Origin of the sequence: Falsiruegeria mediterranea M17, from assembly GCF_900302455.1 — a bacterium.
GTDB classification, from domain to species: domain Bacteria; phylum Pseudomonadota; class Alphaproteobacteria; order Rhodobacterales; family Rhodobacteraceae; genus Falsiruegeria; species Falsiruegeria mediterranea.
In genome coordinates, this window is record NZ_ONZG01000017.1 from 1 (window position 1) to 57671 (window position 57671).

At 59.0% G+C, this 57671-nt stretch carries 37 protein-coding genes and 3 pseudogenes (1 of these 40 running past the window's edge); 18 read left to right on the forward strand and 22 right to left on the reverse strand.

Annotated features, from left to right (window positions below; translation table 11 throughout):
- Positions 1-241 precede the first annotated feature (241 nt).
- Positions 242-406: a hypothetical protein gene (locus TRM7615_RS25620; RefSeq protein WP_165821510.1), complete on the reverse strand. Its 165-nt coding sequence runs from the start codon at positions 404-406 to the stop codon at positions 242-244.
- Positions 407-582: 176 nt separating this feature from the next.
- Positions 583-9123, reverse strand: coding sequence for a hypothetical protein (locus TRM7615_RS26040; protein ID WP_108792282.1), 8541 nt, complete (start codon positions 9121-9123; stop codon positions 583-585).
- Positions 9124-9929: 806 nt separating this feature from the next.
- Here TRM7615_RS26040 and TRM7615_RS26045 point away from each other — a divergent pair.
- The 5 genes and pseudogenes from TRM7615_RS26045 to pcaF all read left to right on the forward strand — a co-directional run.
- Positions 9930-10064: pseudogene (locus TRM7615_RS26045) on the forward strand (IS5/IS1182 family transposase); the annotation flags it as partial.
- A gap of 246 nt (positions 10065-10310) precedes the next feature.
- A complete protein-coding gene (locus TRM7615_RS23265) occupies positions 10311-11852 on the forward strand; it encodes a class I adenylate-forming enzyme family protein (RefSeq protein WP_108792284.1) in 1542 nt (513 codons plus the stop codon).
- Positions 11853-11854: 2 nt separating this feature from the next.
- On the forward strand, positions 11855-13072 hold the full coding sequence (locus TRM7615_RS23270; RefSeq protein WP_108792286.1) for an acyl-CoA dehydrogenase family protein: 1218 nt from the start codon (positions 11855-11857) through the stop codon (positions 13070-13072).
- Complete coding sequence (locus TRM7615_RS23275; protein WP_207775265.1) at positions 13069-14241, forward strand: CaiB/BaiF CoA transferase family protein; 1173 nt, start codon at positions 13069-13071, stop codon at positions 14239-14241. The genes TRM7615_RS23270 and TRM7615_RS23275 overlap by 4 nt, the downstream gene beginning before the upstream one ends.
- A pseudogene (pcaF, locus tag TRM7615_RS23280) lies at positions 14241-15445 on the forward strand (3-oxoadipyl-CoA thiolase). Before TRM7615_RS23275 ends, pcaF begins: the two are co-directional and overlap by 1 nt.
- Positions 15446-15747: 302 nt before the next feature.
- Here pcaF and TRM7615_RS23290 read toward each other — a convergent pair.
- The 4 genes and pseudogenes from TRM7615_RS23290 to TRM7615_RS23305 all read right to left on the reverse strand — a co-directional run bounded on the left by TRM7615_RS23290 (position 15748) and on the right by TRM7615_RS23305 (position 19969).
- Positions 15748-16706 (reverse strand): annotated as a pseudogene (locus TRM7615_RS23290) (LysR family transcriptional regulator).
- A gap of 73 nt (positions 16707-16779) precedes the next feature.
- Positions 16780-17166, reverse strand: a complete 387-nt coding sequence (locus TRM7615_RS23295; RefSeq protein ID WP_125133736.1) for a hypothetical protein — start codon at positions 17164-17166, stop codon at positions 16780-16782.
- Between the two features lie 211 nt (positions 17167-17377).
- On the reverse strand, positions 17378-18445 hold the full coding sequence (locus TRM7615_RS23300) for an NAD(P)H-dependent flavin oxidoreductase (RefSeq protein WP_108792294.1): 1068 nt from the start codon (positions 18443-18445) through the stop codon (positions 17378-17380).
- A 153-nt stretch (positions 18446-18598) separates the two neighbouring features.
- Positions 18599-19969, reverse strand: coding sequence for an aminotransferase-like domain-containing protein (locus tag TRM7615_RS23305; protein WP_108792296.1), 1371 nt, complete (start codon positions 19967-19969; stop codon positions 18599-18601).
- 152 nt (positions 19970-20121) lie between these two features.
- On the opposite strand from TRM7615_RS23305, the gene TRM7615_RS23310 reads away from it, so the two are divergent.
- The gene (locus tag TRM7615_RS23310; protein WP_370739834.1) at positions 20122-20502 is read left to right on the forward strand and encodes a DUF983 domain-containing protein; all 381 of its coding nucleotides are present in this window, start codon (positions 20122-20124) and stop codon (positions 20500-20502) included.
- Here the strand turns inward: TRM7615_RS23310 and TRM7615_RS23315 are convergent.
- Complete coding sequence (locus tag TRM7615_RS23315; RefSeq protein ID WP_165821512.1) at positions 20499-22253, reverse strand: FAD-dependent oxidoreductase; 1755 nt, start codon at positions 22251-22253, stop codon at positions 20499-20501. The two genes, TRM7615_RS23310 and TRM7615_RS23315, sit on opposite strands and share 4 nt — an antisense overlap.
- Before the next feature lie 120 nt (positions 22254-22373).
- Here TRM7615_RS23315 and TRM7615_RS23320 point away from each other — a divergent pair, with 120 nt between their 5' ends.
- Entirely contained in the window at positions 22374-23504 is a 1131-nt protein-coding gene (locus TRM7615_RS23320; protein WP_108792302.1) for an aminotransferase class I/II-fold pyridoxal phosphate-dependent enzyme, read from the forward strand.
- Here TRM7615_RS23320 and TRM7615_RS23325 read toward each other — a convergent pair.
- From TRM7615_RS23325 to TRM7615_RS23350, 6 genes are all read right to left on the reverse strand, one after another.
- Positions 23501-24280, reverse strand: coding sequence for a sulfotransferase family 2 domain-containing protein (locus TRM7615_RS23325; RefSeq protein WP_125133737.1), 780 nt, complete (start codon positions 24278-24280; stop codon positions 23501-23503). The genes TRM7615_RS23320 and TRM7615_RS23325 overlap by 4 nt on opposite strands.
- Positions 24281-24348: 68 nt before the next feature.
- Entirely contained in the window at positions 24349-25221 is an 873-nt protein-coding gene (locus TRM7615_RS23330; RefSeq protein ID WP_165821513.1) for a glycosyltransferase family 2 protein, read from the reverse strand.
- A complete protein-coding gene (locus tag TRM7615_RS23335) occupies positions 25218-26534 on the reverse strand; it encodes a lipopolysaccharide biosynthesis protein (protein ID WP_108792308.1) in 1317 nt (438 codons plus the stop codon). The genes TRM7615_RS23330 and TRM7615_RS23335 overlap by 4 nt, the downstream gene beginning before the upstream one ends.
- The gene (locus TRM7615_RS23340; protein WP_108792310.1) at positions 26531-27877 is read right to left on the reverse strand and encodes an O-antigen ligase family protein; all 1347 of its coding nucleotides are present in this window, start codon (positions 27875-27877) and stop codon (positions 26531-26533) included. Before TRM7615_RS23340 ends, TRM7615_RS23335 begins: the two co-directional genes overlap by 4 nt.
- Positions 27874-30066 carry a GumC family protein gene (locus TRM7615_RS23345; protein WP_165821514.1) on the reverse strand — a complete coding sequence of 731 codons (2193 nt, stop codon included), beginning with the start codon at positions 30064-30066 and terminating at the stop codon, positions 27874-27876. Before TRM7615_RS23345 ends, TRM7615_RS23340 begins: the two co-directional genes overlap by 4 nt.
- A 47-nt stretch (positions 30067-30113) precedes the next feature.
- A complete protein-coding gene (locus TRM7615_RS23350) occupies positions 30114-30800 on the reverse strand; it encodes a sugar transferase (protein ID WP_108792314.1) in 687 nt (228 codons plus the stop codon).
- A gap of 209 nt (positions 30801-31009) precedes the next feature.
- On the opposite strand from TRM7615_RS23350, the gene TRM7615_RS23355 reads away from it, so the two are divergent.
- Both TRM7615_RS23355 and TRM7615_RS23360 read left to right on the forward strand, forming a co-directional pair.
- Positions 31010-32194, forward strand: coding sequence for a glycosyltransferase family 4 protein (locus TRM7615_RS23355; protein WP_108792316.1), 1185 nt, complete (start codon positions 31010-31012; stop codon positions 32192-32194).
- Positions 32191-33087 carry a sulfotransferase family protein gene (locus tag TRM7615_RS23360; RefSeq protein WP_108792318.1) on the forward strand — a complete coding sequence of 299 codons (897 nt, stop codon included), beginning with the start codon at positions 32191-32193 and terminating at the stop codon, positions 33085-33087. Before TRM7615_RS23355 ends, TRM7615_RS23360 begins: the two co-directional genes overlap by 4 nt.
- 7 nt (positions 33088-33094) lie before the next feature.
- On the opposite strand, the gene TRM7615_RS23365 is transcribed toward TRM7615_RS23360, so the two are convergent.
- The 8 genes from TRM7615_RS23365 to TRM7615_RS23400 all read right to left on the reverse strand — a co-directional run bounded on the left by TRM7615_RS23365 (position 33095) and on the right by TRM7615_RS23400 (position 46866).
- Positions 33095-34291 (reverse strand): glycosyltransferase family 4 protein, encoded by a 1197-nt coding sequence (locus tag TRM7615_RS23365; RefSeq protein WP_108792320.1) that lies wholly within the window; start codon positions 34289-34291, stop codon positions 33095-33097.
- Between the two features lie 223 nt (positions 34292-34514).
- Positions 34515-36185: a thiamine pyrophosphate-binding protein gene (locus TRM7615_RS23370; protein ID WP_108792322.1), complete on the reverse strand. Its 1671-nt coding sequence runs from the start codon at positions 36183-36185 to the stop codon at positions 34515-34517.
- On the reverse strand, positions 36182-37543 hold the full coding sequence (locus TRM7615_RS23375; RefSeq protein WP_108792324.1) for an amidase: 1362 nt from the start codon (positions 37541-37543) through the stop codon (positions 36182-36184). Before TRM7615_RS23375 ends, TRM7615_RS23370 begins: the two co-directional genes overlap by 4 nt.
- A gap of 201 nt (positions 37544-37744) precedes the next feature.
- Positions 37745-40162, reverse strand: coding sequence for an FAD-dependent oxidoreductase (locus TRM7615_RS23380; RefSeq protein ID WP_108792326.1), 2418 nt, complete (start codon positions 40160-40162; stop codon positions 37745-37747).
- A complete protein-coding gene (locus TRM7615_RS23385; RefSeq protein ID WP_108792328.1) occupies positions 40159-42561 on the reverse strand; it encodes a GcvT family protein in 2403 nt (800 codons plus the stop codon). The genes TRM7615_RS23380 and TRM7615_RS23385 overlap by 4 nt, the downstream gene beginning before the upstream one ends.
- On the reverse strand, positions 42558-43853 hold the full coding sequence (locus tag TRM7615_RS23390) for an aspartate aminotransferase family protein (protein WP_235824195.1): 1296 nt from the start codon (positions 43851-43853) through the stop codon (positions 42558-42560). Before TRM7615_RS23390 ends, TRM7615_RS23385 begins: the two co-directional genes overlap by 4 nt.
- Positions 43850-45322: an aldehyde dehydrogenase family protein gene (locus TRM7615_RS23395; protein ID WP_108792330.1), complete on the reverse strand. Its 1473-nt coding sequence runs from the start codon at positions 45320-45322 to the stop codon at positions 43850-43852. The genes TRM7615_RS23390 and TRM7615_RS23395 overlap by 4 nt, the downstream gene beginning before the upstream one ends.
- Entirely contained in the window at positions 45319-46866 is a 1548-nt protein-coding gene (locus TRM7615_RS23400; RefSeq protein ID WP_108792332.1) for a trimethylamine methyltransferase family protein, read from the reverse strand. Before TRM7615_RS23400 ends, TRM7615_RS23395 begins: the two co-directional genes overlap by 4 nt.
- Before the next feature lie 107 nt (positions 46867-46973).
- Between TRM7615_RS23400 and TRM7615_RS23405 the strand changes: the two genes are divergently transcribed.
- From TRM7615_RS23405 to speB, 6 genes are all read left to right on the forward strand, one after another.
- Positions 46974-47849, forward strand: coding sequence for a LysR substrate-binding domain-containing protein (locus tag TRM7615_RS23405; protein WP_165821516.1), 876 nt, complete (start codon positions 46974-46976; stop codon positions 47847-47849).
- A gap of 102 nt (positions 47850-47951) precedes the next feature.
- The gene (gene speA / locus TRM7615_RS23410) at positions 47952-49841 is read left to right on the forward strand and encodes a biosynthetic arginine decarboxylase (RefSeq protein ID WP_235824196.1); all 1890 of its coding nucleotides are present in this window, start codon (positions 47952-47954) and stop codon (positions 49839-49841) included.
- Between the two features lie 24 nt (positions 49842-49865).
- Positions 49866-51077, forward strand: coding sequence for a saccharopine dehydrogenase family protein (locus tag TRM7615_RS23415; RefSeq protein ID WP_108792338.1), 1212 nt, complete (start codon positions 49866-49868; stop codon positions 51075-51077).
- Complete coding sequence (locus tag TRM7615_RS25390; RefSeq protein ID WP_165821517.1) at positions 51022-51576, forward strand: hypothetical protein; 555 nt, start codon at positions 51022-51024, stop codon at positions 51574-51576. The genes TRM7615_RS23415 and TRM7615_RS25390 overlap by 56 nt, the downstream gene beginning before the upstream one ends.
- Positions 51577-51684: 108 nt before the next feature.
- Complete coding sequence (gene nspC, locus TRM7615_RS23425; RefSeq protein ID WP_108792342.1) at positions 51685-52854, forward strand: carboxynorspermidine decarboxylase; 1170 nt, start codon at positions 51685-51687, stop codon at positions 52852-52854.
- Complete coding sequence (speB, locus tag TRM7615_RS23430) at positions 52851-53696, forward strand: agmatinase (RefSeq protein WP_108792344.1); 846 nt, start codon at positions 52851-52853, stop codon at positions 53694-53696. The genes nspC and speB overlap by 4 nt, the downstream gene beginning before the upstream one ends.
- Positions 53697-53771: 75 nt before the next feature.
- Here the strand turns inward: speB and TRM7615_RS23435 are convergent, their stop codons facing one another.
- Complete coding sequence (locus TRM7615_RS23435; protein WP_108792346.1) at positions 53772-54221, reverse strand: Lrp/AsnC family transcriptional regulator; 450 nt, start codon at positions 54219-54221, stop codon at positions 53772-53774.
- Positions 54222-54344: 123 nt separating this feature from the next.
- Between TRM7615_RS23435 and TRM7615_RS23440 the strand changes: the two genes are divergently transcribed.
- The 3 genes in view from TRM7615_RS23440 to TRM7615_RS23450 are tightly spaced (at most 5 nt apart) and all read left to right on the forward strand, a layout consistent with a single transcriptional unit that may run on beyond the window.
- Complete coding sequence (locus TRM7615_RS23440; RefSeq protein ID WP_108792348.1) at positions 54345-55490, forward strand: amidohydrolase; 1146 nt, start codon at positions 54345-54347, stop codon at positions 55488-55490.
- Positions 55491-55495: 5 nt separating this feature from the next.
- Entirely contained in the window at positions 55496-56683 is a 1188-nt protein-coding gene (locus TRM7615_RS23445) for a diaminopropionate ammonia-lyase (protein ID WP_222850555.1), read from the forward strand.
- Positions 56676-57671, forward strand: partial view of a M24 family metallopeptidase gene (locus TRM7615_RS23450; RefSeq protein WP_108792350.1) — the 5' portion only. Its footprint extends 171 nt past the window's final position; 996 of the gene's 1167 nt are visible here — the first part of the coding sequence; its start codon is at positions 56676-56678; its stop codon lies beyond the right edge, outside the window. Before TRM7615_RS23445 ends, TRM7615_RS23450 begins: the two co-directional genes overlap by 8 nt.

Below are 57671 nucleotides of genomic sequence, written 5' to 3' on the forward strand. Positions count from 1 at the left end.
CCCTACTCAGGTTCTTCTCTTCTCTTCTCTCTCTAAGACATCTTCTCCATTACTTATACCTATTAATGAGGTAGATAACCCTAGATAAGAGGCCTCCTCTGAGTGGGGCATAAACAGGGGCATTCTCAGGATCCTCGGCATGGTGCTCATCGATGGAGATCAGCGATTGCATGGCCTGGTCGCTGATGTGTGCGTTGGTGAAGGTCGGAACCACCACTGGGCCCTTGCCCCCGTCACGACCTTAGTAGTCATAGGTTTCTTCGGCCATCGGGTTCACGCCGGAACCAACGAACTCTCCCCAGGACTGGCTGTCATCTAGACCAATCGTGTTCACGTAGCCCGGCTCGCCGGCTTCATACATTTTCTGCATGGAGGCGTTTGCCGCCGCGATCTGAGCATTGACCATGTCGCGGTCGGTCCACTGGAACGGATACCTTTGCCTGTAGCTTCTGCTTTAGATTCTTTCCTGTACCGCAGAGCGGCGCACACCTTGACGCCGTTTCCGAAGATTTCAAACTCGGGATCAGTCGAAAAAGCAAATGAGCTTGGGAAGAAACCACTAACAAAATCCCCCGTTCCCAATCACAACCCCCAAATGTTCAGGTCCTGATCGTCAAACCGGAAGTACTCAACATCCATCAGATGGTCGGTACCGTCCGCGCCTACAACGGTCACTTGGTTGCTCTGCGCCCCCGTGCCTCGCGTCAGCGTGTAGTCGACTGAATTGCCGCTGAAAATGGCATAGTCAGAACCCGCGCCACCGCTGATCTGGTCATCACCAGCTCCGCCCATCATGTAATCGACGCCACCATAGCCAAAGATGAAGTCATCTCCTTCCAGCCCATTGAGCTGGTTGCGCTCATTCGACCCCGTTAGTCGGTCATCAAAACGCGAGCCCACAAGGTTTTCAATTCCAAAGTACAAGTCCCGAACCGCGTCGCCGGCCGTGCCATAGCCCGTTTCCTGCCCCCCAAAGAGCCCCGCTCCGTTACGCAAAGACGCGCCCACACCTGAAGTCGACTGGAAATACGTAACCGTGTCCAATCCATCGCCGCCAAAGTAGCGCTCGCGACCGCCGGTGGATCCGACAAACCAGTCATAGCCGCCTAAGCCTCTGAAATCGTTCTGTTGCGCGTCGCCATAGAACACATCCTGGTGGGACGATCCGGTGACCCGTTCAACCGAAACCAACGTCAACCCATCTGCCAATCCGGTGCTTTGCGTCGGATCCGAAAGATCCAGCGTCACGCCCCCAACAGCCGCACCCGCAGGCGGTGCGCCATTCATGGAAAAGATGTCCTGAACCACCGGGGCGCCGTTGCTTTGGGCCTCCAAGAATGTGATCATATCCAGCCCATTACCACCGTCCAGCGTGTCATTGCCCGCAGTCGCTATGAACCAGTCGTAATCGCCGATGCCGCGTAGCTCGTCATTGCCATTCGTCCCCCGCAACACATCAGCAAAGATCGATCCAGTGACCCGTTCGATACTGATCAGTTCGTCGACCTCACCGCCGAAAATATTTGCCGTTCCTGCCCCAAGATCGAGGTTCAGCATAAATGAAGTCCCGCGCCCCGCGACCTCACCGACATCAGAGTAAGACACCATGTCACGCTCAGACCCACCATTGACCGTGTCATTTCCACGACCCGGGACGATCCAGTCATAACCTCCTAGGGCGTCGACAAGGTCTGTATCGGCAGTGCCCTGCAAAACCTCGGAATTCTCAGTTCCGGTGATCAGATTGTACAGAAACTCGACAACGACAGTTTCGGCGCTGAGAACTGTTTCAAATGTGCGGCCGCCATCGGTGTACTCAATACGTGCTGTTATCCGCGACCCAAGATCATCTTCTGTCACAAGATATTCCGGATCATTTTCACCTGTAATCGGTGTGCCGTCACGCAGCCAAGAATATCTGAGAACACCCAACCCGTCCCCGTCGCCGATTGAGTTGGTGATTGCGTGAAGAACAGAGCCAACGGTCACTTCACCATTTATGACGACCTCACCTGTCGGTGCGTCATTCGAATTGGCAACCGGATCGCTGGCTTTACTGACAACAGATTCTTCAGTTCCGCCACCATCGGTGTAACTTGTGACTACCGTGATCTTGCGTCCGACATCGGCCTGTTCCAACTGGTAGCTTATCGAAGTCGCCCCGGCGATATCTTCTCCATCGCGTTGCCACTGATAGGTGAACGTATTCAACCCATCGATATCCTCAAGCTCGGTGGTGTCAGCGGTAAGCGATTGACCTTGCTTGGCAATACCGCTGAGTTTGACAACTCCAGTCGGGCTTGCATTGTTGGAGCCTGAATAAATGGTCACCACCGACCCATCTTCCAGTGTCAACGTCCGAACACCGTCCGTTGTTTGATCAATGATGGCTGCTTGTTGTGCGCTTGAAAGGTCGGACATGTCAAAGCTGTCCACACCCTCGGCAAAGTCGGTGATCGTGTCGTTGCCCATGCCTTCTGTCAGGACAAAGACATCCGCACCACGACCGCCTGTCAGCGTGTCATTCCCGGTTCCCCCATCAAGCGTGTCATCGCCATTTCCGCCATCAAGGCTGTCCGCCCCGACATCAAGCGAAGAGGTCGGATCACCAGCGTCCTTGAGCTTGCCGGATGTTCCACCGCCCCAAAGTTGATCGTTACCGTCGCCGCCAAGCAAAGTGTCATTGCCGGTGCCGCCATCGATCAAATCATTCCCGTCTTCACCGTTCAGGAAGTCGTCACCATCATGTACGAAAAACGCCACATCATCGGCCACTTGCCCCGCTTGGCGGATGTTTGATGGACGCGGGCTTGGGATATTGCTGGTGTCCGAGATGTCATATCGTACTTTGTCGCCATTACCGCCGAACATCGTATCGTCGCCCGAGTAACCGACAAGCGTGTCGTTGTGGTACGAACCCACGAACCGATCATCCCCATTGAAGATGTTCGTTTCCCAATAGGTCCAAGGCTTATCCAGCATATCCAACAGCGGTTTGCTAAAGCCGAACACAGACATCATCGATGTGTTGCCGCCCGAAAAATCGACCTTAAAGTTGTTGGCGGTGCCATTGGCAGGATTTAGGAATCCGGAACCCCCAAAGAGTGCACGGCCACCGCCATTTTCGAACGCTGTCGTAAAGTGGACTTCATTCCCACGATTAGACCCTTGGCTGGCCGTCCCAACATTGAGGAACTGCGCCCCTTCACCTTCGCGCGAGTTGTCGATGCCATAGTCACTAACGAAATAATCTGCGGCAAAAAGCTGGACGTCTTGCTCTGGCAGAACGATCAGGCGCAACGCCTCTGTATCCAGCGACTGATCGCTGAACGTAAACCGTTCTATGCTTTCCAGGCGATCTACCGTGCCATTGTGGTGCACCAGGATGTAGTCGGGGTGATCAAAGTCAAATGTCGCGTCGGCAAGGGAAAATCCATAGCTAACTTCGTCCAGTCCAGCACCGCCCTGGATCAGGTCGTTTCCGCCACTCCCTACAAATGTGTCATCGCCGCGCAGCCCCATCAGGGTGTTGTTGCCGTCGTTGCCCTGCAAAATGTTGGCAAGGACGTTGCCGGTGCCGTCCAGATTGCCCATGCCGGTAAGATGCAGACCTTCAAAATGATCGCCCAGCGTTGTGGTGAATTGAGTTTGGATCGTATCGATCCCCTCGCCCACCGCTTCGACCAATGTCTCAGTGTTGTCGAACACCACATACAAATCGTCGCCGCCGCCACCAAGAAGCGTATCGGCGCCGCCCATGCCATTCAGCGTATCATTTCCGCCAAGGCCCCGAAGTTCGTTGATCCCGGAGTTCCCGAGTAGTGCGTTGGCGTCGCCGTTGCCTGTACCGTTGATATCTTCAGCGCCCGTCAGCGTCAGGTTCTCGACATTGGCCTGCAATGTGTCTGACACCGACGTTTCAACCAGATCGGTACCTTCGCCAGCGTTTTCGACAGTGATTTCCGAGGCATCATCTACGACGAAGACATCATCGCCCGGCCCCCCCATGAAATGGTCCCGTCCAGCACCACCAATCAGACTGTCGTTGCCACCGCCACCATGCACGTGATCATCGCCAGCGCCGCCATCCAGCGTATCGTTGCCAAGTCCGCCCTCAAGCGAGTCGTTGTCCGCCTCGCCACTTAGCAGGTCATTGCCGCCACGGCCCTCTATCGTGTCATCACCGCCTGCACCCAGAATATTGTCTGCGATCTCGCTGCCGATCAGCAACTCACTTGTATTGTCTCCTGCAACGATCAACCCCGCCAAAGCAGACGCCGAAAGTGTCACATCGGTGAACTCAAAAAACTCGACATCGTCATTGACGTGGTCATCTTCCAGGATGGTGCCGCCGTCCGCCCTGACAATCCGAACCCCGGTGGACGTGCGCGCAACAATGACGTCCGTGCTGGCGACATCAAACGACACGGTGTCGGTGCCAGTTCCGCCCGACATTGTGTCGTCTCCACCGCCGCCTTTGATGTGGTTGTCTTCGCCGTCACCCGTCAGGATGTCGTTGAATGACGAGCCAACCAGACCTTCGATACCGGTCAAAACATCGCCTTCGGCATCATGGCCCGACACTGCTGACGTACCCAAATCAATCTGAACCGCCCCAGAGGATCCGAAATAGCTTGCCGTGTCGTGTCCCAACCCGCCGCGGATCGTGTCCGCTCCTATGCCGCCGTGGAAAGTGTTGTTTTCGGCATTGCCGGTAAAGTCGTCATCGCCCGATCCGCCAGCAACCAACTCGATATTTTCGAACTCATCAAACGCAGCGTGATATGAATCAATAATCGTGAACTCTTGTTCCGGCAGCAGGTCTCCGTCGTCCGGCAAGTAACGAATGTCGTTCAAATCACTGGCTTCACGCGCAAATTCCGGATTGAAGTACCGGAACAACTGTTCTGGGGTGATTGGATCTTCTTGGAGACGGGTGCCGCTTTCGAGCACTTGGTAAGTATATCTCGTCTCGTCCGTCCCCGAGAGAATGGTGTCGCCAGCAACCCCCAATGGATCTTGAATTGAAGTCAGCGAGTCCGTCCAAACCGTACGATCGAGCGGGATGAAACTGGAGACCAAACCTGTGGACATACCGGCACGCGAACCAACGCCAGCCATAACGACAGTGATTGAATATTGCAGAATTCCATAATCGAGGTAATCGAAGCCGGAACCACCGTCGACCATGTTGTAGCCGGCACCACCGCTCAGCCAGTCATCGCCGCCGCCACCGTTCAACGTATCGTCGCCCAGTCCCCCGGAAAGGATGTCGTCGCCATCGCGCCCCTCAAGCGTGTCGCGACCTTCATGTCCAGCCAAAACGTTGTCGTTTGCATCACCGGACAGCGCATCGTCACCCACACCGCCGCTTAGGTTCTCGATGTTGATCAATGTGTCTGTGCTTGAGCCACCAACAGCCGTTCCCAGGTCGAGATCCGCCGTGATGCCGGACAGATCGTTTGTCAGTCGGTCAAATCCACCCTTTGGATCCTCTTGGTACAATGTCCAAGACGCCGTATCGATTCCGTCGCCGCCATCCAGGGTGTCGTTGCCATTGCCGCCATGCAATGCGTCGTTGCCAGAACCGCCATCAATTTCGTCATTGCCATCGCCTCCGAACAGAAGGTCCAAGCCTCCCTCGCCCTCGATGGTGTCATTGCCATCCCAACCAAGGATCAAGTTGGTTTCATCATCGCCAACCAAGTGATCGTTGTTCTGCGATCCGGTCAGGTTTTCAATCCCGGTCGCACTGTCGCCCTCGGCATAACCTCCGGACAACACACCGGTTTTCAAGTTGACATCAACGGCCTCACGACTTGTTTCATACGTGAGCTCATCAACACCGGCGCCGCCCCGAATATCTTCGCGGAAATCCCCGGCGACAAACAGATCATCCCCTTCTTTACCATCGAGCAACGTAAACAGACTGACATCGAAGTAAGAGCCATTGGGGTCTGTTGAAAAAGACGGATTATACGTACCCAGAACGTCGTTTCCTTCACCGCCATCAAGGTGATCGGAATTTTGCTGGCCAGCGAACAAGACGTCATCGCCCCCATTCCCGAATACGGTTATGCCGGCTTCAGGGCTGCCCACTGTAATTATGTCGCGATGTTGCGAACCCAGGAACACTTCCATTTCACCCAAACCATGAGTGCGCCCACCCGGCTCTTCTGTATTGGCATCCGCAACGCGCAGATCCGTCACGGTTCCCGGATAAGTTTCACCTTCCACAACAACGCCCGGCAATTTGGGCACTGTGCCGTTCACACCAAGAGTGGGCTGAATGAACCGTGGATCATCAGCGTCTGCGACACTGATGGGTAATTTGGAAACAGCCGTGCCATTCCCGTTCGTCGCCGTTAGGTAGATGTGCCACGAAAAATCGCTCTGCGAAAAGTCCATGGTGTCGATACCGGACAGCGGGGTCGAACGATTGTCATCGCCGAAATACAGATCACCTTCCACCCCAGTCGAGCCCGAGATGACAAAGGTGTCGCTGCCGTCTTCACCAAACATGGTATCAGGAGTCTTGGAGCGGCTATAGAAAAGATCGTCGCCCTGGCCACCAGAAAGCCGACTGCCCGTATCGATCGTGCCGCCGTGTAGTGTATCATCGCCGTAGCCGGCAAAGATGGTCTGGGTCACATCCCGTGCGACCTCCAGGTAATCCGAGCCATCCGAGCCGAACAGCCAGTCAATGCCTTCCAGCCGATCTTCACCAAATCGATCCCCCAAAGAAACGCTGGTGGTGTATTTGGAAACGTGCTGAACACCAGGTGCGTTGCTGGCCGTCACGGCGATCCCGCCGGGCAGGTCGAGCCGGTTTTGATCAATGCCGGTGTCAATAAAATCGACAAACCCGAATTCGTGAGAATAGGCGTTTGTTGTTGTCACCACTGTATAGAACATCGACGCCTGATTGCTGGCGCCTGCAAGGATTGTGTCGTTCCCCCAGCCCCCAATGAACTGGTCCAAACCTGTGCCGCTGATAATGAGGTCATCACCCCTGTCACCAACGATTGTGTCGTTGCCTTTGCCACCGATCAGCGTGTCATTGCCCCCAAGGCCACGGATCTGATCGTTGCCATCTTGCCCGTCGATCTTGTTCGCAGCGTCAGTGCCCCAGAACAAATCATCGTGGTTGGTCCCGTTAAGGTGCTCGACCTCTCGGATAATGCCGACAAGGGGGGCGCCGGGGTCCGCCTGCATGCGTCCAACAAAGTCGACATCAATATTGACCGAGGTCGGGCGGAAAAGATTATAATTTGCGCCCTGGGCCATGTAGACGCTCATGCCGTGTGGCATGGCGGAATAGATGACGGAGTCCTCTCCGGTTCCGCCGATGACGATATCGTAGGTACCGCTGCCGTCGCCGATAAAGAACGTGTCGTTGTCCGCACCGCCATCCAGATAATCACCGGGGCGGCCGAGATTGATGACGGTCAAGTCGGCATTGGCCACACTGGTCAACTGGTCCTTGCCAGATCCGGTGCGAATGTCATCGAACCCGACATTGCCATAAACCCAATCAACGCCGTTCGATGCGGTCAAATAGTAGGTTTGCCCTTGAATGACCTCGGTCACGTTGGACGATCCCACATGAACAAAGCGCATTTCCCCCGCGGGGCTCTGGGTGCGGACGAAACTGTCCAAGTCGCCAATCGGCAAGAGAAAATCGTTGAACACGACGTCTTCGATGCCAGTTAACGTATCGGCACCGTCGTTGCCTTCGACGCCAGACCGATAATCGCTGATGATCCAGGTGCCGGTGCCATACCCATCATCTCCGATGATGCTCACGATCGCATAGTCGTCTATCGACCCGGAATACAGTACAACGTCACGCGGTGCCGGATTGTTGGCCCGCGTTGACCCATCTCCGCCATTCAGTTCGTCGTCACCGCCACCGCCGATCAGGAAATCCATGTCGTTGCCGCCGTTAAGCGTGTCATTGCCTTCGCCACCGACAATCAAATCGTCGCCGTCCGAGGCCCTTACGGATTCATCGGGGGTGTTGTGCAAAAGCCCAAGGTGAATGTCATCGCCTGACGTCGCTGGGCCCAGCACAGTGGATAAGAACCCGGGGGCCTGCAAATCGGCAAGTAGCTGATCCAGCGGTTCACGTATGTCGAATTCGAACGGGTTAATCAGGTTGAGCTCGAAATTCAGATCGAAATTCACATCGAACAGTTCCAGAATGTTCACGTCCGGAAGAATGCCCGCGATTTCATCGCCAACCTTTTCCAGCAAGTCCTGAATGCCTGTCGCTTCGATAATGGCGTCCAGCACTGCCTCGAGCGGCGCCAAAATCCAGCCAAAAATTGAACCCAGCGCATCCAGAACCGGACCCACGGCGTCATAGACTGCAATCAACGGGTCAGCGAGGAACTCGAACTTGTCCATAACCTCGTCGAGCAAGGCCTGGAAATTTTCAAGAATGTCGAAATCCAGGTTTATGTCGACATCAACTCGAAGCTTGTTGATCGCCGCTTCGACGGTCTCAATCACGTTGTTGATGGTTGCCAGTGCAGAACTGGCACCGCTAGACGCGGTATTGATGTCGTCGAACAGTGTTGAAAGCCGTTCCTTGATCGCTTCGATCTTGGGGTCCACAACGCCTTGGCTGTCCGTGCCAAAGTCGGAATCTACAAAGATCTTGGCATCGTCCAGCTTGTCACCAACCACAGTAAGCCGCTGCGATAAGCCCTTTGTTGCGTCAGCTTCGGCTTTCAGGCCGTATTCCAGCCCCCGCAAGACTTTGTTCATCGCATCAAGCCTATCAAGGTAGGGCTCAAATTTGACCTTAAGTTCCTTGGCCTTGTCTTCTATTTCAAGAATGCGCTCGTCAACTTGGTACAAGATACGGCCAAATGGCTCTGCGACTGGCTTGAGCACCCCGATCTTGGCAAGGACTTTGGCGACTTTTTCACCACTGTCTGCGGTCTTATGCAGTTTGTCGCTGACTGAGGCGATCCGACCCGGCAACTTCATAGATTGACGAACAGCAAAGAGAATGTCTCTTGCGTCATCAATGACAATCGAAGTGCTCAGAAGGTGGTCGGAAAAATCCGACATTTCGTTGGATAGCTTCTTAAGATTGGGCGCTGCAGTTGGCATGTAGACCTCATGGTACCCGGTCTCAAGATTTCGACCGCGGGTTATATGCCCTGTCACAGCGCGCCAATTGGGGCACACTCTTTACACGAACCTCGATGCCAACCGGTTGGGCAAAAGCAGTAATGGTCGGAAATCAAACTCAAGAAACTTAAATCAAGCTGAGCGACAGAAACGATTATGTAAAGTTTTTTCCGCGTGTGGAGCCATACAAGCAGCTATTCCATGGGCGACGCGCTGGCCTGCCTAGGTTCGTTCGCGCAACATCGGCAACACATTATGCATTAGCGGCAACAGGCTAAGGGACCAAAACCGACGGATGAACGGCGGCAGGATGCGGTACAGATCGCGCTGACCAGTGACCCAACGCTGAGCAAATGGAACGTCACGCGCAGAGACACGGAAATCGTTTCGCAAGAGCGATTTGAGCCACGCTCAAGAGAGTTACCGGCCCCGCCGTGAGAACCTGCGTTCTAACTGAGGCAGCCCCGCCGCAAGAACCCTCGCGTACACTGGAACCTCTGATGCGTTCTTTGCGACAAGTATCAGGATCTTGGCGCTACGTCGCGGGAGAGACCACACAGAGACGCACAACGAAATCGAACAGCATTTGAGACGCTCGACCTGAGCGGCGTGGAGCACGGCTTGCCAGTGCGCCTTGAGGCGGCATGGCACAAAACGTGATTTTTGCAGCCGCCGTTGTGGGCAAGGTCCTGGTGACGGTGGATCGCTGGCCACCACCGGAGCCTTGTTGAAGGCCAACCTTTTCGTGACATGCCTATCTGACATGCACCGCCTGTCAGTGGAGGAACTGCATCAAGCTGCGCGGCCACGCCCCCGTGGCCCGCGATTTCGATCTCCAAGTCCCTGAGCTAAATGACCGTATCGCAGTGCTAAACGGATACACCGCGCTTGGTGCACCTGCCACAAGGGCCGTGGCATAAATCCCTCCGCAGAAAAGGGAACAGCGGTCAGACCCCGATTTGTACAACAAGGCCGAAAATAGGAGGTTTGACCACTTGGATCGCTTCCGTCTGTGACGCGCATCTCAAGACATAAGAAAATCAGATGGAGTGCAGATTTAAATAATATTTTCTTTGCGTAAAGCAGATTTCTATTCTTGCCGCACTGATCTTTTGCCGCCCGGCCCCATCGAGAGAGCCCGTGCGCCCATACGCAAGGACACTGCCATGAACCTCGGAAACCTAGTGACTCGATCAGCCCTGTTTTGGGCGGAGCGTGTCGCACTCAAGGATGAACGCGTCGAACTGACCTATGCGCAATTGGACGACCACACGAACCGCCTTGCGGCCGCCCTGACCGGGCTGGGTGTTGTCAAAGGCGACAGGGTCGCCGTGCTTTCCTGGAACCGGGTTGAGATTGCCGAGGCCGAAGTGGCGCTGCTGAAAGGTGGCTTTGTCCGTGTGCCAATCAACGCACGGCTCTCGACTGATGAGGTGATCCATGTCTGTGCCGACAGTGAGGTGCGAGTGTTGATCACGGATGAGGCGCATCTCGCTGCTGCACAACATGCTCTTGCTGAAAACTCCGGGTTGCAGACGCTGCTCGTCATGGGGGACGGCGGCAGCTTCGAAGACGCTCTTGCGCAGGCAGACAGCAGCCCTGTCAGCGTCGAAATCGATCCCGACGACATCGTCGTGCATCATTATACCTCAGGATCATCCGGTGTGCTCAAGGCCGCGATGCATTCGCTGCGCAATCGTCGGGCGATCTTGCGCAAGATTACCTTTCGCTCGCGGCTTTATCCCGATCAGCCCGAGACGTTTTTGCACGTGGGACCCATTACTCACGTGTCCGGGATGGCGCTTATGCCCTTGCTTGCACAGGGCCACACCAACGTCATCCTGTCGCGGTTTGACGTGGACATGTATCTTTCGACGCTTCAGGCCGAGAAAGTGACACAGACCTATCTGGTCCCGACCATGATCAACCGCATCCTGGCCGCACCGAACCGAGGCGACTACGACCTCTCCTCACTCAAGTTGCTTCGGTACGGTGCGGCCCCCATTTCCCCTGCGCGCCTACGCGAAGCGGTCGAGTTCTTTGGCCCGATTCTGAACCAGGGCTATGGCGCGGGCGAGGTCTGTTCCTCGGTCACGCTGTTGACCGAAGCCGACCACGCGCTGGCCATGAACGGACGGCCGGAGCTGTTCAGCTCTTGTGGGCGTGCGCTTTTTGAAACCGAGGTCAAGGTTGTAGATGACGAGGGCAACGCGTTGCCTGTGGGAGAAGCGGGTGAACTGGTCGTGAAGGGCGAGGATGTCATGCAGGGCTATTTCAACGCGCCCGAACTGACGGCGCCGGTGCTCAAAAACGGCCGCTATCACACTGGCGACATCGCTTACATCGACGACACCGGCTATATCTTCATCATCGACCGCAAGAAGGACATGATCGTCACCGGCGGGTTCAATGTGTACCCCAACGAGGTCGAGCATGCGCTGTTCGAACGCGCGGAAGTGTTCGAAGCTTGCGTTGTTGGTGTTCCAGACGCCGACCTGGGCGAGGCCGTCAAAGCCGTGGTCGTGGCCCGCGATGGGGCCGAGATCGACGCTGAGGCCCTGATCACCCATTGCGCCGACAAGCTTGGCAAGTTCAAGAAACCGCATTCTGTCGATGTTGTGGCCGAGCTCCCCAAAAATGACGCTGGCAAGATCCTGCGACGCCAAGTGCGCAACAGATATTGGGCCGGTTCGGATCGGAAGGTGTGACCATGAGCCAGGGGTTGAACCGAGCGACATCCGGCCTGGAGACCGGGAAATTTGCCGAGCTGCGGAGTAAGGTCAACGATCTGCTCTACAATGAAATGCTGCCGTTCGAGAAAGAGAACGGGCTGACCCATGAGACGCGGTTCGAGCGGGAACAGCTCGAAGAGTGGTGGAAACGCTCGCGCGAGCTGGGCATCTACGGCTGCAACCTGCCCGAACAGTTCGGCGGTCTGGGCCTGTCGATTGATCAGCTGTGCACACTGAAAGAGGACGCCACCCGGTCGAATGCGGCACTCTATGGCTGTGTTCTGGGTGAGAACGGTGGCCCGATGCGGATCGGCTATATAATCACACAGGCCACGGACGAGCAGAACGAAGAGTTCTTCTACCCAGCAGCCCGCGGTGAGCGCGCAGGGTGTTTTGCCCTATCCGAACCCAACGCAGGCTCCGACGCTGCCCGCATCGAAACACGTGCCGTCAAGGACGGCGATGACTACATCATCAACGGCCACAAGCGGTTCATCACCGCCTCGCGCACCGCAGATTTCGCAATCGTCATGTGCGTGACCGACCCGGATGCAGGGTACGATGGGGTGACGGCGTTCCTGGTGGATGCGAAATCGCCGGGCTACCGGATCGAGGGGCATTATCTGCCCATGTCGGGCCAGCACATCGACAACGATATCATTCTGGAAAACGTCCGCGTGCCGGCGCGCAACATCCTGGGCGGATTGGGGCGTGGCTTCAAGCTGGGGATGGAGCGGATCAACATCAACCGTCTGCTGCAATGCCCCACCATGCTGGGTCATGCGCAGTTCGCGCTGGAACAAGCGTTGGACTATTCGAACCGTCGTGTGCAGTTCAAACAACCCATCGCCAACTTTCAAGCGATCCAGCACATGTTAGCGGACATGAAGACCGCGAATTTTGCCGCGCATTCAATGATCCATGCCGCCGCTGCCAAGGCCGACCGGGGCGAAAACATCCGTACCGAGGCGTCGATGTGTAAGGTGTTTGTTGCCGAAAATGCGTTTCAGGTGGCCGACAAGGCGATCCAGATCCACGGCGCCACCGGCATGACCAAGAACCATCCCGTGGAATGGGTTTTCCGCCGCCTGCGCATGTTCCGCGTGCTGACCGGCAGTTCGGAAATCCAGCGCAACACCATCGGCAAAGGCATTCAGAAGACCTGGAAAAAAGCGAACCCTGAGGCAGCTCAATGACGAACGATTGGTCTTTTTTGAACGGCATGCGCATCATTGACCTGTCGCGTTTACTGCCTGGTCCCTTTGCGACCCAGACGCTGGCCGATCTCGGCGCCGAAGTTATCAAGATCGAGGAACCCAAGCATGGCGACCCTGGGCGTCGATTGGGCAAGGACATGTTTGCGCGCCTGAACCGCAACAAGCGGTCGCTGACGCTGGATCTTAAGTCCGACGAAGGCAAGGCAGTGTTGACTGATCTGCTTAAAGGCGCTGATGCGGTTATCGAGAGTTTCCGCCCCGGTGTGATGGACCGGCTGGGCTTTGGGTATGAAGCGGTGAAGGCGCTGAATCCCGCCATCGTCTATTGTTCGCTCTCGGGCTTTGGTCAAACCGGCCCCTATCGCCAACGCGCAGGCCACGACATCGACTTTTTGGCGCTGTCGGGCTATTTCGCGGTGCCCTCTCAGGTCAACGACAAGCTCGCGCGCCCCAAGGTGCGCCTGTCGGATTATGCCGGTGCTATGTACGGCGCGCTGTCGCTGGCAGTCGCCATGGGCTCGGCCAAGATGAGCGGTAAGGGGCAGTATCTAGACGTCTCGATCACCGATGCGATGGTCAACTGGTCCGCGCCGCTGGTGCGGATCGCGCATGATCTGTGTGACGGCGACCCGGACCGGATGTCGTTTGTGATGCCGGACAATGACATCTTTGAAACCAAGGATGGCAAGCACGTCGCCATCGGTCTGTTTGAAAACAAGTTCTGGCTGGTTCTGGCGGACATGATGGGCGACGAGTTCCCCGATCTGCGGCGCGAGGACTACAAGACCAACAAACTGCGCAACCAACAAAAGGCGGCAGTACACGGGCTGATGTCACAGATGTTCGCCTCGAAGACTCTGGCCGAGTGGGAGGAACTCTTTGGTCCGACCGATCTGCCTTGGGCCGTGGTCTATGAAGACATGCGCCTGTTCGACGACCCGCATCTGATCGAGCGCGGGATGTTCGGTGAATTGGGCGCAGGCGAGGACAAGACGTTCCAGGCTGGATACCCGACCAAATTTTCGGCCGGTCTGAATGAGTTCCGCACCGCCCCGCCCAAAAAGGGGCAGGACACCTACGAGATCCTGCGCGGATTGGGTCATGACGCAGCCGCCATTCAGGCGATGCGCGATGCGGGGGTGATCTGATGACGCAAGCGTTCATTTGCGATGCCATCCGCACGCCCATCGGGCGCTACGGCGGTGGTTTGTCCGGGGTCCGGGCCGACGATCTGGGTGCCGTGCCCTTGAAGGCCCTGATGGAGCGGAACCCGAACGTGGATTGGGAGGCTGTGGACGACGTTCTCTATGGCTGCGCCAATCAGGCGGGCGAAGACAACCGCAACGTGGCACGTATGTCGTCGCTGCTGGCTGGGCTGCCCGAAAACGTGTCTGGTACAACCCTTAACCGGCTTTGCGGCTCGGGTCTGGATGCCGTGGCCTATGGCGCGCGTGCGATCAAATCGGGCGATGCCGAGCTGATCCTCGCAGGCGGCGTCGAAAGCATGAGCCGCGCGCCTTTTGTGATGCCCAAAGCCACCAGCGCCTTTTCCCGCGCAAATGAGATGCATGACACCACCATCGGCTGGCGGTTTGTCAACAAGTTGATGAAGGCCCAATACGGCGTCGCTTCGATGCCGGAAACAGCCGAGAACGTGGCGGAGGACTTCGGCATCAGCCGCGAGGATCAGGACGCATTTGCCTGCGCTCGCAACAGCGGGCGGCGGCGGCTCAAGCGGCTGGGGTCTTTGCCGAAGAGATCACACCGGTCACCATCCCGCAGCGCAAGGGCGATCCCAAGGTGGTCGACACCGACGAGCACCCGCGCTCGGAAACCACAGCAGAAGGGCTGGCCAAGCTGCGCGCGCCCTTTCGTGAGGGAGGATCTGTGACGGCGGGCAATGCGTCGGGCGTCAACGATGGCGCGGCGGCTTTGATCATCGCCAACAACGCGGCCATCAAGCGCCATGGGCTGACCCCGCGGGCGCGAATTGTGGCCGCCGCTGCGGCGGGTGTTGCGCCGCGGATCATGGGCTATGGCCCTGCTCCGTCTACACAAAAGCTGTTGTACCGACTGGGCATGAGTATCGACCAGATCGACATCATCGAGCTGAACGAAGCCTTTGCCGCACAGGCGCTGGCCGTCACACGGGCCCTTGGCTTGGCAGATGATGCAGCGCATGTGAACCCCAATGGCGGCGCAATTGCCTTGGGGCACCCCTTGGGCATGTCGGGCGCGCGGTTGGCGTTGACAGCGACCAATCATCTCTCACGGACCGGGGCTTCGCTGGCGCTCTGCACGATGTGCATCGGCGTTGGGCAAGGAATCTCCGTGCTTCTGAAGCGTGTCTGACGATCTTAGCCTCAAGTATCCCCCACCTCGCGAAGCGTCCTTGGGGTTGGTTTGGTCGCCTTACGTGGCAATCGTATCCATCGTTCATTTCTCAACAAATTTTCTAAGCATCGGATTTCCGAGCGCCTAATGCTGACGCTGAATTTCAGCACCGCAGCAACGATTACTCCCCTCGTCCTGGCCCCAGGCGCTGCGCCAATCGGTACTGCTGGCCGACGATGGAGGATTGTTGAAACAACCACGAGACTGGCACTCGGATGACAGGACCAGAGCGTCAATCTGAAGGAGGATCCAACCCGGCTCTATGATTTCTGATTGTCGGCTCTTTCGATGGCTAGGTCGCCTTTGATAATCCCTGCTTCAAACAGCTCATGGCAGATCTCCATCATTTCTTGCCGCACCACTCGCGTGGCTGCATTCAATGGTTGATTTCGTGGCCACGCCAGAAAGATGTTCCGAACCAGGTCCGGATTCACCAACCTTTGTGCTGTAAGTTCACCTCGGCGCCACAAGGCGTCGAATGACGGCCAAGGCAGGACGCCATACGTAACACCGCTGCGAATATAGCTGATACGCAAGCGCGTAGACTCGGTCGTGACACGCAAATTCAGGGTCCGCCCCATTTTTCTGCTGCATCTTCGATCATTTCACGCACGGCATGAGATTGTTGGCTGAGCACCAGAGGAACAGAAAAAAGTCGTTCGACATCTACGGTTTCCAATCCATTGCAAACCGGATCATCCGGCCGACGTTTTGAAACCAGAAACAAAGGTTCGGAATAAAGATGCAGATATTCGGCTTTGGGGCTCTGCTCGCGTGTCGCAAGGATGCCAAGGTCGACGCGCCCATTTTCGATCATTTCCTTAACTCTAAGCCCGAGTTCTTCCATGATCCGCAAATCGACTTCTGGGTATTTTCCAGTGATCCTCTCAAGCAACAACGGCGCGACGTGCACACCCAGCATGGGGGGCACAACAATCGATACTTCTCCTCTGGGGGTGTCGGCTTCCTTTCGAACGTCGTCTGTTGCTTGCTTTATCTGCGCCACGATCTTTCGTGCATGCTGGTACAGGACCTCGCCGGCCTTTGTCGGCTTTACACCCCGTGACGATCTAACCAACAAATCCGTGGTAAGTTCTTCTTCGAGGTTTGCAATATGCTGACTGAGAGCGGGTTGCGCAATGTGTAACACCCGGGCGGCACTGGACACGCTGCCTTGGTCAACGATCGAGATGAAGTATCTGAGTTGGCGGATATTCATCCGGTCCTCTGCAACGTAGGGTAGTCAGTTTGCTTATACCGCAGATGCCGCGAGAAGAGAATATGATGATGTGTTAGCTAATGTCTTGCGCAAATGACGATCTGAACTTCGCACCCCAAACGCCGTCTATTTCCATGACGACCCACAGCGACCGAAACGATACGATCGGAGCGCCATCCCTGTCGAACCGTTGGACCAGAGCATCAATGTGAACCTTTGTGCTGCTGGCTTGCAGAGGTTTCAGGTGACCCCATTCTGTATGGCCCCAGTTTCCACCCGCCCGCCGGTGAAAATCATCCATGTAGTTCCGGTGATTTTCCCAAGTTTTGACTGTGTCGCCCGCCAAACGCAAATGAGGAAAATGCAATGTTCTAGCAACGCCTTCCGGATCGCGCGCATTCAGGGCGTCGACATGCCGAACCATGACATCAAGAGCTGCCTCTATGGCTTTGTCATTCACACTTTGCCCCCCGGAACCACCACGCCACGAACCGTTGGGTTTCGGCGGCGATGCGTCTGTTGAAATGGCGATAGTCGCGCCATTTCAGACCTTAATTTGCGAGCGCAAGAGGGCAAAATACAGAATACCTATGGGCGAAATAGGATTCCACGATGGCCACTTTTTTGTCGGATGTAACGCGCGCCTGCAGCGTCACAGCCACATTTCATGTTTACATCGAACTCTCTGCCAATTCTGCCTTAAGGGCGGACATGAGCTCATGCGCTGGCAATGACCGGGCCAGCGGCGCGCCCTGCCCTGCCCATTGCGCTCCGTACCCGCCTTCACCCTTGGCGCTGGCTGCAGAATTTAGAGATTTACCCGCATCATAGGTACGTGGGTAGTCTGGGACATCTGCATCCGACACATCCTGCCCCCATCGCGTGAACCGGTTCTGCAAGCATCTTGCCGGTCGGCCCGAGATAACCCGCGTCATCACCGTGTGCTTTGCTGGATCACCCAGCAAAGCCTTGCGGTAAGCTTCGTTTGCACTGCTTTCTTCGCAAGCAACAAAAGCTGTCCCCAACTGCACCGCAGCGGCCCCGAGAGAGAGCGCCGCCCGAACACCTGCGCCGTCCATGATGCCTCCGGCGGCGATCACCGGAAGCTTGGACTCGCGAACCAATATGCGGGTCAGAGCAATGGTTCCATGCCGATCATCTGGCGCGTTTTCGTCAAAACACCCCCGGTGTCCACCGGCCTCCCATCCTTGTGCCACGATCGCGTCCATACCCGCGCTTTCGGCCAAACGCGCCTCGTCCAGGTTCGTGGCGCTGGCGATCAGATAGGTGCCTTGTGACTTGAAAGCAGAAATTTGTTCCGGGGTGGGCAGACCGAAGTGAAAACTGATGACCCCCGGCCGCGTCTCCAGCAACATGGCCGTCATCTCTTTGTTGCCCACAAATATATCGTAGATCTCGCTCAAACTCGGGGGCGGCGTCGCATCAAAGGATGCAAACTCAACCTCCAGACGCTCCAGCCATGCGGCATCCAACCCCTCATCTGCACGTGCGGGGCGATGGCAGAACACATTGGCATTGATGAACCCATCTGTGAGAGATTGCGCCTCTTGGATCATGGCGCGAGCGCCATCCACCGTGGCGGCCCCCACGCCCAACGATCCCAGACCACCCGAAGTCGACACTGACGCCGCCATGGCGGGTGTCGAAACGCCTGCCATCGGTGCCTGGATGATGGGCACTTGCAGGTTCAACCGACTGCAAAATTCCGTGCTCTTCATGGACCGCCCCCTCGAATGGTCTCTTACGTATATTGCGGTCACGTTAGGGGCATATCTGACCGAAAGCCATGCTCGGTTCGCCAACATCTTTTCATGCGCCTCCGGCGCGGGAACAGCGATTGAGCCGAGGTGCAGAATTAATGGATCCGGACCCTAACCGATCCATACCTTGGTCAACACCGCATCCCTCAATTCAGCGAGATCCTCGGCCAGTTGCGCCTCGGAAATTGGGCCGCCCAGACAAACACGCATGGCTTCGGCCGGTGGGCCCGAGACCGTGAAGGCGTCACTTGGCATAAGACCGATTTGGCGACCGGTCATTCGCCCCATAACTTCGGCCCGGCTGGTGCCGGGCGGCAAGGTCAGCCAAACATTGAACGCCTCGTCCTGTCCACGGACATCGCACCCCCTGAGCACATCGCGAGCCAAGGCTTGCCGCCGCTTTGCCGCGCTGCGCACGAAACCCTGAAGCGCTTCGGCGGTGCCGTCCTCGATCCAACGGCTCATGAGCGCCGCACTGATCGGTGACGTCATCACATTGCTGGCACGTAAAACCTGCGCAAACTGCCCCTTGGCTTGCCCCACAGGCACGGTTGTCAGTGCCAAGCGGAGACCAGCTCCGAAACACTTGGACAGGCCCGCAATGTGCCACCCAAGCTCAGGGATCAGAGTCGAAATCGGCGACGGCGCGTCCGAGGCCACAAAGCAGCACGCATCGTCCTCTATCAAAGGGATGTCGTGACGGCGTAGGATGTCAGCGACCCGCTGCCTGCGATCTTCGGGCATTGTATAAGCCCCAGGGTTCTGCAGTGTGGGGTTCAGATAGACCGCAGACGGCCAATGCTCGAGAATGGCGCGCTCCAATGCGTCCGGCAGAATCCCCTGGGTATCGATGTCGACCCCAACAAGGCGCACCCCAAGTTGCGCGGTGATGGCCCGCACACCGGGATAGGTCACCGCCTCGCACAGAACCGTTGGCCCGCTTTCACTCAGGTGTGACAGCACCGCGTGAACAGTCGCATGGGCCCCCGGCGTTATGACCAGTTGCTCGAGCGCAACGTCTTGCCCGTTCTCGGCCATCCAACGTGCCGCAATCTCGCGATCCTGCTGGCTGCCGGTGACGGATTGATATCGCAAGAGCGGCACCAGATTGGCCGAGACATGTCGCAACCCCTGCTCCATGCGCGCGATCAGTTCGGGATCATCCGGTTCGGGCGGCATATTCATCATTGGGTCTTCTTCCATCGCACGGCGTGGGTCTGGTGCCTCGCGCTCTTTCGATGGTGCCCGTACAAATGTCCCTCGGCCAACAAAGCTTTCGATATAGCCCCGTTTGACCGCTTCGGCGTAACCACGCGACACGGTGGTGAAATCCACGCCAACCTGCTGCGCCACCTTTCGCTGCGCTGGCAGGCGATCACCGGGCTTGAGCGTCCCCGCCTCGATATCGGCGCGGATGGCCTCGGCGATCTCTACGTAACGCGGCTTGCCTGTCTCTTGCAGGGTGAGGTGCCATTGGGTCATCGGTGTCTCCATCGCCGGAATGACAATGGAGATAACCGTACAAAGCGATCATTGCAAATCATTAAGCATCAATTACAGAAATTGTATGGATATTGATTGCATTTCCAGCGCGACTCACCTAGATGCAACGCTGAAACCGAAGGACGCAGATGATGACCGCTGACATCCAATCTCAAGACAACACCCGTGACCTGAAGCCCGCCATAGTGAACGGGCTGCGTATGCGCTGCCCCAAATGCGGCAAGGGCAAGTTGCTGCACAGCTATGTGAAGGTGAACGATCATTGCAGTGCCTGCCAGCAACCCTTTCACCATCAGCGCGCAGATGATGGACCCGCGTATCTGACGATTCTGATCGTCGGTCATCTGATGGGCTTTGCGCTCCACATTACCTGGGTTCAATGGCGGCCAGAGCCTTGGGTGCTGGCGACCACAATGTCCGTGGTGGCCGTTGTCGGGGCGCTCGTTCTGCTCCCGCGGATGAAAGGTCTGATGATCGCCTATCAATGGGCAAAACGAATGCACGGGTTCTAACGACGCGCACTGGTCATCCTGCCTTCCAGGTGATCTGCCAACCGTAGGGTCAAGGCAACCATCATCAGCGTCGGATTGGCATGACCCGACGTGGGAAAGACTGACCCGCCGATTGCATAGAGCCCTGCCACCGTGTGGACAGCGCAGTCGCGGTCCACGACCCCCAGTTTTGGATCGTCCGACATTCTGGTGGTGCCAAGAGAATGACCCAGATCGAAGATCGGTGCAGTCGCTGGCTTGCCCTCTTGCACCCAAGGCTCGGAGATCAGGGGCGGCAATCCGGCTTGATCAAAGCTAGCGCAAAGCGTGTGCGCCAGCTTCAGCAGGTTCGATCGAGCGGCCTCTCCCCCAGACCAGGCGACATGCGGTATCGGCGATCCGAAGGGGTCTCGCGCATCAGACAGTGTTACGCGGTTTGCCGGGTCTGGGGGCTGTTCCGTCGTTGCTTCGAACCGTACACCAGAAAGCTTGACCGGCAAGTGCCCAGACCGAAGGTCACCTGCCAGCGTGTTTGGCATGAACCGCACCGCAAGATCCGCGATGCCCCGCGACAGGGTGTCCGGCAGATACCCTCGCTCCAATACACGGGCCCCCGCCCCCCTCGCCAGTCGCACCGGGCTGCGCAATACAGACCCGACATCCGAGGTCCACGCCTTGCTTTGCCCACGCAACAGCCGTCTTAGCGCTGAAAAGGGATCATCTGCGGCCCGTTCCGCCGTCACGAACAAAGCACCGTTAAGCCATTGCTTCTTTCGTTGCATGTGATCCGTAAGGGCCAAACCGTACATGTATGCATGGCTTTGCCCATTTCCGCGCAACCCAAACAAACCGAACTGGGCCGCCATTCGGGACAGGTGATCAGGGGCTGCACGCGCCACGACCGCGGTTGGGTGGTCCATCAGGTATCGGCCCACCGTATCATGGTCATTGCCCAGCCCGTTTGGCGTGTTCTCGCGAGACAGAAGTAGAAGCCGCGCGTTTTCGATCGCACCCGCGGCCAGCACGCAGACTGGCGCCTCGACCTTTATGTGGCGCCCGGCCAGACTGCGCGCTATGAGCCCCGTGCAGCATGTCCCGTCGGCGGTGCTGTCCAAAGACGTAACGGTGGCCTGGGTCACAACCTGAACACCCTCGGGAAGATCTGCCTGGAAATCTGCTCCGAACCGCATGATGTCGGTCATCTGCCTGCGCGAACGGGCAAACTGCCAGAACATTGTCCGCAAAGCCTCGTTTTCGGGTGACAGCGTGGGCGGATCGCGCCGCAAAAGTTCCCATAAGCGTTCATCATAGACGCGGGGCCCAAGGTTCAGCAGATCAGAGGCCCGCTCGATAAATGGTGCGAGTTCTGCGCTGTCCATCGGCCACCCGGACAAGGGCACCCAATTGCGCGCTTCGTAATCTATCGGATCAAGCGGCGCCGATTTTCCGGCCCACGCCTGTGTCGACCCACCCAAACCACGACATCGAACGCCGTATTGCTGGTGATCCCCCGACCAATGACGCGTCAGTGTCTTGTGATAGCTGTCTCGGGTTGCTGCTTCCTCGTCACTCCACCCCGGCATCTCCACGGCATTCAACGTCTCGTGTGCGGCATCCTCGGTCGCCCCGCCGCTTTCCAGCAAAATAATCCGCCGCCCGGGTCGCGACATCGCGCGCGCCAAGGTCAAACCACATGCCCCACCCCCCACGATCAGAAGGTCGGCGTGCAGTGTGTCTGTGGTCTCTATCTCATTGAGACTTTGAACGGGCATCATATTTTTGCTTTAGTGACCAGAATGCAGAACAAAGTGTCATATAATCTACCGCACGCGGCAACCGCTTGTATTGAAGCGCCGCCGCCCGTGGTGGATCAATGTATTGGAGTGGGTTGAATGGCACGCTTGGGCATGCGTGAATGGATGGCCGTCGGGCGCGTCATGGCGAATGGGCCCCTGACGCGCACGGAACGCCCTGGGGGGCCATGTGATCGATTCGAAGACGAATTGGCCCAATTCGCTGGGTGTCAGGGCACCCTAGCCGTCTCCAGTGGCACCGCTGCTTTGATATCGGCCCTGCAGGCATGTGAAATCGGCCCGGGTGACGAGGTGCTGGTGCCCGCCTACACTTGGATGGCCAGCGCCGGAGCCGTCCTGCACGTGGGAGCTGTTCCGGTGTTGGTCGAGATCGACACGACACTCACCATAGACACCACCGATCTTGCATCCAAAATTACGCCGCGCAGCCGTGCGATCATACCGGTCCACATGCTCAACCGACCTTGCGATCTTGAGAGCATTTTGAGCATCGCCCGCACGCATGATCTGAAAGTCATCGAAGATGCGTGCCAAGCGGTCGGCATCCGCTATCAGGGACAGGTTCTGGGCACTTTTGGGGACATGGGCACCTTCAGCTTCAATCAGCACAAAAACATGACCTGCGGCGAAGGGGGGGCGATTTTGACAAACGACCCCGACCTCTTGACCCGCGCCAGGAACGCGCATGACATGGGTCTGGGGTTTCGACAATCCAACACTACCGATCCGGACGAAATATTTCTGGGCAACAATTTTCGTCTCAACGAAATGCAGGGGGCGATCCTGCGGGTGCAACTGCGCAAGTTGCAAAGCCGCATCGATCGAATGACCCGGCGCGTCGAAGTCATGGCAGATCAGCTTGGGTGGGCGGGATATCCGGTGGCCCCGCTGCATGATGATGGGCCAGCGGCAAGCCTGGTGCTGACGTTTGATACCGAGCTCGAAGCCGTTCAATTCTCGGAACGACGCGGTGCACGCAGGTTGTTTGACACGTCAAAGCATGTGTACACCGAATGGGGGCCAATCCTGACCCGCAAGATGGCTCATCCTGGTATCACACCTTGGGCATGGGCCGGGCACCCCAATGGCCCCGGACCGGACAGCTGCCCCAAAACCTTGGATCTGCTCAAACGCAGCTGCACGATCAATGCCATGCCGGACGTGCCGTTGCCCATCGTGCGCTACCTGGCCAGAAAACTCGCGGCTTAAGTCGGGAAAACCCGCTTCCAGACCTCGATATCGGGGGCACAGATCGCCTGCACTTGGGCCAACTGTGCCTGGTTCAAAGAGGCCCGTGAAACCACATTGTCAGACTTGCTTGTCTTGTTCCGATGCCCGATCCTTACGCGCAAGCCAAGTGTCTGACGAATGTCACCAACAAACCCGTCCAGGTCATCCAATCGCCCCACAATATCAAACTGCTTCAGATGATGCACTGCCCGGTCAATGGCTTCGGGTGATTTCAGGTCCGTATCGGTTGGCATATCTGCAAAGATCTCGACAAATTCGGTTCCCATCATTCCAGCCCGTCGGCTGGCAAGAAACGTGTCAAAGTCCTCTGAGACATGGCCATGTGACCCCGGCCTGCTTCGGTTCCAGTTGTAATGAGACAGAAACCGCGAAACCGGGTCTCGCAACAGGGTTATGAACTTGTAGCTGCCTTTGAATTCGGTGTGGGCGACATGTGAAAATGGCACGTGGGTCGAAATGCAACGCACATCGTCATACATCAGATACAGCAGCATCTGTTTCCGCAGATCATTGACGTCAAGCATCATTTGATCCGTGTCGGTGCGACCGGAAAAAGCCTTGAACGCCTGGAACGAAGCCTCGGGTTTGACCGTCGCCTGACTGGACAGGTATCGCATCCGCAAAGCGCGCCCTACCGATGTGCCTCCACACTTTGGCACATGATGAAAAACGACGCGTTGTGGAGAAAATTGGTTCAGCAACGCCTGATTCAACTGCCGAGCACGTCCGATCATGTCCACGTCATGCACCCCTTTTTGAAACAGGCAAAATCATAGGAAAAAATCGAATTGCATGTCATCACTTAGTGCAACTCCAATATCCGGTTTGGATCACTGCGGCGACGCAAAACATCCCCCAATGCAATCAGATTGCCCTTCAACCGTCCCCGCCGGTCAAGATAGGGCGGCGGCTTAATCGCCCCAAACATGTTGGCGGCAATGTTTCGAGACATCAACCGCAAGGCATGACGCCACCCCAAGGTGCCCTTGCCCAACATATAAACGGGGTTCGCGATCTGCGAATATCCCAAACGTACACCAGAAGTGCGCCCGCGTTTGACGCCCAGGTGCACACCTTGCAATCCATCCGCGCGCACCACCCTGCCTCGTCGCGATACCCGCCGTGACAGGTCCAAGTCCTCCAGCCAACCATAAAGGGGAAGCGTCTCGTCAAAGAGCTCTGGCGGGGCTGTCACCCGCACCGCCATGTTGCAGCCATACCCCGAACGCGTGCCCACAGGCTGTGCTGATTGAGGTCCATTCGCTTGCCGCAAAATGTTCCGAGCTTCAGAGAACGTCAGACCAGGACCACGCGCCCCATCAGCCAGTACATGGCCCGTTGCGATCAGGATCGACGGATCCTGACCAAACACCCGCCGAAGTTCGGTGACATATCCATCCATGATCAAAAAATCATCGTCCAGGAACAGGACAATCTCGCCATCGACCGCTTGCTTCAATATCGTGTTGCGCTGCGCAGAGCTTCCTTTGGGTGAGGTGAGAACGACCATTTCAAATGGCATGTCGTCCGGTGCGGGACCCTCAAAATCATCAGGCGTCGCGATACTGAGCACGACCTTGTCAGGCAAATCGCTTAGCGTGCTCAAATGGTCCAGCATCTGCCTTAGAACAGATGCGCGCCCCGTCGTGGCGACACCTATCGTGACCGGTATCACCTTTGAGCCTCGTATGTATTCGACCATGCCAGGGAGTTGCCCACAATCCTGGATTTGCACCAAAGGGTCGCCACACAGGCCGCCCCCAATTGTGCACCGCAGGTCAGAACAAATGCCCAGCCCGCCCCCATAACTCCATATGCCGGGATAAGCAAAAAGCTTGCGCCCACACTCGCACCAAACGCGACACTGGCGATTGCAAACCGTATCCACAGCACCTGAGCCGCCGTAAGCAATGTGATCATGGGCGTGGCCAACAGCGTCAGCGAAGATCCCATCACGATGACGGTGAACAGTTCTCGCGCCGCATACTCCTGCCCGAAAACCAGCGTCAAAATCGGATCACCAAATACCCAAGCCACCCCTACTGCTGTCAAGGCAAGCGCCAAGGCCCCTCCGATCATCCACCGCATCAACCGGCGAAGGTTTTCGTGTTGCCCATCTCGAATGTACAGGCGCAACCGGGCCGATGTCGCGCTACCCAAGGTGTTCGCAACCATGTTCAAAGCGGTATGCACATACACCAACGCCCCAAACAGTCCTATCGCAGCCAGCCCAGCTGACCTTTCCAGGACAATGGACGGCACGCTGATCGCACCTCGTGACAGCAGGAGAGCCACCCCGACAGGCAACAACCACCACGCAAGGCGCAGCAACTTGCGATGATCCGTGTTCCAAAGGTCAGCCCAGGCGACACGCTGCCCCAACCGCTCCAGCAGTCGAAGGTCAGCGACGCGATAGGCCAACGCCCAGGCCACCGCCTGAAAACACAAGGCGATCGGCAGGTTCCGCCAGAACCAGAAAGCCACCGCAAAAGCAAGGAAACCAGCCGATCCGCGGACGAGGATGGACCAGGCAACAAAGTCCAGACGTTCGGCGCGCTGGAACATCCCGTGGTTCAGATCGGATTGGGTGCCAAAAAATCGAACCAATGCCAGCAGCACGAGCGAGTTTTGGACAATTCCACCCGCTTGCGCAAATACGGTAAAGGCTAGGAGCACAGTCAGAGCCAACGCCAGAATTCCACCCACAAACCGAAGCGCGACATAATCCGCCCGGGAATAATGGGTCAGGTCATCGACCGTATGAACCTCGCGCATTCCCAAAGAGGCCAGAAAAAAAAGTGGTGTGACAACGGCCGTGGCAAGCGCAAGCGCACCGACCTCTTCGATCTGACCCAAATGTGCGGTGACCATGATCATGCCCAGTTGCGTCAAAGCCAGATAGCCTCGCCCGACCAAGGCAAAAAACAGGTTGCTTCTCAGACGCGGCAACGGGGGTTTGGGGTCGATTTTGGGCTTTGCAACCTTCACGTAGACGCCATCCTGTAGATGGGCGTCAGCCTGAAAGCACGATCTCGCCCACGCGCGCGCCGGTTGGCCAGTACAAGGCCAAAAAACGCTCCAAACGCGATCCATTCGCCAAAGCCTGGGTGCCCCGCGTCCCCCGCAACCCACACCCGAAACAGCGGCATAAGAGGCAAGATCGCCACCCATTCCGCCCGCACAGGCAGCACCCAGTTGCTAGGAGCAGCCACAAGACGAAAGACAAAGAGAAGCCAGGACAACAACAATCCCAGATACGCAATCACCACCAAAAGGAAAGCCACCAACCCCGCGTGAAGCCACGCTCCAATGAACAGGTTGTGGACGATTTGCCCATTCAGCTCAACCAGACCTGAACCAACGAGCGGGCTTTGTTCGATGAGGCTGAAAGCCCAGGCATATTGGTCCAACCGACCCTCGGTCGATTGATCCTCGAACGACAATCTTGCCGCGACCTCGTCCATCGCCGCCGACCCGGCAGACAGGACAAGGATCAGAGCCAAGGCGCTAAGGATAATGACAGACGATTTCACATAAAATTCGCCTGGGCTACGAACGCCTCGGCAAACAAGGCTGATCCAGGCTGCAAACGGAATGCCAAGCGCAGCCATCAACAAGACCGAACGTGTGTTGAAGATCACAAGGGTCAGCAGCGTAACGAGCGTTACAAACCCACCGATGCGATCTGCACCGCGACCTGTGTATCCGGCTCGCATCAAGACCATCGCGACGAACATGCACGCGGCGACGATGTTCTTGTTCGAAGCAGGTACATCAACACCATCGGGCGCGACCATCTGAAACATCTCTCGCAGGAAATGGTAGAAGACAAACCCCAAGTCACCAGTCGACAGGAAACGCACCAGTGTGGTTGTCCAACTCAATCCGATTTGCCGCGCCAGATATTCGGTAAAGGCGAAAAAGCCAAAAATTGCCAGCATTCCACCCTGTCGCAAAACGCGCGCATCCGCCCGTGTCCCAGAAATCCCGACAGCCAATGTCAGGCCACAGGTCAGAAAAAAGACCTGACGGAACACCATGCCCTTGGTCGCCCCCCCGGCCAGATTGACCTGCAGCACGATCAAATAGAGCACATAAGCCACCAGCCACGGCAGGATCATCCGCAACAGCGAGTTGATACCGGTTGCCAGTTGCGTTGGGTGCAGGCAAAGCAGGGCGCCCAAAATCAAAGCCATCATGTAGGGCAGTCGCAGGTCGAACCCTCCGACCGACATCACAGGCACCCAGGTCAAAGTTACGGAAGCGATCACGGCCGTCACAACCAGACGCAAGAGTGTTGAGCTGCCCGGTTCCGCAACTCCGGCGCTCATGCGCGGCGTCCCCAATCCGAAATCGACGTGACTTTGCCACCACGCGCCCTGCGGCCGGCTCCAGCTCCTGAACGGCTGTACAGGCGATAGGTTTCGCCCAACCACGGATCTTCGTTCAACTCGCTGAAGTTCAAGACGACTCCGGCCAGTTTCTTGCGTGACAACCGCGTCAACGCGCGACGCGCGCCGTCAATTTGGGTCTGCCCCCAACGGACGGCAAACAAGATGCGGTCGCTATGGCGCGACAGAATTGCGCAATCAGCCACATTGGCTGCCGGTGGTCCATCAATGACGATAAGGTCATAGTCCTGTCGCGCTTGCTGCAGGAACTCGGACAGTTTCGGGGACTCCAGTGCATTGATCGGCATGTCGGTCAGAATGCCCGCAGGCAAGACATCCAACACGCCATCTTCGACATCTGTACTGGGTTGCCAATCTGCGCCTTGCAGAATGTCCGCCAACCCGGTTTCTTCATCCAACCCATACAGCTCGGACAGCCCGGCACGACGCAGATCACCGTCAATCAACAAAACCTTCTGCCCTGCAACGCTTCCTGATGTGGCCAAGGCCGCAGCGATCGACGTCTTGCCCTCAAACGGAGCTGTCGAAGCCAGATAGATCACCGGTGCCGTCCCGTCGTCATTGTGATCGGCACTGACTGAATATCGCAACGCTGCCACGGTTTCGGTGAACGGTGAGAGCGGCTCAGCCTCAATGATCTCGGGAATGGCCTGCCGTTTGTCCAGCTTGGGCAATTGCACCAAAATCTGAACCCCCAGTGCACTTTCGATCTGAGCAACCGTTCGAAATGTCGTATCCAGAGCTTCGCGCGCCAAACCCCAAAGAACTGCGATCATTGCACCAAACACGAACCCCAAGATGACGAACACCTTGACCGGGGGGTAGACCGGCTCCAATGGGGTTGTCGCACTGGTCACCACTTGTGTCCCGCTTGTCGAGAAGGAACTGAGCTCTTCGGCCAGGCCGGCATTGTCCAGATAACGTTGATACCGCAGACGATAGGCCTCGGCCACGCGTTCCAATTGTTGAAGATCGACGTTGTTGCGGATCTCAATCTTGGATTGACCGCTGGCTCTAAGCAGAGCCTCACCGAGCAGGCGGGCCCGGTTCTCCAAGGTTTCGACTTCGTTGCCAAGCACATTCACGATGCGCCGCACCTGTCGGTCGATCTGACGTTCGATCGCGGCCCGGGTTTGCCGCACCTGCTCCAGACGCGCGTTGTCCCCGCGTGACGTCGCACTTAGATCGCGTTCACGCAGCTCAACCTGAAACAACTGCTGGCGCAACTCGGTTAGAATTTCGGACGATTGCACCTCGGGAAGGTTCAGAATGTCGCCTCCAGCCTCAAGAAGGGTCTGAGCCCTCTCGAAAGCCGCGCGTTTCAAGGCCAATTCGCCGCGCGCTCGAACGAGCTCGGCGTTCAATTCGGTGATCTGCTGATCGCTCAACGAGGCACCGTCGGCCTCTCCTATCAGCCCATGCTTGACCCGAAAGTCCGTAACGGATTTCTCGGCGAGTTCGACCTCTTGCCTCAACTCTTCGGCCCGAGCATCGATCCAATCAGACATTTGCAGGGCATCTGCGCGACGCTGACTGATGCGCAGATCAACATATGTGGCCACCACGGCTTCGGTCACGCGGTGCGCAAGCTTGGGCGAGTTGGCCCGAATATCGATTGTAATGACATTGGTATCCCCTTCGCGGGATACGCTCAGAGCATCATCCAGCGCTTTGCGCGCGCTCAATGCCGCTGGGTCTGGTGCCCCTTCGGGCAAGGGGCCACGTCCCGTTTGATGGTCACTGGGCACCAGTTGCTTGATGTATCTGATCGCCAGCTCGACAATATTGGGAGGTTTGGATTGGAAAAACGGCTCAGACGTCAAATCCGCCTTTTCAACAACCTTGAGCAAAGTGTCATCTGCTTGGATCACCAGTATCTGGCCATCAACATAGCTGGTTCCAATCGCAGGAAAGGTCGGATTTTCCTCTTCGATCGGATTGGTTGCCGGGCGCTCGATCATCAGTTGTGCCGAGCTCTTGTAGAGCCGCTCGATATTGAGAGCCGCATAGAGCGCCGCGACGGCGCACAAAAGACCCAGAAACGCGATACGCCAGAAATGCCGTCGCGCGAACGACAGGGACTGGCGGAACAATTCTGCCAGCGTCATGTCTTGATCGGGGCCTCTTCTGAGCTCATTTCCGGTTCGATTTTCAGTCATTGTCCCTGCCATCGCACAACAACGAGGCTGGTCTTGAAGAGCAGCAATAAATCCCCGCCAAAACTTAGGTCGGCAAAATATCGTGCATCCATCTTGACCCGCTCCGCGTAACTGACGCGTCCGCGTCCGTGTACTTGCCAAAGGCCGGTCACGCCGGGCCTAAGAGCCAAGTATTTGGGAAGATGCCCAGCATACCGGTCCAATTCATCGACCGTCACCGGCCTCGGGCCAACAAGGCTCATCTCCCCTCGAAGTACATTAACAATTTGAGGCAACTCGTCCAAGCTTGTACGTCTCAGGAAACGACCCACGCGCGTGATCCTGGGGTCGTCAGTCAGTTTTTGCTGGGCATCCCACTCCTGTCTCGCCTTAGCGTTTTCCTGCAAATGTTGCCGGAGCAAGCGTTCAGATCCCACTTGCATGGTCCGAAATTTCAAACACTTGAACGCTCGCCCGCCGCGACCAACCCGCTCGTGCGAAAACACTGGTGGACCGCCATCGAGCCACACCAGCACCGAAATCAGCAGAAATACGGGAAAACAAAGAACCAATAAGAAAACTGCCAACACAATATCAAGAACACGTTTGCCGACCGCCCTATAGATTTGACTTCCAGTGGACGGAGCTACCTCGGTCGGACATACATGTTTGTTCAGCCAAGGCTGACTTAGATCGTCTTTCATCTTGAGAGTCCCCCAACTCTAAAGATTTCAATCAATGCGGCTTTGAACCTAGCACATTCGACTAAGATTGATCAGATTAAGAAGAAAATCATCGTCCGGGCGCTGGAAACAAACTGTTTCCGAGTAAGATTGCAGCAACAATTGCTACAGTTTCCACAACATTGTCGCGCCTTCCAAAACTCTGGGAAAGGTTTTGAAAAGGAAGAAGAATGGCTGATTCGGCGAGTGATCTGATTTTAGGACCACAAAAAGACACAACACCGAAGGGTTTGGCGACCCATGTTGTTAAGTCTGGAGAAAGGCTGGTGGTTTTGAACGTCTGCGAGACGGCTCAAGGCGGTGTCGGCCGATATCAGGACGCCTTGGCTGCTCTCGCGGATCACGGTTTCGAGCCACATGTTCTTCTACCTGATTCGGATATCGGGATACTGACCGACTCATCACGGGCCGCAACCTTTTCCCGCCTCAAACGTGGTCCACGTGCGATAATACAAATGATCCGCGTATTTCTGTCCGAGCGAAAAAGGCTGAAACCAGACCTCTATTTCTTCCACAGTACATTTACCCTACTGCCATTGCTGGCGCTTCGCCTGCTTCGGGATAAGACACCAGCGGTGTATTGCGCCCATTGCTGGGCCGCCAATTCCGATGGTCCTGACACGATGAGGAAACAGATTATCCGACTAATCGAAGGTCGCCTGTGCGGTTTGGCGGATCTGATCGTGAACGTTTCGCGATCAGACGCGGGTATCGCCCGCCAATACAAGTACCGTGGACGCCATGTTGTTGTGGAAAATGCAGTGACCGAACCGCGCTCAAACGCGACGGAAGATCTGTTCCCGCGTCCGTCACAAGACACCATAAATCTTCTCTTTGTTGGACGGTTCGACCGTCAGAAGGGCTTGGACATACTGCTCGACGCCTTCAGGCGGGCCCAAGACCAAAACCCTGCTCTGCACCTTCATCTTGTAGGAGAGCCGGTTCGCGGCGGAGAAGTTCCCCCATTGCCCCTAGGGACGACCCATCATGGTTGGGTCGCTCCAGATCAGATCGACCACTATTTTCGGTCCGCCGACTGCCTGGTCGTTCCCTCGCGATGGGAAGGCTTGCCATTGGTTATCCCAGAGGCATATCGGAACGGCACCCCGGTTCTGGCCGCACGCACCAGCGGAATGGAACATTTGATCGAAGACGGGCAAACCGGCAATACGTTCCCACTCGACAGCACCGCGCTTGCTGCGCTCCTGATTTCGCTAGAGCACTCTGTCTTGGCCCAAATGGGGCAGAATGCGCGTTTGCTGTACGAACGCCGCTTTACCATCGACCGCTTCAGCCGCGAAATGGCCGCGTATCTTCATGATCTGGTCTCGAGCAAGGCGGAGGCAGACAAATGACCAAGTCACAGGGCCTACCCTCTTTGATCATCGCGGGCGTGCCCAAGGCGGGAACGACCTCGGTCTTTGACTGGCTGAGCGCCCATCCTCAGGCACAAGGATCGACGTTGAAAGAGACCTGTTTCTTTGCCGATCCCGGCAGCCATGTCTTTCGATCCGATTTCAACAGCGATCAGGGTTTGGACACCTATCGAAGCGTCTTTCCGGCTGTTTGCACAGATGACACCTTGCTGTTCGAAGCAACCCCTTCGTATATCTACAGCGCCCGAGCTTTGGATCTGATCCCGAAATTGCCAAGCGACGCCAAATGCCTGTTCCTTCTGCGAGAGCCATCCGCGCAAGTACGCTCGACGTATCAATACTATCGCAATACCTGGTCCTATATTCCGGCCGAAATGAGTTTTGCCGAATACCTGATCGCAGTTCGAAACCTAAGCCATGAGTTCGGCGGCAACGAGTTGGCCCGCGACGCCTTGGTCAACGTGGATTACGCGACTTGGTTACGCCTGTGGCGCGCACAACTGGGACCCGAGCGCATGAAAGTGTGCCTGTTCGAAGACCTCAAACGCGATCCCGGTGCCTTTATGTCCGCTCTGGCCGATTGGTGCGGCCTGGCCCCCGATTTCTATGCGGATTTCGCGTTTCAAACCAGCAACCAGAGTTACGAGGTGGTCAATCGATCGCTGCATGGGCTGAACATGGCGGTGCGGGATCGCCTGCCCAAGGGGCGGCTGTATGATCTGGCGCGCAAAGCGTATCGGCGCCTCAACACCCGTCCCGTGGAAAGAGACGCGGACGAGCAGGAACTGCAGCGATTGAAGGAAGAATTTCTTCCCACCTATTCCGCGCTGGAAGACGAATTTGGGTTGGACCTGAGCCCTTGGCGCGATTGAGCCAGGATCACCCCAGCATCCCGTCATAGATCTCGATCAACCGCGAGAGATGTTGTTTGGGCGAGACCTGCGCCGCCAACGCGCTGCTGTCAAAGCGCCCGATCTGCTGCACCCGGCGCAAGCTGTCGGCCAAGGCCTCGATGTCTCGGCTGTCGTGAAGGATGCCGTTGACGCCATCCTTGACGACTTCGGCTGCAGCCGTCCAACGGCCACACACCACCGGAACCCCGCGCAAAAGCGCCTCGATCGGGACCAGCGGCTGGCATTCATACCACTGGCTGGGAAACACCAATGCCCGTGCCATGCCCAGTTCCACCTGAACCTGCTCAGCGTCGAGCCACCCGGTGATCCGGGCGTCAGGGTTGGCTTGCCGAATGGCCTGAGTTTCTGGGCCGTCGCCGACAAACACGGCCTGTACCCCGGCCAGACTGGCGGCCTTGGCAAATTGCAACGCGCCCTTTTCGGGTGAAAACCGTCCCACAAACACGAAATTCTCGTTCTGTGTAGCATCTACCTCGGGTCCGCCGACCTCAACCGGGTTGGGCAGACTGTGCAGGCGCGTCGATTTGGACAGAGAGGGCTGCATGGCCTGAAGCTGCGTTTTCGAAATATAGGCAACGTCGGTCAGCCCGCGAGGGATCAGCCCGGGCCCCCGCGCGACCGCCGACCGGGCCACGCGCCATACCTTGTGGCTGACATGGCGGGCGTCGCAGTTCACGGACAGGCACGCAGGCGACAATGGCCTGCGCGTACAGATCTCTTGCCGCCTGTAGTCGTAGAACCCGCCGTTGGGACAGGCGAGGAAATACTCGTGCATTGTATAAATCACCCGCAGCGGCCCTGACGCCAAGACCCGCCCCACCGAAGGAGACAGCGCCTTGGCCCAACCATGGCAATGGATCACTGAATTGGCCGGGTCCAGCTGCGCGACCTCGGTTCGGAGCGCGCGCAACGCCGTCCGGTTCCAAAGCCCAGTGGTCATGGCATTCATCCGACTGGGGTTATCCGCCAGCGTGTGCTGGTCCAGGCAGACGGTGCGGATGTTGCCATGGGTCAACTTCGGGTCCGGATCGCCCGAGGCGGCAAAGAACACCACCTGTACGCCTGCGTCGGCCAAGAGCCGCGCGCTGTCGATGGCAACCTTGGCCTGCCCTCCGTTGACGTCAGCAAAGTCGCCTACGATCAAAACGTTTCGAACCCGCATACGCCGAAATTTCTCCCCAGATCGCCTCTCACACTAGGTTACAGCGTCATGGCTCGGCAAGTCGCTGTCTTAGAGCTGCTACCGGGGTGCTCCCGCCCATCGTCTACCTCTCTGACGAGAGGTCTCCTCTGGTTGGGCCGGGCGCCGCGCTGCGCGCGGCGCCCGGCCCGCCTGTTGCCACCCGTCAAATCTCACACGATCGGAGGAAAACTTGCGTCTTCTTTCAGTCCTGATCGGTTACCTTGAAAAGATCCTTGCGTAGGGTCATCAGTGCCTTGGGGTCGATCTTGCCCTGGATAACGGTGGTCCGATTACTCTCGATGGCCCGCGTCAGCGCAGGGCCAACTTCGCCCGGCCCATCGATCCACATCCCCTGCCCGCCACACAGCTCTGCAAATTTGTCGAACCTGGGAGATTGGATTTCCGCCCCCAAGAGACGCCCACCATAGAACTCTTGCTGATAAGCCTTCTCGGCCCCCCAGGCCTCGTTGTCGAGCACCACGACAACGATGGGCAACCCATGCTGGATCGCGGTCTGGATCTCGATCATCGTATAGCCGATGGCGCCGTCCCCCATCACCGCCACTACGGGTCGGCTGGGCGCAGCCGCCTTGGCCCCGATAGCAGCCGCGAGGCCAAAGCCCACCAGCCCGAAGTCCAGCGGTGTGATCAGTGACAGCGGCGCGTAATGCGCCAACCGGTCGGCGGCCTGTAGGCAGGTGTTCCCGGTGTCGAGCGTGACAATCGCGTCTTCCGGCAAGGCTACACGCAGTTCAGCCAAGGCGCGACGAGGATGCATGGGCAGGGTCGCGATCTGTGCCTCTTCTTCGCGCTCGGCTGCCAGGCTCTCCATGTCGGTCTTGAAAGCCGCACGCCAGTCGTCAGCTTGCGGTTTTCGCGCCTGGTTCAGCAGCGCCTCGGTCGTAAGCCGCGCATCCGCCTGCACCGCAATCTCGACCGGAAAATAGCGCCCCACTGCAGATCCGTCGATGTCCACATGGGCGATGCGCGTCTCGGCCCCCACATAGTCGTTGGAATGAAAGGTCGAGTTGAAGCCAAGCCGCGCGCCCAGCACGACCATCACATCCGCCTCTTTCGTCAGACGGCTGGCCACCCGGTTGCCACGCGGCCCAGCCTGACCGGCAAACCACGGGTGGCCGTGGCGCATGACGTCGGCATGCCCGGTCGAAGCCACAACTGGCACCTCCAGTTTTTCGGCCAGGGCGGTCAGCGCCTCTCGCCCTCGGCCCCATTTGAACCCGCCGCCGGCAAAGATCACCGGGCGCTCAGCCCCAGCCAGCAATTCGGCGATGGCAGCAACATCGTCAGGCGCGGCAGGGCCCGGGCGGGCGATGTTTACCGGCTGCGGATCGTTTGCAGGCACCATCTCGGCAAACAGATCGCGCGGTACATGCAGAACCACCGGCCCCCGGCGGCCCGAGTTCGCCAATCGGATCGCATCCTCGAGCATCGCAGGCAGGCGCGCGGCGTCGCTGACCATGACCGAACGCTTGCTGATCGGCGAAAAGAGCGCGACCTGATCGACCTCTTGGAACGTGTCCTTGGCGTGATCGCAGCGACTTATTGCACCGGCAACCACCACCAGCGGCGAATAGGCCAGCTGCGCCTCGGCCACGGCTGTCACCAGGTTGACCACCCCCGGCCCGGCCTGCGCGCCAAGCACCACGCCCGGCTTACCGGTCATTCGCGCCCAGGCGTCCGCCATATGGCCCGCCGCGCGCTCATCCCGCGCGCCGACATAGGTAAGGGCGCCGTCCTTGTACATCGCGTCATAGAGCTCGAGCATCGACCCACCCAAGAGGCCAAAAACTGTGTCGATCCCGTTGGCCTTGAGAACGCGATAGGCCGCTTCGCCGCCGGTGATGTCTGTCATCTTATATCTCCTGAAACGGTGCGCTCGATCCACCTGGCAAAGCGCAAGAGTTTGGCATCGGACCCGCGGGGTCCGGTGATATGCAAACCGACCGGCATCCCGTCGCTGGAGGTACCGAAGGGGATTGAAATCGAGGGCAGCTCCATGACCGGCGTCAGGGTCACGCTGCGCCAGTCCTCAGGCAGATCGTGATCTGGTTGGTCGGCGGAAAAGGCAAGGCCGGTGGTGGTGGGCCAAAGGGCAAAATCATGAGCTTCAAAGAACCGCGCCGTGGCCTGCCATACCTGAGTTCGGACGCGGCGATAGTCGATGTAATCCTGCAGGTTCAGCCCTTCGCCTGCGGCGCAGGCCCTGACAAAACTGGGACTGGCCTGCGCCATGTCGGGCTGTATCGCGTCGCGGTATCCAAGCGCCGACAACCCACGGATCAGCCCGCCGAACGGCAACAGGGGCGCAAGGTCCGGCGCGTCCTCTTTGATCTGCCACCCCACCGCACGACAGAGATCCGCGACCGGCGCGATTGCGGCCTGAATCGAGGGGTCGACCGACGCCCCAAAAGGAGCCAAAGACAGTGCCAGCTTGCGCGGCTCAACCGGTGCGTTGAGTTTCGCAAGGCTTGGTGGCTCGAACCAATACCCCAATGGCTGCGCCATCGTGTTGCCTTGCATCACCTCAAGCATCAAGGTCAGGTCGCTTACGTTGCGCGCCATGGGACCGGGGATCGACAGACCGTCAAACGGAGTCGGGTTGGGGTCATAGGGGATCAGGCCCGATGTCGGGCGATACCCCACAACGCCACACCACGCCGCCGGGGTCCGGGTTGAGCCGCCCAGGTCGGACCCGTCCGCCAGCGGTGTCATCCCGGCCGCCAAAGCCGCCGCTGCGCCGCCCGAGCTGCCCGCGACCGTTTTGGCAGGATCGTGCGGATTGCGGGTGGTGCCTGAAACAGGGTTCGAGGTTTGGCCAGAGAAGGCAAATTCCGGCGTATTGGTCTTGCCAAAGATCACCGCGCCCGCGTCGCGCAGCCGTTTGACGTGCAGCGCGTCGGCATCTGGCACGTGGGTTTCAAAGGATTTGGAGCCATAGGTCGTGCGCAAACTTTTGGTTTCAAAAACATCCTTGATTGCGATCGGCACACCGTGCAGGGGGCCTGCAAACCGACCCTGCGCCGCCATGTGATCCAGCTCTGCCGTGCGGATCTGCGCCGCTTCCCAATCGAGTGTGACAAAGGCATTTACCACGCCATTCACGGCCTCGACCCGGTCGCGATGCGCAGCCAATACCTGTGTGGCCGTCAAGGCACCGGCGCGAATCTGCTGAGCCATGTCAACGGAGCTCAGGTTGGTGATATCGGTCATCTGGGCGGCCTTTCAGTGGTTTGGCCTGCCATCGGGATGGTAGGCGTGTCACCGGGACGATAAAAAACCGCGCCTGTGTTTTCGCCCACAAACCGACGCTCCGTTGGCTGCTCTGCGACCATACGCGCGGCTTGCAGGGGTCCCGACGGACGCAAGGCGATCACATTTGCAGTAGGAGGAACAAGGGGTGCCGTCATTGGATCAAGCATCTTGTCGGGGCCGCAGGTTGTCGGGATCAAACGCGGGTTCGTCTAGAACCGTCAGGGGATACTCCTGATTGAGCAGCAGAACGCTCAACCCACTACGCGGTGTCCCCTTGCGGACGAAAACAAACGCCAAGCTCTTACGCACGGTATAGCCATAGCCACCCGAAGTCGTCAGACCGACAGGCGCTCCGTCAAGCAACACCGCCTCGCCACCATGTACGTCGATATGGTCGCTGTGAACTTCGCAATACAGCAACTCCCACCCGACATGATCCTTGGCGGCCAGCGCCGCCTCCTTGCCGATGAAATCGCGCCCCTCGGATCGGAAGAACCGATCCAGGCCAACGTCGAACATGCCGATGTCGGTGGTCAGTTCACCGGACGCACGATAGGCCTTTTCCATGCGCAACCCGTTGAAGGCATAGCCGCCCAGATCGACCAGACCATGCGCCGCGCCGTCCTCATGCAATTTGTCATAAACCTCGGCGATGCGGTCCAACGGCAGGTGCAGCTCCCACCCCAGCTCGCCGGTAAAGGCCACACGCAGGGCGTAGCACGGCACACCGAAGACATCGATTTCCTGCCCCGACAGCCAGCGGAAGGCGGCGTTTGACAGATCCGCGTCGGTGGCTTGCGACAGGATCGCGCGCGAGGCCGGGCCAGATAGCGCCAACATGCCCCAATCGTTGGTCCGGTTGATCAGAGTGACGTCTTCGCCCGGCTGCATCTGGGATTGCATCCAGGCGAAATCGGGATTGGCGCGGGCGATCGGAGAGCCGGTGAAATAGCGCCCCTCACTAATCCGCCAGATGGTGATTTCCGTCTCGAACCGGCCTTGTTCGGTCAGCAGGTGGCACAGCCCAATTGAGCCATCCTTGGCCGGGATTCTATTGGCCGACAGACGGTCCAGCAGCTTGCCTGCATCGCGCCCGATGATCTCGAATTGCGCAAAGGCGCAGAGGTCGATGACACCGGCGCCCTCACGCGTGGCTTTGGCCTCAGCCATGGCGTTTGCGTGCCAGTTCTGGTGGCCCCAGCCGATCTGCTCGACCTCGCCCACCTTGCCAAAATAGCGCGGTCGTTCCCAGCCCGCGACCTCGCCAAACACTGCGCCGCTGGCAGCCAGACGGTCGTAGAGCGGGTGTTTGTTCAGCGGTCGCAAAGAATGGAACTGCTTGCCTGGACACGGCGTGTCATGGCGGCGCATGAACTCGTCCTTGGTGCGTTCCACGATGAAATGATCGGTGCTAAAGTCGCCATAGCGGCGCGGGTCCATCGAGCGCGTGTTGATCTCGGTTGCGCCGTGGACCATCCAATCCGCCAGCACCTTGCCCGCGCCACCACCCCAGGCAAGTCCAATGGACGACCCGCAGGACAGCCAGATATTGGGCGCACCACTTGGGCCAACCAGCATGCCGCCGTCCGGGGTGTGGGTGATCGCGCCGCGAACCACACGTTTGATCCCAAGCTCGGCCAGGATCGGCATCTTGTCGAAGGCAACCATGAGGAAATCACCGATCGAGTCGTAATCAGCCTCGAACAGTTCATTCTCGGCCGCCCAAGGCGCGCCCTGCGGCATTTCCCAGACGGTTGGGCAGACATGCCCCTCATAGATACCAATCAGCCCCGATTTCTGCTCTTGCCGGATATAGCCGCCAAAAGCGTTGTCGCGCATCACCGGCAGCTCGGGGCGGTCAAGGAACTCGGGCACAGTGTCGGTGACCAGATAATGATGCAGGCAGGAAACCGAGGGAATTTTCAGCCCAAACCATTCGCCGACCTGGTTGGCATAAGAGCCTGCTGCGATGACCACATGTTCAGCCAGCACATCGCCCTTTTCCGTGCGCAGCAACCACATGTCGCCCTTGCGCGAGGCGCCAATGACCCGGTTGTGCCGCTCAATGATCGCACCGCGCGCGCGGGTCGCGGCGGCCAGGGCCATGGTCACGCCCGAGGGGTCGATATGGCCATCCTCAAACGTCTGCACCGCGGCCTTGACGTCATCGACCTTGTAGAACGGGTTGCCTTTTGTGACCTCTTCAGGCCCCACAAGCTCCATCGGAAGATCCAGCAGTCTGCCGACCCCCATGATGGATTTCATCCAGTCGACCTCGTCGTCCGTGGTGGCGATACGAAAGCCGCCAACCTCATGCCAGCCGATGCTCTGACCCGTCTCCTTCTCAACCCGTTTGTAGATCTCGATCGAGGTCTTGTTGATCCACCCCGCAATCCGGCTGCCGACGGCATGGGCGATTTGGCCGGCTGCGTGCCAAGTCGAGCCGCTGGTCAACTCGGCCTTCTCAAACAGGATCGTGTCGGTCCAGCCATTTTCGGCCAACTGGAACTGGGCCGCGACGCCCATGATGCCGCCGCCGATGATGGCGACGCGGGTGGTGCGAGTGGTGTCGGTCATTGGAACGCCTCTTTGGCGGGTTTGCGTGAGATGCGGGCGCTGTAGCGGGTGCAGGCGATTTCGACTTCGAAGCCGGAGATGACATCGCCATCCTTCAGCCCCTCGGGGAGGGACGTGAGCATCGCCAACGCAACCGAGCGGTCAAAACGATAGCTCCAAGCGGCCGAGGTGATCTGCCCCACAACCTTGCCGTCGAAATAGATTGGCTCGTCATGGATAGGGATCGCGTCGGGATCATCAAACAGCAACGACACGATCTGGCGTTTGGACACGTGATCCTTCAGCGCCGCTTCACCCACAAAACTCGTGCCAAAGGCGCAGAAGGCGCAAAGGCCTGCCTCTGGCGGGGTGGTGCCGGGGGTCAGCTCATGACCAAAAGCACGGAACCCGCTTTCGATGCGTAGGCTGCCCGAGGCATATAGCCCCGCGTGACTGGCTCCCGCTTCGACCAGTGCCTCATAGGCCGCCATGGCCATGTCCGAGGGGATGTAAAGCTCGTATCCTTCCTCGCCGGTGAAACTCAGCCGCCCGGCCCAACCGCGCGCCAGCCCGATGTCGACCGGTGCAAAGTGAAAGCGTTTCAGCTCGGGCACCGGTGTGTTGCTGGTGGCTTGCAGCACCTCGCGCGCCTTTGCCCCCGCCAGCCCGATGATGGCGTAGCCGCTGGTGACATCGGTACACTCAACGCGGAAATCCCCACGTGTTTCGCGCATGCGCTTGAGGTCGCGCACAACCTCGCCCGCGCCGACGATGAGCAGATAGGTATCCAGCCCGTGGCGTTGCACGGTAAGGTCGCTTTCGACCCCGCCGCGTGTGTTCAGGATCTGGGTATAGGCGATGCGCCCCTCAGCGATGTCCATCTGTGCAGCGCAAAGGTGATTGAGGAAATCGCAGGCATCCGGCCCCTGCACCATGATCTTGCCAAAGGCGCTTTGGTCTAGAATGGCCGCACCGCTGCGGCAGGCTTCGACCTCGGCCGCGACTTGATCACGCCAGGCTGGCACACCAAAGCTCAGCGGCAGATGCGCCGCCTCGCCGCCGAAATGCACCGCGCGTTCCCAGCCGCCGCGGCTTTCGAACCGCGCACCGGCGGCAACCAGTCCCGCATGGATCGGCGAGCGGCGTTGGCCCCGTGCGGTGTCCATCGACCGACCGGGAAAGGGGTTGTCATAATGGCGGCCCAGAACCTCGGGGATGCGCGCCTTCAAAGCGCCAAGCACGTTCATCTCGGGGCTGAAACGGCGGATGTCGGCCTCGTTCAGCTCCATCGTCGGCTCACCTGCGATGATCCATTCCGCCATCGCCTTGCCCGCGCCCCCGGCCAGCGCGATGCCGGTGGAATTCATTCCGCCCATCAGGAACAGGCCCGGCACCTCGGGGCTTTCGCCCAGCATGAACTGGCTATCGAGCGTGAAGCTCTCAGGACCGTTCAAGAGCATCCGCACCTCGGCCTGCTCCAGCGCCGGAATGCGCCGTAAGGCGTTTTCCATCATCGGCATGAAGTGATCCCAGTCCTCGGCCAGCAAATCAAAGCTGAAGTCCTTGGGCAAGCTGTCGAGCGGCAACCCCTTGGCGTGCGGTTCAAAACACCCCACCAACAGCCCCTCGACATCGTCGCGGGCGTAAAGGAAGGCATCCTGATCATTCAGCGTCGGCAGATGCGCACCCTTGCCAAGCGCTTGCACCTCCGCCAGCGGTTTGGTCAGAATGTAGAAGTGCTCGCAGGCATAAAGCGGCATATGCGCGCCCGCCATCGCCGCCACTTCGCGGGACCAGAGGCCACAGGCGATCACAACCTCGTCGGCCTCGATCACATGATCGCCCACTTCGACGCCAGAAATGCGGCCTGCCTTCTTTTGCAGGCCGGTGACTGCGGTGTCCTCAAATATCTGCACACCCCGCGCCCGCGCGCCTTTGGACAAGGCCAGCGCCACGTCCGACGGGTTCACCCGCCCATCCGCGGGCGACCAGACCGCGCCGATCACGTCGTCGGTTTCGATCAGCGGCCACAACTCCTTGGCTCGGGCGCCATCGACCACTTCGGCCTCAAGCCCAAAGGCGCGGCCAAGCGAGACCTGCCGCTTGATATTGGTCAGCCGGCCCGGATTGGTGGCCAGGGTCAGCGACCCGGTCTGGGTCCAGCCCGTCGCCTGCCCGGTTTCGCGCTCCAGCTCTCCGTACAGGTCAATCGAGTAGTTGATCAGCTTGGTCAGCGTCGCCGAAGGCCGCAACCTGCGCACCAGACCGGCGGCATGCCAGGTGGTGCCGGATGTCAGCTTCGACCGCTCCAGCACCACGATATCTGTGCGCCCTTCGCGCGCCAGATGATAGGCAATAGAACAGCCAATGACGCCGCCGCCAATGACAACGGTTCGCGCGTGAGAAGGAAGCGTGCTCATGCCGCGATCACTCCGTTCATGACCAAATCGGCCAGGGTTTCGTCAAAGATTTCAATCGCCTCATCCACCAGCTCCGGCGTATGTGCCGATGAGGTCACGCAAGAAGTGAAGGACATGAAATCCACCCCACGCTCAAGCAATCCGTTGCGCAGCCCGTTCACCAACGGCGCAGGCACCGTGCGGATTTCAGCCGCGCTCAGCCCGTCGATGCTGCGACCGCCGAAGTAGAGGTGGCAGGTCGAACTGTCGCCATAAGCCAACGCGCTGATCTGGCGGCTTTCAAAACAACGGTTGATCCCGTCGCGCAGCCGTGCGGCCATGGCATCGGCTTGAGCTTGGACTTCGCCGGTTGAGAGCAGTTCCATTGCCGCGATTGCACCAGCCGCCACCAGCGGGGCGGCATTGAACGTACCCTTGTGGCTGACCGGCGGCGCAAACCCGCCACGCGGTTTACCAGGGTCGAGCAGCTCCATGATTTCGGCCTTGCCGCAGATCGCACCGCCCGGCAGCCCCCCAGTGACAATCTTTGCCAATGTGGTCAGATCCGGCAGCACACCATCACGCGCCTGCCGCCCGCCCGGCGACCAGCGAAAACCGGTGATCACCTCGTCAAAGATCAGCACCTTGTCCGTTTGCGTGGCCAGGTCGCGAATGCCTTGCAGAAACCCATCGGGCAGAGGAACCGAGCCATAGTTCGCACCCGACGCCTCGACAAAGATCGTGCCGATCTGGTCGTCCGCCAGCAGGTCGGCCACTGCATTCAACGACGACGGCGCGATCACGGTCAGATCAGCAATCGCCTGCGGCACGCCCAATGACGGCGCGCCTTCGAACCCTGGCTTGGCCCCTTTCAGCAGCATGTCGTGCCAGCCGTGGAAATGCCCGTCGATCCGCAGCACCTTGTCGCGCCCGGAATACGCCCGCCCCAATCGCAGCGCCAGCATCGTGCTTTCCGTGCCCGATCCGGTGAACCGCACCAGATCGGCCGAGGGCATCAGGCGGTGAATCCACTCGGCCCATTCGATTTCAAGCGCGTGGCAATCGCCGGTATAGGGCGTTCTGGTCAACTGCCCGGCCACCGCCTCTATCACTTGGGGACAGGAATTGCCTAACAGCTGGCTTGCTGCGCCAAGCTTGAAATCGATGTACCGTTTGCCTTCGACATCCCATTTCTCGGCCCCCAACGCCCGCGCGATGTAGCTGGGATGGGGCGTGCGATAACGCAACTCGTGGCTGACACCGCCGGGCATGACCCGGCGGGCGCGGTCGGCAAGGCTTGCATTGGTGATCATGAGGTCTCCCCATGGCTGAGAACGATGGATTTTTCCGCCAGATAGGCGCGCAGCCCCGACACACCCTTTTCGCGTCCGATACCGCTGTGTTTGACGCCACCAAAGGGCACCGTGTCGCCGCCCTGGAGAAAGCCATTGACGAAGACCTGTCCCGCCTCGACCCGGCGGGCAAAGCGCATCGCGCGACCGGTGTCGGCGGTATAGATACCCGCGACCAGACCAAAGGGCGTGCCATTGGCGAGACGCAGAGCGTCCTCTTCGGTTTCAAAGGTTTGCGTGATCAGGACCGGGCCAAAAACCTCGATCTGCGCGATATCCGAGGTCTCGGGCACACGGGTGAAAACAGTAGGTTCGTAAAACAGACCCAGCGGACAATCCGGTACATGTGCCCTCTGACCGCCAGTGACGCAGGTCAGCCCATCGGCCAAGGCGCGCGAGACGAACCCCTCAACCCGGGCAAATTGCGCCTCGGATATCAAAGGCCCCAGGTCAGGATCGGTCAGCCCGTGCCCCATGGTCATTTCGCGGGCCTGCTGTACCACGCGCTCCACCACAGCGTCGTGGATGTCCGCGTGACAAAGCAGCCGACTGCCTGCGGCACAAACCTGGCCTGCGTTGAAAAATATCCCGCGCGCGATACCTTTGGCAGCGGCGTCCAGATCCGCATCGGGCCAGACCACCACCGGGGATTTCCCGCCCAGTTCCAGCGTAACCCCTGCGACAGGGCCAGAGGCGGCCTGCATCACCCTGCGGCCTGTTTCCGTCGAACCGGTGAAGGTGACATGAGCGACGTTCGGATGAGCCGCCAGCGCCTCACCAACCTCGCCCGCGCCACAAATCACGTTGAATGCCCCATCAGGCACGCCCACCTCTAGCGCCAATTTGGCCACCATGAGCGTGCTCAGTGGGGTCAGCTCCGCAGGTTTCGCCACCACCGTCGCCCCTGCTGCCAACGCCGGAGCAACGCCGCGTGCCAAAGTCGAGATGGGATAGTTCCACGGCAGTATGTGGGCCGTCACACCGACCGGTTCGAGCAGCGTCACGGCCGTCTGATCAGGACCCAAAGGGATGGTGTCCCCGTTCAGCTTGTCACAGGCACCTGCGTAGAAGCGATAATAGCCCGCCGCCCGCAGCACATCTCGTCGCGCTTGGGACAGGGGTTTGCCGACGTTGACGCATTCAACCGCAGCCAACTCGTCCACGTGTGCCGCGATCAGATCAGCAAGGGCCATTAAAACTTGCGCCCGTTGCGCGGGCGGGGTGTCCGCCCAAGGGCGCCGGGCGGTCTGAGCGGTAAGAACCGACTGATCAATCTGGGCTAATGATGCATCACGCACTTCAGCAAAACTGATCCGCGCCGCCGGATCGACCAACTGCCGTGACAGCCCACCACCAGCATGACCAACGCCGCCGATCACCGCATCGGGCAGAGGGTCCAGATCAAAGGGATATTGCAGCCCGGCCATCATTCCGGGCGTCCAATCTGTGCCCGGCTGAGGCGGATGTTGAACCGCGCGCGCAGTTCCCGATCCAACGCGTCGGGAATATGCCCCGGGAAATGCTCGGCCATCAATGCGCGCGCCTTGTCACGGGCAACCTCGCCTATGGGGCGTGATCCACCCTCCTCCCATTCGCGCGGGGTGCGGCGATCGCCCAGGTGGGGATAGAAGTAGTCCGACTTCATCCGCGAGAATGTGTGGCGGTGGCCCAGATAGTGCCCCTCGCCCCGGCAAACTTCGGCAATGACATCCGCACCGATGTTCTCGGGCGTTACCTCGACTCCGCGAACGGTACGCAGGATGTTGCCCAGCATGTCGTTGTCGGCCACATAAGCCTCCAGCGAGACCCCAAGCAGGCTGGCCTGCATCCCGCAGGCCTGGGTGATCAGGTTCGATCCGGCATGCGCAGCAGAGGCCACAGCCAGGTTCTTCTCGCTGCCGAACTGCGCATCAAGCGTCTTGGCATCCGTGATCCCAGCGATGGACGAGGTCGGTAGATCATAGTACCGCCCCATCTGCGCCGCCGCCGCCATCAGGATCGCCTGCTCACCGCCCCCCGCGCACATCGATCCTGTGCGCAGATCCGCGACCAACGGTTTGGGCGCAAAGATCGCCGCCACGTTTGGATCGACCAACCGGGCAAAAACCAACCCTGCAAGCGTCTCGGCCACCGCCTGCACCAGAGATCCCGCAATGGTGGCGGGGCTTGTGGCCCCGGCCTGCCCGGCCGAGATCAACTGCACCGGGAAGCCCGCCAGGATTGCGGCCTCTAGCGTGTCGATCGCCTCTTCGGCAAAACGCATGGGCGGGACCACATGGCACACCATCACCGTCAGGAAGGGGCGCGCGCGAAAGGCCGCTTCGCTGCCCGCTATGGCATAACAAAGTTCGGCGAGTTGCGGGACATTTTCGGGTTCCGAGACAGAAACCGAGACGTGTTTCGACGTGCCCATCAAACAGGCATAGGCGGTGTTCAGGTCCATCTCGGCGGTGTCTTCGATATCGCGCGCCACGATCGAGCGGCTGAAATGGTGGATGTTCTCCATCGCGTCGCAAATCCGCGCCGCGTCATACAAATCGCGCACGGTGCCGTCGCGGTAATGCCCGTCCTCGATGTCAAAGACGCCCGGCGCCCCCCCGCCCGAGCTCATGTGGACGCGGGTGCCCGACAGGTCCAGGTCGTGCGCGGGATCCTGCCCGCACAGAACCACGTCCCGGCGCGCCTCGGCGATTGTCTTCCGAACAAGGGCACGGGGAAAGAGCAAGCGATGATCATCGGTGTAACTGCCGCCCGCCGCGCACACCTTGTCGATCATGGAGGGCGTCGCCTGGCTTAGCCCCAAGGTCTCGAGCAGCATCAGCACCGCCTCATCGACGTGGGCAATGTCAGCGTCGCTTAGCGGACGAAACCCGCCACCGTTCAACCCTGGCCAAACCGGGGGCGTTTCAACCTCAGCCTCGGCCTCAGCCTCGATCCGGGCAGTGCGCCCACGACGTCGCGGTCTTTGCGCCATGGCGCCTGTCTCCTCTTCCCTCTAGGGCAGAGGTTAGTGACCCCGCATTTTCTGTACAAAAACATGTTTCTCTTGCCATGGGTGAAGAAAACTCATTTATTCACCTCATGACCAGCCTCCCCTCTCTGCCCGCCCTGCGCGCGTTCGAGGCCGCCGCCCGCTTCGGCAGCTTTCGCGCCGCAGCCGAAGCGATCAACGTGTCCCCGACCGCAATCAGCCATCACATTCGTGGGCTTGAGGCGCATTTGAACGTGCAGCTGTTCACCCGCGAAACCCGCGCCGTGCATCTGACGGATGAGGGCACACGACTGGCCGACGGGTTGGGCAAAGCGTTCCGGCTGATCGAAACCTCGGTCGAGGCGGTGGCGCAGACCCCCGGCAAGACCAAAATCCGCATGGCCATGGGCCCCAGCTTTGCCACCCGTTGGCTATTGCCCCGGTTCGCAGCCTTTCACGAGGCGTTCCCGCAGGTCGATCTGGAGCTGGTTCAGACCCCGCTGCTGGTGTCACCGCAGAATGTGGATGCCGACATCTTCATCACTTGGGGCGACGGCGTCTTTCCCGGCATGATCGCTGATCCGCTGGTCAATGTCTTGACCGCCCCCGTTGCCAGCCCGGCCTTGATCGACCGGCTTGGCCGCCCGGAAACACCCAGCGACCTGCTGTCTTTTCCGCTCATCCATCAGCGCGACACCTTTGGGTGGTCGGCATGGTTTGCCGCCACGAACGTGAAAAACAACGATCTGACCGGCCCGATCATCGAAGACACCAACGTTGTTCTGCAGGCTGCCATTGGTGGTCAGGGCGTGGTCATGGGTTGGGTGCCGCTGATCGATTCCGAATTGGACAGCGGTAGCCTGATCCAGCTGTTCGATGCGGTACTCAGCGAACACCGTGCCTATTATCTGGTGCGCCGCACCTCGGGGTCGCAGACGCAGGAAATCGCAAACATCTGCGACTGGTTGATCCATCAGGCCGCCTAAGCGCAGGATGCAGCAGCCACAAGTTTTAACTTGGACGAATCGCGCGCCTCGCCTAAAGGGCGTCCACCTTTGACGAAACTCCTGCTGAATGGGTGTCTTTGATTGAAACAACCTCTCGACGAACCGCACATGGTCTATGGCGTAGACAAATGGGGCAAGGGCCTGATTGTGGTGACCGACGAGGGGGAGATCGGCTTGCGGAACCCGCTGGCCCCCGACGCGCCAGCCGTGAGCCTGCCGGGCATCCTGAGCGATCTTGACGAACGCGGGATCAAATCGCCCATGGTGCTGCGGGTCAGCTCGTACCTTGAGCACGAGATCGCACACATCAACGAAAGCTTTGCCAGCGCCATCGCACGCACGGGGTATCAGGGCGCCTATCGCGGTGTGTTCCCGATCAAGGTGAACCAGCAGGCGCAGGTGATCGACCGCATTGTCGAATTCGGACACAAGTACGACTACGGGCTTGAGGCAGGATCAAAACCCGAGCTGGTGATTGCGCTCGCCCATCGTCTGGCCAAAGAAGCGCTGATTGTCTGCAACGGCGTCAAGGATGCCGAATTCATCCAGCTGGCGATCCTGTCGCGCAAGCTGGGCTTCAACACCGTGATCGTGCTGGAAAGCCCGAAAGAGGCCGATACCGTGATCGAGGTCTACAAAGAGCTTGGGATCGAGCCTTTGCTGGGCGTTCGGGTAAAGCTGACCAACCAGATCAGCGGCAAGTGGGAAGAAAGCTCTGGCGACCGCTCAGCCTTTGGCATGAACACCGATCAATTGGTCGCTGTGGTGGACAAGCTGCAGGGCGCCGGGCTGCTGCATTGCCTCAAGCTGCAGCATTCGCACCTAGGCAGCCAGGTGCAGGACGTCAATGACGTGCGCCGCGCGGTGGGTGAGGCGTGCCGGTATTACACTGAACTGACCGCCGAAGGCGTGCCCCTGACCCATCTGGATCTGGGTGGCGGCATGGGCGTGGACTACACCGGCGAGAAAAAGGCGGCCGAAAACTCGATCAACTACACGGTCGAGGAATACTGCGCCAATGTGGTCGAGACCGTCAGCTATGCGATGGACGAGGCCGAGGTTGCCCACCCCACCATCGTCACCGAAAGCGGCCGGGCGGTTGTAGCGACCTCATCCATGTTGGTGTTCAATGTGCTCGAAAGCACGCTCTACGATGCGCCCAGCGCGCCAGAGGTTGACCCGGACGACAACCACCTGATTTCCGATCTGTCTGCAGTCGGTGGTTATCTGAAAGCTGAACGCCTGCAAGAATGCTGGAACGACGCCACATTCTACCGCAACGAGCTTCGCGCCTTGTTCCGGCGCGGCTACATAGACCTGCGCCAGATGGCACGGGGCGAACGCATCTATCTGAACCTGATGGCCCGCATCAAGGCGCTGGTGGCCGCGCAAGAGGGCGAGACGGATGTGGACGATCAGCTGGAGAAACTCGCCGACATCTATCACTGCAACTTCTCGCTGTTCCAATCTCTTCCTGACGTCTGGGCCATTGATCAACTGCACCCGATCGTGCCCTTGCAGATGTTGAACCAGACACCCGACCGCCGCGCAGTCCTGTCCGACATCACCTGCGACAGCGACGGCAAGGTCGACAAGTTCATCCTGGCCGATGGCGTGTCACCCTCGCTGCCGGTGCACTCGCTGCCCGAGGATCAGCCCTATCATCTGGGTGTCTTCTTTGTGGGCGCTTATCAGGAAACGCTTGGCGATCTGCACAATCTGTTCGGCGACACCAACGTCGTCACCATCGACCTCCGCACCGACGGCGGTTTCGACCTGCTGCACGAGCAAGAGGGCGATACGATCTCTCAGGTCATGTCCTATGTCGAGTTTGATCCAACCGATTGCGTCGCCGCCTTCCGCAAGCTCGTTGACGGCGCGATTTCCGCCGGTACGCTGAAAGCCAGCGAACGCAAGCTGATCATTGGTGCTTATCGCGACAGCATCAACGGCTATACTTACTACGAATAACCCCCATCCAGAGGAGATTTGCGCATGGGTAAGACACTGGTTGTCGGTGCAGGGGGCGTATCCCACGCCGCAGTGCACAAAATGGCGATGAATAGCGATATCTTTACCGAGATCACGCTGGCAAGCCGAACCAAGTCGAAATGCGATGCGATTGCTGCCGCTGTCAAAGAACGTGTAGGCGTCGAGATCAAGACCGCTGAATTGGACGCTTATAAGGTCGCCGACACAGTTGCGCTAATCAAGGAAACCGGTGCTGAACTGCTGGTCAACTTGGCCCTGCCCTATCAAGATCTCGTGCTGATGGATGCCTGCTTGGAAGCGGGCTGTCACTATCTGGATACCGCAAACTATGAGCCCGAAGATGTGGCCAAGTTTGAATACCACTGGCAGTGGGCCTATCAGGACCGCTTCAAAGAGGCTGGCCTGACCGCGATCCTGGGCTCGGGTTTTGATCCGGGCGTGACATCGGTCTTCGCCACCTGGCTCAAGAAACACAAGTTGGAGACCATCCGTCAGATCGACGTGCTGGACGCCAATGGCGGCTCCAACGATCAGGAGTTCGCCACCAACTTCAACCCCGAGATCAACCTGCGCGAGGTTCTGGCCGAGGTGCGTCATTGGGAAAACGGCGCGTGGCATACCAGCCCGGCGATGACCACCAAGGTCGAATTCGATTTCCCGGCCATCGGCGTCAAGAACATGTACCAGATGTATCACGAGGAACTGGAATCGCTCTCGACCCACTTCCCCGAGATCGAGCGCGCCCGTTTCTGGATGACCTTTGGCGATGCCTACATCATGCACGCCAAGGTGCTGGAAAACGTCGGCATGACCCGGATCGATCCGGTGATGCACGACGGCAAGCAAATCATCCCGATCCAGTTCCTGAAAACCCTGCTGCCCGACCCCGGCGATTTGGGCGCGGAAACCAAGGGCAAAGCCTGCATCGGCGACATCGCCACGGGTCAGGCCAAGGACGGCTCGGGCGAGAAGACATATTACATCTACAACATCTGCGACCACGAAGAATGCTACGCCGAGGTTGGCAGCCAGGCCGTCAGCTACACCACCGGCGTCCCGGCCATGATCGGTGCGGCTCAGGTGCTGAAAGGCAACTGGGTTGAACCCGGCGTCTGGAACATGGAACAGCTGGACCCCGACAACTTTATGGACATGCTCAATGAACACGGCCTGCCCTGGCAAGTTCATGAGCTTGACGGCCCGGTCGAGTTCTGAGCACAACGCGAAACGCCTGATTGCGGGTGGGTGCACAGCGCCCACCCGTCACACTGGGGAATTGCCTTTGGGCAGGTTCTGGCGGACGGGCGCTTTAGACCGCTTCAACTTAAGTCACCTCGCCTTGCCTTGCTTCGTCGTTGACGAAACCGACATCGAACGCGATTGTTCGGTGGCAAATTTACGGCAACTTCACAGACCTTCGACGCTGAACGCGCGTACGGTTCTTGTTTCAGAAATAGCGGAGCATCCCATGTCCAACGAACCCTTTGCCACAATTACCGATGGCCTGATCAAAGCCAAAATCTGGAAGACCTCCGGTCCCAAGGGAAATTTTTATTCCGTCGATATCACGCGCAGCTTCCGTGACCCCAGCGGTCAATGGAAAAAGGCGCACAGCTTTTCGGGTGCGGAACTCTTGCGCGTGTCCAACCTTGCGCAGCGAGCCTACAATATGATCCTGGAGTTCAAAGCGCAGAGCGGCGACGACAGCGATTGAAAAAGGCTTGATCCACCCGCAGGCAAAAGGCTTGCCGCAAAGGGCCAGAAACCAGTACTCCGCCCAATAGACCCCTTTGAAACGTCCCGGTTGCAAAATGAGCACGCAATGTCCGACATCATGACCACACAAGCCGGCGATGCCGGCGCCTTTCGCGACTTTGACCTGAGCCGGGTCCCCTCTCCCTGTTTCGTCGTCGACGAAAAGGCGGTGGAACAAAACCTGAGCATCTTGTCGGATGTCGCCAATCGCTCGGGCGCACATGTTCTGAGCGCGCTGAAAGCCTTCTCGATGTTCGCGCTTGCCCCACTGGTACGCCAACACCTGGGCGGTACCTGCGCCTCTGGCATCTTCGAGGCCCGCTTGGGGCGCGAAGAATACGGAGGAGAGGTCGCCACCTTCTGTGCCGGGTACAAGGATCAGGACATCGATGAGATCCTGAGCCTGTCGGATCACATAATCTTCAACAGCCCCGCGCAAAAGAACCGCTTTCTCGCCAAGGCACAAGCCGCAGGCGTTCAGGTCGGCTTGCGGATCAACCCCGAACACTCCGAAGGTGAGATCCCGAAATACGACCCCTGCGCGCCCTGCTCACGTCTGGGCACCCCTGTGTCACAGCTAACACCCGAGGCGATGCAAGGCGTCGATGGGCTGCATATGCACACGCTCTGCGAACAAGGGTTCGAGCCATTGCAGCGCACCTGGACGGCGGTCGAACCCAAACTCGCGCCCTATTTGGCTGAGTTGAAATGGCTCAACTTCGGCGGCGGGCACCATATCACCCGCGGCGACTATGACCGCGATGCTTTGGTCGATTTCATCAAGACCATCCGCAAGAAACACGGCGTCGAGGTCTATCTGGAACCCGGCGAAGCCGTTGCGCTGGACGCAGGCATCCTGGTGGGCGAGATCCTCGACCTGCCGACCAACGGGATGAACCTGGCCATCACCGATATCTCGGCCACCTGCCACATGCCCGACGTGATCGAGGCCCCCTATCGCCCTGCCCTGATGGACGAGGCCGAGACAGGCCACACCTATCGCTTGGGCGGGCCGTCCTGCCTGGCAGGTGATGTGATCGGTGACTACACCTGGGATGCGCCGCTGGACATCGGCCAGCGTTTTGCCTTCCTTGATCAGGCGCATTATTCGATGGTCAAGACCAACACCTTCAACGGCGTCCCGCTGCCCACAATCGCCCAGTGGAACAGCGACACCGACGAACTGAAAATCATCAAGCAGTTCGGCTATGACGACTTTAAGGACAGACTCTCATGAGCATTTTCCTAGACAGCGAACTGTCTGAGACTGAGCGCACCGAAACCGCCCGCTTCCATGTGATCCCCGTGCCATTGGAGCGCACGGTCTCCTACGGCTCGGGCACCGCCAATGGCCCCGCTGCAATCATCGAGGCCAGCAACGAGCTGGAACGCATCGTGGGCACAGCCGAACCCTGCGCCGACGGCATTTTTACCGAGGCTCCGCTCGACTGCACTGGCCCTTTGCCTGAAGTGATGGAACGGCTGGCGCAGCGCACCGAGGCCGCGATCAACGCAGGCAAAGTGCCCGTCACTCTGGGCGGCGAACACTCCCTGTCCTATGGCGCCGTGACTGGAGTCGCCCGCGCGCTGGGTAAACCCGTCGGCATCGTACAGATCGATGCCCATGCTGACCTGCGCGTGGCCTATCAGGGCGAAAAACACTCCCACGCCAGCGTCATGCACCTGCTGGCCGAGGACGGCATCAAATTGGCCCAATTCGGCGTCCGCGCCCTATGCCAGCAAGAGGTCGACAGCCGCTCCGCCAATGGCGTGTTCTTCAAAGACGCCGAAGAGCTGGTGACACACAACACCCACGCCGTCGACCTGCCCGATGACTTTCCGGAGCTGGTCTATGTCAGCTTCGATGTCGATGGCCTCGACCCCAGCCTGATGCCCGCAACTGGCACGCCCGTTCCTGGGGGCCTGGGCTACTACCAGGCGCTGCATCTGGTTGAACACGCCCTCAAGGGTCGTAAATGCATAGGCTTCGACGTGGTGGAACTGGCCCCCGACGGCAACGCCGCCTGGGATTTCACCACCGCCCAGATCGTCTATCGCCTCATGGCCGCCTGCCAATAGGCCCCATCCCTTCACCCTTTTCCAAATACTCCGGGGGAGGCGCGCAGCGACGGGGACCGCGCCCCCTCTGCCCTGTCAAACCACATCCAACGACACCTTGACCCGGTCCATCACGATCGAGGTTTTGAAGCGGCTGATGTTGGATTGCTCAAAGAAATGTTCCTGGGTGAAGCGCTCATATTCCTTGATGTCCGCCACAGTCAGGATCAGTACAAAATCCGCCTCTCCCGTAGTGTAGTAACATTGCTGCACGCACTCCGCGGCCCGGATACGCCGCTTGAAAGCGTCAAGCCGTGCCAGATTCTCGCGCTCCAGAATGACCTCGACAATGATGGTCAACTCGCGCCCCGCTTTGGCCGGCGACACAACCGCGATCTCGCGCTCGATCACCCCGGTTTCCCGCAGCTTTTTCAACCGCTTCTGCACGGCTGCAGGGGACAGCCCCACGTCCTGGCTGATCACCTCGGCCGTCAGCCGTGCGTTGCTTTGCACCAGCTGAAGGATCTGTTTGTCTTTTTCATCCATGCTCCGAATTTCGTATCATTTCTCCAAGATGGCAATTATTTTCGTCACCACACAGGTAAACTCTGACGCTCAATAAACCGATCTTCGATGGATACTCGCGTCACCTACGCGGAGAACAAGACAATGCCCCCCTCCCCCGATGCCCTGATCAACCTGAGACACGACTTTCACCGCAGCCCTGAGTTGGGGTTTCAAGAAGAGCGCACCAAGGCCCGCGTCGCCGATCACCTTAGGTCGCTCGGGCTTGAGGTGCATGAGGGCGTGGGCATCGTCGGTATCTTGCGCGCAGGCACGGGCAATCGCGCCATTGGGCTGCGGGCCGACATGGACGCGCTGCCGATCACGGAAATCTCAGGCCTCGGTTATGCATCTGAAACCCCCGGTGTCATGCATGCCTGTGGGCACGACGGACATATGTCCATGTTGCTTGGGGCTGCCGAAACTCTGGCCGCCGATCCTGACTTTGACGGCACCGTTGTTTTTCTCTTCCAACCCAACGAAGAACACGGGTTGGGCGCACAAGCCATGATCGACGAAGGCGTACTGGAGCGGTTTCCCATCGAAGAGGTCTACGCCATCCACAACCTGCCCGGCGCGCCAGTGGGTCAGGTCTCGACCCGGCCCGGGTTGATCTGTTCGTCCGAGAGCCTGTTTGAACTGACCATCACCGGTCAGGGCGGTCATGCTTCGATGCCACAGGCAGGCGTGGACGCGATAACCGTGGGCGCGGAACTGGTGCAGGCGCTGCAAACCATCGTTTCGCGCAAACTGGCGCCGGGGGCCGGTGCCGTGGTGTCCGTCACTGAGTTTCTGACCGACGGGCAGCGCAATGTCTTGCCCGGTCACGCGACGCTCAAGGGTGACGCGCGAGCACGTTCGCCACAAGATCGCGCCGACATCGAACGCCACATGCGCCGGATCGCGGCGGGGATCGCCACCGCCCATGACGTGCAGATCGACGTCTCGTTCAACACCGAGTTTGTCGAAACCATCAATACCCCCGGCCCTACCGAAAGCGTTGTTCAGGCCGCTCGAGCACAAGGCCTCAACACGACCCCTGATCGCACCCCGATGAGCTTTTCCGAAGATTTCGCCCATTTTGCAGCGGCCGTGCCCGGGTGTTTTCTCCTCCTGGGCAACGGGACCGAAGGGCGCAACGGCCAACCGCTGCATTCGGCGGATTATGATTTCAACGACGCCCTGCTGCCGATTGGCGCAAACCTATGGGCGCAGCTGGTTCGTGACCGGCTGCCACAACGACAGGACTGACCCCGATGACCCCTTATCAGACCGCCACACTGCACCACGTCCATCGCATGCCCGAAACCGGCGATGCGGCAACCCGCGTGTTGTCCCCCGAGGATTTTTCGCGCGCTGTGACAGAGATCACCAGCTGGCCCGGATATACTGAAACACCGCTCGCATCGTTGGATGGACTGGCATCGGAACTGGGCCTCGGCGCGATCCACTACAAACACGAAGGCCCGCGGTTCGGCCTGGGCAGTTTCAAGGCGCTCGGCGGGTCTTATGCCGCTATGCGCGTGCTGCAAAGGGTTCTGTCCGAGCGTTTGGGGGCCGAGGTGACACTCGCCGATATCAGCGCTGGCGAGTACCGCGATGACTGCGCCAAGATCACGCTGGTGTCGGCCACCGACGGCAACCACGGCCGCTCGCTGGCCTGGGGCTGCCAACGCCTGGGCGCGCCCTGCCGTATCTACATCCACGCCGAAGTCAGCGAAGGCCGCGCCTTGGCCATGCGCGAGTTGGGAGCCGAGATCATCCGCATCACCGGCGACTATGACGCCTCGGTCGCCTTGGCGCGCGAAGAGGCCGAACAGAACGGCTGGTACGTGGTGTCCGACACCTCATGGCCCGGCTACACCGAGCCACCGCGCGATGTGATGGCCGGCTATGGCGTGATGACGCGCGAAGCCTGCGAGGCGATGGATCAAGCCCCCACGCATGTGTTCCTGCAAGGTGGCGTTGGCGGTCTGGCCGCCTCGGTTGCCGCAGGCCTGCGCCAGTATTGGGGTGCGGACACCCCTCGCGTGGCCGTGGTTGAACCCGAACTGGCCGCGTGCCTTTACGAAAGCGCCAAAGCCGGGGCCGCCACAAACTTCGCCATTCAGGAAGAGACCATCATGGCTGGCCTAAGCTGCGGCGAGCCGTCCCCCATGGCGTGGGAGATCCTGAGCCAAGAGGCCAGCGACTACCTCACCATTCCGGACAGCATTGTCGCCCCAACCGTCCGCATGCTGGCCCGCCCGCAGAATGGAGAAGACCTGATCGAAGCAGGCGAAAGTGCCGTCGCCGGTCTGGCCGCCGTGATTGCCGCGTGTCAGACCGATAGCCTAAAGGCCGCGCTTGGGTTGAATGAAACCTCACGCGTTCTGCTGATCGGCTCCGAGGGTGTCACCGACCCCGAGATTTATGCCCGCATCATGGAGGGCCACGATGCCTGAGGTGCCCGCACGCGGCTTTGAACGATCCGAATTCGAAACCCGTCTGACCAAGGCGCAGGCCCTGATGGCGCAACACGGTTTTGACGGTATCTTGCTGCTCAGCGAACCCGAAGTGCGCTATTTCAGCGGTTTTCAAACTCTGTTCTGGCAAAGCCCCACCCGTCCGTGGTTCCTGTATCTACCCCGCTCAGGGGAGCCGGTGGCCGTGATCCCCGGCATCGGCGCCGACCTGATGGGGCGAACCTGGGTGCGCGACATTCGAACTTGGGATGCTCCGAACCCGGATGATGATGGCATTTCGCTGCTGCACGATCTGCTGGGGCCGTTGAACGCATCCCGGCAGACATTGGGCATCCTGAAGGGTCACGAAACCGGCTTGCGGATGCCACTTGGCGACTATGAACGCCTGATGGCAGGCCTGCCGGACATTCGCGTGAAAGATGCGACCAGCCTGATCCGCCAGTTGCGGATGGTGAAATCCGAGGCCGAGATCGCCAAGCTCGCCCATATCTGCGCCATCGGTTCGGACACGTTTGACACTGTCCCAGAGTTCGCACGTGAGGGCACGCCGCTCGAGGATGTATTTCGCGCCTTCCGCCGCAGCGCGCTGTCGATCGGCGCGGATGATGTGCCCTATCTTGTGGGCGGTGCCGAGCAGAGGGGCTATCACGACGTGATCTCTCCGCCCTCGCGCCGGCCTTTGCAGACGGGCGACGTCCTGATGCTGGATACCGGTGCCACATTCGATGGCTATTTCTGCGATTTCGACCGCAACTTTGCGATTGGGCGCGCCGACGATGCATCCCGCCACGCCTATGACGTGCTCTGGCGCGCAACCGAGGCCGGTTTGAACGTTGCCCGCCCCGGCACCACTTGCCGCGAACTGTTCCACGCAATGCGTGCGGTGATCGCGGAACTCGACGATCAGGACGCCAATGTGGGGCGCCTGGGGCATGGGCTGGGTATGCAACTGACAGAATGGCCCTCG

What these genes read in the sequence shown, in the direction of transcription:
- TRM7615_RS25620 (WP_165821510.1), bottom strand. Translation starts at nt 406, where the DNA reads ATGGTCAATGCTCAGATCGCGGCGGCAAACGCCTCCATGCAGAAAATG.
- TRM7615_RS26040 (WP_108792282.1), bottom strand. Translation starts at nt 9,123, where the DNA reads ATGCCAACTGCAGCGCCCAATCTTAAGAAGCTATCCAACGAAATGTCG.
- TRM7615_RS23265 (WP_108792284.1), top strand. Translation starts at nt 10,311, where the DNA reads ATGAACCTCGGAAACCTAGTGACTCGATCAGCCCTGTTTTGGGCGGAG.
- TRM7615_RS23270 (WP_108792286.1), top strand. Translation starts at nt 11,855, where the DNA reads ATGAGCCAGGGGTTGAACCGAGCGACATCCGGCCTGGAGACCGGGAAA.
- TRM7615_RS23275 (WP_207775265.1), top strand. Translation starts at nt 13,069, where the DNA reads ATGACGAACGATTGGTCTTTTTTGAACGGCATGCGCATCATTGACCTG.
- TRM7615_RS23300 (WP_108792294.1), bottom strand. Translation starts at nt 18,445, where the DNA reads ATGAAGAGCACGGAATTTTGCAGTCGGTTGAACCTGCAAGTGCCCATC.
- TRM7615_RS23305 (WP_108792296.1), bottom strand. Translation starts at nt 19,969, where the DNA reads ATGACCCAATGGCACCTCACCCTGCAAGAGACAGGCAAGCCGCGTTAC.
- TRM7615_RS23310 (WP_370739834.1), top strand. Translation starts at nt 20,122, where the DNA reads ATGACCGCTGACATCCAATCTCAAGACAACACCCGTGACCTGAAGCCC.
- TRM7615_RS23315 (WP_165821512.1), bottom strand. Translation starts at nt 22,253, where the DNA reads ATGCCCGTTCAAAGTCTCAATGAGATAGAGACCACAGACACACTGCAC.
- TRM7615_RS23320 (WP_108792302.1), top strand. Translation starts at nt 22,374, where the DNA reads ATGGCACGCTTGGGCATGCGTGAATGGATGGCCGTCGGGCGCGTCATG.
- TRM7615_RS23325 (WP_125133737.1), bottom strand. Translation starts at nt 24,280, where the DNA reads ATGATCGGACGTGCTCGGCAGTTGAATCAGGCGTTGCTGAACCAATTT.
- TRM7615_RS23340 (WP_108792310.1), bottom strand. Translation starts at nt 27,877, where the DNA reads ATGAGCGCCGGAGTTGCGGAACCGGGCAGCTCAACACTCTTGCGTCTG.
- TRM7615_RS23345 (WP_165821514.1), bottom strand. Translation starts at nt 30,066, where the DNA reads ATGACGCTGGCAGAATTGTTCCGCCAGTCCCTGTCGTTCGCGCGACGG.
- TRM7615_RS23350 (WP_108792314.1), bottom strand. Translation starts at nt 30,800, where the DNA reads ATGAAAGACGATCTAAGTCAGCCTTGGCTGAACAAACATGTATGTCCG.
- TRM7615_RS23355 (WP_108792316.1), top strand. Translation starts at nt 31,010, where the DNA reads ATGGCTGATTCGGCGAGTGATCTGATTTTAGGACCACAAAAAGACACA.
- TRM7615_RS23360 (WP_108792318.1), top strand. Translation starts at nt 32,191, where the DNA reads ATGACCAAGTCACAGGGCCTACCCTCTTTGATCATCGCGGGCGTGCCC.
- TRM7615_RS23365 (WP_108792320.1), bottom strand. Translation starts at nt 34,291, where the DNA reads ATGCGGGTTCGAAACGTTTTGATCGTAGGCGACTTTGCTGACGTCAAC.
- TRM7615_RS23370 (WP_108792322.1), bottom strand. Translation starts at nt 36,185, where the DNA reads ATGACAGACATCACCGGCGGCGAAGCGGCCTATCGCGTTCTCAAGGCC.
- TRM7615_RS23375 (WP_108792324.1), bottom strand. Translation starts at nt 37,543, where the DNA reads ATGACCGATATCACCAACCTGAGCTCCGTTGACATGGCTCAGCAGATT.
- TRM7615_RS23380 (WP_108792326.1), bottom strand. Translation starts at nt 40,162, where the DNA reads ATGACCGACACCACTCGCACCACCCGCGTCGCCATCATCGGCGGCGGC.
- TRM7615_RS23385 (WP_108792328.1), bottom strand. Translation starts at nt 42,561, where the DNA reads ATGAGCACGCTTCCTTCTCACGCGCGAACCGTTGTCATTGGCGGCGGC.
- TRM7615_RS23390 (WP_235824195.1), bottom strand. Translation starts at nt 43,853, where the DNA reads ATGATCACCAATGCAAGCCTTGCCGACCGCGCCCGCCGGGTCATGCCC.
- TRM7615_RS23395 (WP_108792330.1), bottom strand. Translation starts at nt 45,322, where the DNA reads ATGATGGCCGGGCTGCAATATCCCTTTGATCTGGACCCTCTGCCCGAT.
- TRM7615_RS23400 (WP_108792332.1), bottom strand. Translation starts at nt 46,866, where the DNA reads ATGGCGCAAAGACCGCGACGTCGTGGGCGCACTGCCCGGATCGAGGCT.
- TRM7615_RS23405 (WP_165821516.1), top strand. Translation starts at nt 46,974, where the DNA reads ATGACCAGCCTCCCCTCTCTGCCCGCCCTGCGCGCGTTCGAGGCCGCC.
- TRM7615_RS23415 (WP_108792338.1), top strand. Translation starts at nt 49,866, where the DNA reads ATGGGTAAGACACTGGTTGTCGGTGCAGGGGGCGTATCCCACGCCGCA.
- TRM7615_RS25390 (WP_165821517.1), top strand. Translation starts at nt 51,022, where the DNA reads ATGAACACGGCCTGCCCTGGCAAGTTCATGAGCTTGACGGCCCGGTCG.
- nspC (WP_108792342.1), top strand. Translation starts at nt 51,685, where the DNA reads ATGTCCGACATCATGACCACACAAGCCGGCGATGCCGGCGCCTTTCGC.
- speB (WP_108792344.1), top strand. Translation starts at nt 52,851, where the DNA reads ATGAGCATTTTCCTAGACAGCGAACTGTCTGAGACTGAGCGCACCGAA.
- TRM7615_RS23435 (WP_108792346.1), bottom strand. Translation starts at nt 54,221, where the DNA reads ATGGATGAAAAAGACAAACAGATCCTTCAGCTGGTGCAAAGCAACGCA.
- TRM7615_RS23440 (WP_108792348.1), top strand. Translation starts at nt 54,345, where the DNA reads ATGCCCCCCTCCCCCGATGCCCTGATCAACCTGAGACACGACTTTCAC.
- TRM7615_RS23445 (WP_222850555.1), top strand. Translation starts at nt 55,496, where the DNA reads ATGACCCCTTATCAGACCGCCACACTGCACCACGTCCATCGCATGCCC.